Source organism: Amycolatopsis sp. NPDC004079 (assembly GCF_040610415.1).
In the GTDB taxonomy this organism is placed as follows: domain Bacteria; phylum Actinomycetota; class Actinomycetes; order Mycobacteriales; family Pseudonocardiaceae; genus Amycolatopsis; species Amycolatopsis halotolerans.
In genome coordinates this window covers 1-57,671 of record NZ_JBEXMH010000001.1, presented here as the reverse complement: position 1 = coordinate 57,671, position 57,671 = coordinate 1, and the positions used below count along the sequence as shown (strand labels likewise).

Here is a 57,671-nt window from a genome sequence, read left to right as displayed (position 1 = left end):
AGCCCGCGAGAGCGGAGGAGCGCCCCGTTGACGCAGCTGCAGCGCACGAACCTGCGCGAACAAGTGCTCGAAGTGGTGCGGCAAGCGATGGTGTCCGGCGAACTGCGCCCCGGCGACATCTATTCGGCCGCGGCCCTCGCGACGCGCCTGGGCGTGTCGAGCAGCCCGGTGCGCGAGGCACTGCTGACCCTGGTCAACCAGGGCCTCCTGGAACCGGTCCGCAACCGCGGCTACCGGGTCGTCGCGATGACCGAACGCGACCTGGACGAAATCTACGAGATGCGGCTGCTGCTCGAGGTCCCGGCGACGCTGTCCGCCGCCGCGGCTGCCGGTCCAGCCGACCTCGCCCGGCTGGACGGCCGGGCCGCCGAGATCGAGGCCGCGGCTGGGGATGGCGATGTCGCGCGCTTCCTGGAGGCCGACCGCCGGTTCCATCTGGACTTGCTGTCCCTGGCGGGAAACGGACGCCTGACGGACGCCATCGCGAACCTGCGCGACCAGACACGCTTGTACGGCTTGGAAAAACTCGCCGAGCATGGTCGGTTGACCGATTCGGCCCGGGAGCACCGCGAGATGCTGGCGACGGTGGCGGCGCGGGATTGTGGCCGGTTGGAGGGGCAGGTGCGGGCGCATCTGAAGCATATTCGGGCGGATTGGGCTTCTGGCTGAGTCGGGTTTGCCGGGCGTCGTTGGGTCGCCAAGGCGGCCGGATACGGGTGTCGTCGGGTTGCAGAGGCGTTGTATTGGGACGGATCGCTCAACGCCGGGCCTGGGCTTGACGTTGCGAAGCCGGGACTGCCGGGCGCGGCCTCGTGTCTGCAAGTGAAGCAGCGTGGGCTTGATGAGGTCGGGCGTTGCGAAGCCGCCATCTCTGGACGCGGGTTGTCAGCGTGGGGTGCCGCGATGTTCGAGGTCTGCTGCGAGTGAACCGTCGTCGGGTCAGGCGCAGCAACATCGCTGCCCTCTCCGGCGGTTGATCGCCAGCGTTTGTCGCGGTGGTGTTCCGCGCCGCTGCGTCTGGTCAGGTGCCGCAACACCGTCACCACTGCCTGATGCGGCTCGCCGTGATACTCGAGGTCGGGCTGTTGCAGATGCCCCGCTGGGCGCTCAGGTCAGATGCCGCAACACCGCAGCCACCGCCGGTCGGGGGTCGCTGGCGTGCGTGGCCGTGATGTTCCACGTCGGACCGCCGCGAGTGAAACGGCGGCCGGTCAGGTCGGGGAACTGCGCGGCCACCGACACCGGCAGCACGCACCCGCCGAGATCGTGTCGCACAAGGTCGGCCGCGGAGGGCGCGTCGGTGACCTCGTGGACGACGGTCCGGCGCACTCGTGCTGACTGGAACGTCCGGTCGGTCGCCTCCCGGATCGCCCAGCCCGGCGCGAAATCCACCACTGCGGTACTGGCTGCTTCGGCGGCCGAAACTGACTGATCCGCCGAGCCGGCCCCGGCGGCGGTGACTAGCACCATCTCCTCTCGCCGGACTGGACGGCTCACCAGTCCGTCGCCCGGGGCACAGCCGGCGACCGCGACCACTATGTCCACAGTGGATGTCACGACCGCCTCGCGCAGCTGCTGCGGCGGCGCGGTTCGCACCAGCACCCGCACCCCGGGATGGTCCCGGCGCAACGCGCTCAGCGCCCGATGCGGTTCCGGCCACGCCCCGGGCATGACACCGATCCGGACCTCCCCGGTGACCTGCCAGCGCGCCCGGTCGACGGTCGCGCGAGCCTGGCTCGCCGCCTCCAGCGCGGCGCGCGCAGCGGGGAGAAAAGCTTTGCCCGCAGGCGTAAGCGCGACCCGATGGGTGGTGCGCTCGAACAACTCGGCGTCGAGATCCCGTTCGAGCGCACGGACCACTGTGGACACAGTCGACTGCACCGTATGCAGCCGCCGCGCGGCAGCCGTGAACCCGCCTTCCTCGGCCACTGCCACGACGGTTTCCAGCTGCCGCAGGTCCATCGGTCCTCCTGGCTCCGAGTCACTTCGGTCGTAGTACTACGCCTGTGCTGCCTCAGAGAAGCGTCAGCTGGTTTCGGCGAGAACCTCGCGAACCAGCCGTGCTGTCTCGCTCGGCGTGCGCCCGACCCGGATCCCGGCCGCTTCGAGAGCCGACTTCTTCGCCGCGGCGGTCCCGGACGATCCCGACACGATCGCTCCCGCGTGCCCCATGGTCTTGCCCTCCGGAGCGGTGAACCCGGCGACGTATCCGACGACCGGCTTCCGCACGTTCTCGCGCACGTAAGCCGCCGCGCGCTCCTCCGCGTCGCCGCCGATTTCGCCGATCAGCACGATCACGTCGGTGTCCGGGTCCTTCTCGAACGCCTCGACCGCGTCGATGTGCGTGGTGCCGATGACCGGGTCGCCGCCGATGCCGATGCAGCTGGAAAACCCGATGTCGCGGAGTTCGTGCATGAGCTGATAGGTGAGCGTCCCGGATTTCGACACCAGCCCGATCCGTCCGGGACCGGTGATGTCGGCGGGAATGATCCCGGCGTTCGACCGCCCGGGGGAGATGAGTCCGGGGCAGTTCGGTCCGATGATCCGGGTGCGGCTGTCGCGCGCGTACGCCCAGAACGCGGCGGAATCGTGCACCGGCACGCCCTCGGTGATCACCACCGCGAGACCGATGCCGGCGTCGATCGCTTCGAGCACCGCGTCCTTCACAAAGGGCGGCGGCACAAACAAGACCACTACGTCCGCACCGGTCTCCTTCATCGCCTCGGCGACGCCGCCGAACACCGGCAGTTCGTGGCCGTCAAGGGAAACGGTCTGCCCGGCCTTGCGCGGATTCACCCCGCCCACGACGGTCGTGCCCGCGGCCAGCATCCGGCGGGTGTGCTTGGCGCCCTCCGAGCCGGTGATGCCGGAAACGATGACCCGGCTGGTGTCGTCCAGGAAAATCGCCATCGGTCAGCTCTCCGTCCCGGTCGCGAGCCCGGCCGCTTCGCGTGCGGCGTCGTCCATCGTCGCGACCACCGTGACCAGTGGATGCGCTGCCTCGGCGAGGATCCGCCTGCCCTCCGCGACGTTGTTCCCGTCGAGCCGGACGACCAACGGTTTCGTCGCGCGATCGCCCAGCAGCGCCAGCGCTTTCACGATGCCGTCCGCCACCGCGTCGCACGCCGTGATGCCGCCGAAGATGTTCACGAACACGCTGTGCACCGCCGGGTCCCCGAGAATCACCCCCAGCCCGGCCGACATCACTTCCGCCGACGCCCCGCCGCCGATGTCGAGGAAATTCGCCGGTCCGACCGCCCCCGCGTCCCGCGCCGCGGCAGCCACTACATCCAGAGTGGACATCACGAGCCCGGCGCCGTTGCCGATCACGCCGATGTCGCCGTCAAGCTTCACGTAGTTGAGTCCCTGCTCGGCGGCCTGCTGCTCAAGCGGATCCCCGACTTCGGAGTCGGCGAACGCTTGGTGCCCGGGATGCCGGAACGCCGCGTTGTCGTCAAGCGTGACCTTCCCGTCGAGCGCGACGATCTCCCCGCTGCGCGTCCGGGCAAGCGGATTCACCTCCACGAGCGTCGCGTCCTCCGACGTGAACACATCCCACAGCCGAACCAGGACGCTCGCCGCTTCGACCGGAAGGCGCGCCGCCGCGGCGATCCGGCGGGCTTTCACCAGATCGACCCCGACGCGGATGTCGATCGGCACCTTGACCAGCGCTTCCGGCCGGGTCTCGGCGACTTCCTCGATATCCATTCCGCCAGCCGCCGATGCCATCGCGAGAAAGGTTCGGTCCGCGCGGTCGAGGAGGTAGGAAGCGTAGTACTCGTCGGCAATGTCGCTCGCCTCGGTCACGAGAACGCGGTGCACACGGTGGCCTTTGATGTCCATGCCGAGGATCTCGCCGGCGATCCGCTCGGCGTCATCCGGCCGGTTCGCGAGTTTCACGCCGCCTGCCTTGCCTCGGCCGCCAGTCTTGACTTGGGCTTTGACGACAACCGGCCCGCCGATGTCGACGGCCGCCGCCCGTGCTTCTTCGGGCGTGGCGGCCACGCGGCCGCGGGGAACCGGCACGCCGTGCGCGGCGAAGAGGTCGCGCGCTTGGTGTTCCAAGAGATCCATCGGGATTCCTTCCTTGCGGAGGCGGAGGGGGGTTTGCGGGTTGGGTGAGTGGCGGGTTTGCTCGCCGGTCGCGGCCGCTTCTCGATCGGCCGCTTCTCGATCGGCCGGTTCGGCGGAGCCGCCTCGCCGAGGCGGATGGCGGACGGCGGGTTGAGGTTTCGGGTTGAAGTCGCGGCCCGAGCGGGCGTGGCGGCAGCTCCCGGCAAGGCAGCTTGACCCGGCGAATCAGCTGGCGAACCTCCCGCCGAATCGGGTGGCGAAGCGACCCGCAAGCCAGTCGGACAAACCTGCGGATGCCCCTGGACAGCGGGCGGCTCGAAGAGTAAGTCTAATGCCTACCTCATACGGTATGCAATCTACAGTCTTCCGGCGACGAGCCGCTGACCTGCGGCGACAGATCCGGCGGGCTGCGGAGAGGGCACGAGCAGACCGGGACGAGCGCGCGGATCAGAGAGGTCCGGCGCGGGACAGGAGGAGTTGCGCATGTCGCCAACCACGACCGGCCGGCAAGCAGGCCAGCAGACCGGCGAGAACCCCAGCGGGCAGACCGGCCAGGACCTCAGCGGGAGCAACGGTGAGAACGCCAGCGAGAAGGCGGCGAAGCAAACCGAGGTCAACGCCAGCGCGCAGACCAGCGAGACTGCCGGAGCGAAAGCCAGCGGGACCACGGGCCAGCCCAGGGCCACCACCGCCAACGGCGACCGCGGGGCAGCAGAAACGATCTCCGGCGGCCACCTGGTCGCGAAAGCCCTGAAAGCCGAGGGCGTCGACACCATCTTCACCCTCTGCGGCGGCCATATCATCGACATCTACGACGGCTGCGTCGACGAGGGCATCAGCGTCATCGACGTCCGGCACGAGCAGGTCGCGGCGCACGCGGCCGACGGGTACGCGCGGATCACCGGCCGTCCGGGCTGTGCGGTGGTCACGGCGGGGCCGGGGACGACCGACGCGGTCACGGGGGTCGCGAACGCGCTGCGCGCGGAGAGCCCGATGCTGCTGATCGGCGGCCAAGGTGCGTTGAGCCAGCACAAAATGGGCTCGCTGCAGGACCTCCCGCACGTGGACATGATGAGCCCGATCACCAAGTTCGCCGCGACCGTCCCGCATCCCTCGCGGGCGGCCGACCTGGTGTCGATGGCGTTCCGGGAAGCCTTCGCCGGCGCGCCCGGACCGTCCTTTTTGGAGATTCCGCGTGACGTTCTCGACGCCCGCGTGCCGGTGGAGAACGCGCGGATCCCGGAGTCCGGCCGGTATCGCGCCTCCACCCGGAACGCGGGCGATCCGGCGGATGTCGAAAAGCTCGCGGATTTGGTGGTGCACGCCAAGAAACCGGCGATTCTGCTCGGCAGCCAGGTCTGGACGACGCGCGCTGCCGAGCCGGCGACGGAACTTGTGCGCACGCTGAACATCCCGGCGTACATGAACGGCGCTGGCCGAGGAACGTTGGCGCCGGGCGATCCGCACCACTTCCAGCTTTCCCGCCGTTACGCGTTCGACAACGCTGACGTGATCGTCATTGTCGGCACACCGTTCGACTTCCGGATGGGCTACGGCAAAAGGCTTTCCCCGGACGCGAAAGTGGTGCAGATCGACCTCGACTACCGGACGGTCGGCAAGAATCGCGACATCGATCTCGGCATTGTCGGAGACGCCGGACAGATCCTCGCCGCGGTCGCGGATGCCGCGTCGGGCCGTGTGGACAACGGGGCGGTCGGGCGCAAGCCGTGGCTGGAGGAACTGCGTGCGGTCGAGGAGAAAGCCAAGCAGAAGCGGTTGCCGCAGCAGCATTCCGACGCGAATCCGATCCACCCGTACCGGCTCGTGCACGAGATCAACGAATTCCTGACCGAGGATTCGATCTACATCGGCGACGGCGGCGACATCGTGACCTTCTCCGGTCAGGTCGTGCAGCCGAAGGCGCCGGGACACTGGATGGATCCCGGTCCGCTGGGGACGCTCGGGGTCGGCATTCCTTTCGTGATGGCGGCGAAGCACGCACGTCCGGATCAGGAAGTCGTCGCGCTTTTCGGCGACGGGGCGTTTTCCTTGACCGGCTGGGATTTCGAGACACTCGTGCGGTTCGATCTCCCGTTCGTCGGGATCGTCGGGAACAACTCGTCGATGAACCAGATCCGCTACGGCCAGGCGCAGAAATACGGGCCGGCCCGCGAACGCGTCGGAAACACCCTCGGCGACGTGCCCTACGACCAGTTCGCCCGGATGCTCGGCGGCTACGGCGAGGAGGTCCGCGACCCGGCGGACATCGCCCCGGCGCTGCGCCGCGCGCGGGAATCCGGCAAGCCGTCGCTGATCAACGTCTGGGTCGACCCGGACGCCTACGCCCCCGGAACCATGAACCAGACGATGTACAAGTAGTCGGGAGGAGCCGAAGATGGGAAAGGCACTGGAGGGCGTCCGCGTCCTCGACATGACCCACGTCCAATCAGGACCGTCGTCGACCCAGATCCTCGCCTGGCTCGGCGCGGACGTCGTGAAGCTCGAAACCCCCGGCCGCGGCGACATCACCCGGGGCCAGCTGCGCGATCTGCCCGGAGTGGACAGTCTGTACTTCACGATGCTGAACGCGAACAAGCGCAGCATCACGCTCAACATGAAAAGCGAGCAGGGCAAGGAGGTCTTCGCCAAGCTGGTGTCCTCGGCGGACGTGCTGGTGGAGAACTTCGGGCCCGGTGTGGTGGACCGTTTCGGGTTCTCCTGGGAGAAGCTGCACGAGATCAACGAGCGGCTGATCTACGCGTCCATCAAGGGGTTCGGCCCCGGCAGGTACGCGAATTTCAAGGCCTACGAGGTGATCGCGCAGGCGATGGGCGGCTCGATGAGCACGACCGGCTTCGAGCAGGGGCCGCCGACCGCGACCGGTGCGCAGATCGGTGATTCGGGGACGGGCATCCATCTCGTCGCGGCGATTCTCGCGGCGTTGTACCAGCGCACGGGCACTGGGCGCGGGCAGCGCGTGCAGGTGGCGATGCAGGACGCGGTGCTCAACCTGTGCCGGGTCAAGCTGCGCGACCAGCAGCGGCTCGCGCACGGGGCGCTGGGGGAGTACCCCAACGAGCGCTTCGGCGACGAGGTGCCGCGTTCGGGCAACGCGTCCGGCGGCGGCCAGCCGGGCTGGGCGGTGCGCTGCGCGCCGGGCGGGCCCAACGACTACATCTACGTCATCGTCCAGCCCGTCGGCTGGGCTCCGCTGACCGAGCTCATCGGACGGCCGGAGCTCGCCGAGGACCCGGACTGGGCGACCCCGGAGGCTCGACTGTCCAAACTGGACAAGGTGTTCGCGATGGTCGAGGAATGGACCGAGCAGCGCACCAAATGGGACGTGATGGAGCTGCTGAACGCCCGCAACATCCCTTGTGGACCGATTCTGTCCACTAAGGAGCTGATCGAGGACGAGACGCTGGCCGAGCTGGGATCGGTGGTCGAGGTGCCGCATCCGGAGCGCGGCGCGTTCAAGACCGTCGGCTGCCCGTTGAAGCTGTCGGATTCGCCGGTGGATGTCGAGCGTTCTCCGTTGCTGGGCGAACACAACGACGAAGTGCTCGGCGAAATCGGCTACAGCGCGGCGGATGTCGAGCAGCTGCGCACGGCGGGCGTGATCTGAGGATGGCCACGGAAACTGGCCGCGCGGCGGTCGCGGAAATCCTGGCCCGGGCAGCCGAGGAAGGCCGTTCCACACTGACCGCGCCGGAAGGCCGTGCGGTCTGCGAGGCATACGGCATTCCGACGCCGCCGGAAAGGCTCGCCACGTCCGCGGGGGAAGCGGTGGCGCAGGCGACGGAAATCGGCCTGCCGGTCGTGCTGAAGATCGTATCGCCGGACATCCTGCACAAAACCGAGGCTGGCGGCGTGCTCGTCGGCCTTCGCAGCGCACAAGAGGTCGAGGACGGGTACGCCACGATTCTGGCTAATGCCAGGGCTTACGACGCATCGGCGCGCGTCACCGGCGTCCAGGTGCAGCAGATGCTGACCAGGGGACAGGAGGTGATCATCGGCGCGGTCACCGATCCGAGCTTCGGCAAGATCGTCGCGTTCGGACTCGGCGGAGTTCTGGTCGAAGTGCTGAAGGACGTCACTTTCCGGCTGGCGCCCACAAGCACCGGCGAAGCTCTGTCCATGGTGGACGGGATCGCCGCCGCTGAGGTCCTCAATGGAGTGCGCGGCGGCGAGGCGGTGGACAAGACGGCGCTGGCTGATGTCGTGCACCGGCTGTCGCGACTGGTCACCGACTTTCCGCAGCTGGCCGAGGTCGACCTGAACCCGGTGCTCGCCACCGGCGACGGGGCGACCGCGGTGGACGTGCGGATTCTCGTCGATCCGGCGGCGGCCGCGGAACCGGTGCGATTCAGCCAGGACGAGATCCTGACCGCGATGAACCGGATCATGAAACCGGCCGCGGTCGCGGTGATCGGCGCGTCCGCCGAGGACGGCAAGATCGGCAATTCGGTGATGAAGAACCTCGTCAACGGCGGCTACGCGGGCGAGATCTATCCGATCAATCCGAAGGCCGCGGAGATCCTCGACCGCAAGGCGTACCCGAGCATCGCGGACGTGCCCGGCGACGTGGATGTCGCGGTCTTCGCGATTCCGGCCAAGTTCGTGCCGGCGGCGCTCGAAGAGGCCGGCGCGAAGGGCGTGGCCGGGGCGATCCTGATCCCGTCGGGCTTCGGCGAGACGGGAAACATCGCACTGCAGAACGAAGTCCTGGCCATCGCGCGCAACCACGGCGTGCGGATTCTCGGCCCGAATATCTACGGCTACTACTACACGCCGGAGAACCTGTCCGCGACGTTCTGCACTCCGTATGACGTCAAAGGCGGCGTCGCGCTGTCCTCGCAGAGCGGCGGGATCGGGATGGCGATCCTGGGCTTCAGCCGGTCAGCGGGGATGGGCGTGTCGGCGATCGTCGGCGTCGGAAACAAGGCGGATATCGACGAAGACGATCTTCTGACGTTTTTCGAGCACGACGACAACACCGAACTCGTCGCCATGCATCTGGAAGATCTCAAAGACGGTCGCGCGTTCGCCGAGACCGCGAAACGGGTGTCGGCGAAGAAACCGGTGGTAGTGCTGAAAGCCGGACGCACGTCGGAAGGGGCGAAAGCAGCCGGGTCGCATACCGGTGCGCTGGCGGGAAATGACCGGGTCTACGACGACATCCTGCGCCAGAGCGGCGTCATTCGCGCGCCCGGGCTCAACGACCTGCTCGAGTACGCGCGAGGCGTGCCGAAACTGCCCACGCCGAAGGGCGAAAACGTCGTGATCATCACCGGCGCGGGCGGTTCCGGGGTGCTGCTGTCGGACGCCTGTGTGGACAACGGGCTCACGTTGATGAGTATCCCGGACGACCTCGACGCCGCGTTCCGCGAATACATCCCGCCGTTCGGCGCGGCCGGCAACCCGGTGGACATCACCGGCGGCGAACCGCCCTCGACCTATCGGAACACCATCGCGCTCGGCCTGTCCGACGATCGTATTCACTCGTTGGTTCTCGGCTACTGGCACACGATCGTCACGCCGCCGATGGTGTTCGCGGAGCTGGTCGTGGACGTCGTCGAGGAGTTCCGGCGAAAGGGGATCCACAAGCCGGTGGTGGCTTCGCTGTCCGGGGATGTCGAGGTCGAGCAGGCCAGCGAGCACCTGTACGCACACGGCGTCGTCGCTTATCCGTACACGACCGAAAAGCCGGTCGCGGTGCTCGGCGCGAAATACCGCTGGGCGCGATCGGCGGATCTGCTGCCTTGATCAAGTCCGGAGGGAGGCGTACGTTGCCCGACACCTAACCGCTGGTCAGCGGAGTGCGGCGAGGAAGGGACGCCGGGACGCGGGTCGCGTCCCGGCTCGGGGGAAGAACGGAGACAGCCCGGCACGGGAACCGAAGTCAACGGTGACGAAAGAGAATTCTCATGACCGCAGCCCAACCGACATACCAGGAGATCGTCGACGAAAACGGGCGGACTTACCGGATCGGGGAGAGCCCCCGGGACCTGATGGGACGGTCCCGCGGCTGGATGGTCTGGCTGCCGTGGGTGGCCATGATGGCGGTGAGCGTGTTCGAGTACGGCTGGGGAGCCGTCGAGGGAACGCTCGAAGAGAAATACGGCTGGTCGTTGTCGGACGCGTTCTGGCTGGCCAGCATCTGGGCCGTGTTCCAGGCCGGGGTCGCGTTCCCGGCCGGGCGCCTGCGGGAGAAGAACATCGTGTCGGCGAAGACGGCGATGCTGGCCGGGGCGGTGTGTTCCGGAATCGGCTACTTCTCCATCGCGCACAGCGGAAATCTGGTGGTGGCGTTCATCGGGTATTCGGTGCTGGGCGGAATCGGTGCCGGACTGGTGTACGCGACGTGCATCAACATGGTCGGGAAATGGTATCCGGAGAAACGCGGCGCCCGCACCGGGTTCGTGAACGGCGGGTTCGCGTACGGTTCGGTGCCGTTCATTTACCTGTTCAGCGCTTTTCTCGGGCATGAGAACGTGACGATCACGCTCGACGCGATCGGCCTGTACATGCTCGTAGTGGTCGGGCTGTGCGGTTTCCTGTTCAAGGACCCGCCGAAGAACTGGTGGCCGGCCGAGGTCGACCCGATCGCCTGGCTGAAGGGCAGCGCGGCGGGCAAGGCGAAGAGCCTGGCCAAGAACCCGCCCGCGGTGCGCCAGTTCTCGCCGATGGAGGCGATCCGCACCGGCATGCTGCCGCTGATGTGGGTCACCCTCGTGGTGATCGGCGGGGTTTCGCTGTTCGGGATCAATTTCCAGGTCGATTTCGCCAAGGAAAGCCAGTTCGGCGCCTTTGTGGCGGCTTCGTCAGCGGGAGTCCTGGCCATTGTGAACGGGGTCGGCCGGGGAATCGTCGGCTGGGCGTCCGACCGGATCGGCCGCAAGGCGACGTTGTTCTGGGTGCTGGTGATCGCGGCGTTCGCGCAATTCGGTGTGCTGTGGTCGGGCAAGACGCACAGTTTGTTCTGGTTCATGGTATTCGCGGTGCTGACCGGGTTCGGCAGCGGCGCGTTCTATCCGCTGTTCGCCGCGCTGGTGCCGGATTACTTCGGCGAGAACCACAACGCGACCAACTACGGCATCGTCTACAGCGCGAAACTGGTCGGCGGGGTCGGAGGCGGCGGATTGGCCGCCGGGGTGATCGCCGCGTGGGGTTACACCGGTGCGTATGTGCTGGCCGGGTGCATCGCGTTGCTGTCCGCGGTGATGACGCTGTTCCTGCACCAGCCCGGGCGTTCCGGGCGCGGCGCGACGGAAAAGGCGGGCAAGCAGATCGCCCGCACCGCTCCGGCTGCCGGCAGCTGAGCACCCCGCGGGTCCGGGAGCGACGGGACGGCTGGCATCCGCCCCGTCGCTCCCGGACCGCCGTGCTTCACTCCGACGCGCCCGGCCGTTCGTGGAACGCCCGGCGCGTGCGTTCGGTGTGCTGCGCCATGATTTTCTCCGCCTTGTCGACGTTGTGCGCCGCGATCGCCTCGATGAGCGCGGCGTGCTCCTGCCACGCGTCGCGTCCGCGAGGTCGCGCGATCGGCGTGTAGTACCAGCGCACGCGGCGGTCGACCAGGCCGATCAGCTCGGACAGGACCGCGTTGCCGGTCAGTTCGGTGATGTACGAATGCAGGTCGGCGTTCGCCGCGACGAGCCGTTCGCTGTCGTCGGCGGCGAGGGCTTTCATGCCGACGTCCTGCAGTTCCCACAGGCGCTTGATGTCCTCGTCGGTCGCGCAGGCCGCGGCGAGCCGGGCGGAATGGGTCTCCAGGACCGCCCGGACGCCGAGCAGCTGGTCGGCCTCCTCGTCGGTGGGCAGGTGCACGAACGCGCCCTGCGCCGGCCGGAGGTCGACCCAGCCTTCGCTCTGCAGCCGTTGCAGCGCCTCGCGGACCGGCTGGCGGCTGACGCCCAGGTACTCGGCCAGATCAGCCTCGACCAGGTGCTGGCCGGGTTCGAGCGTGCGGTTGATGATCAGCTCGGCGAGCGCGTCGTACACGACCTGCCGCAACGGCGCGGGCCGCTCCACCCGGTTGCCGCTCTTGCCGGCGAGCGACCCCTTGGCCGTCCGGCGGCCGGTGGGCCCGCGTTCGGGCAGGGGGGAAACGGACTCGGTCACGGTGCACCTCGGGTGGTGGGATCTGCGGCGGGATTCGAGGAACTCAGTTTTCAGGATACAGGTTTTGGTATGCAAAATCCCGGGATTCCGGATCGGGTGTGCGATGTTCCGCCGGACGTGGCTCGACGGGGCGGTGGGCTGGCCGCTGGGCGGGGGCCAGCGAGGCGGGTTCTGGTGCGGAACCGGCCTGGTGGGGAAGTGCTGCGGCGCGTGACGGACGGCGAGTCTGGTGCTGGCCAGTGCCGTTCGTGCTTGGCGGCGGAGCGAATCCCCGTGGTGGTGGACATTCGTGTTCGGCGGTCGGTGAAACCTGCGCCGCTCGCCGCCGCGCGAGTCTCGGCGCGGGACTGATGGAGCTGGCCGGTGCCGCTCGTGTCAGGCGGATCGATCCCGCGCTGCCCGGCCGCGCGGAAGCCGCCGGTGCGCGAGACGCCCGCAGCCCCCGTCAGCTTCTTAGGTTAACCTAACTCCATGGGGATCATCCGAGCAGCGCCGGACCTGGAACGCGTCGTGGGCGAACGGCCGCTGCCGGTCATGATGAAGTCGATCGACCACCTCGACCCGCATTGCCGCGTGCTGCTCGCGCACAGCCCCGCCGCCGCGCTCGGCTATGTCGACGCAGGGGGTCGTCAGCGGGCCGGGATGGTCGGCGGAGCGGCCGGGTTCGCGAAGGCGGAGACCGAGACGCGGCTCAAGGTCCCGGTTCCGGCGGACGCCGCACCGGGAACAGGCGCCGCGCTGCTGGTGCTGGTCCCCGGATGGCGCGAGACCTTGCGCATCAACGGAACCCTCGACGAAGACGGGCTCCTCGTAGAGGAAGCGTTCCTCCACTGCGGCAAAGCGGTGATCCGATCGGACCTGTGGGGTCCCGGCCGCGCTTCGGAGGACGGAGCCGAGGAAGGCGAGCTCCTCGGACCCGCAGCGGCCGCTTTCCTTGCTGCCGCACCGTTCGCGGTGATCACGTCACGGGACAGCGCTGGGCGCGCGGACGCCAGTCCGAAGGGCGATCCTCCCGGAGCGGCCCGCATGATCGGACCGACGGCGGTCGTCCTCGCCGATCGGCCGGGCAACCGGCGCACCGATACGTTCCACAACATCGTCGAACGCCCCGACGTGGCGGTAGTGGCCCTAGTCCCTGGCGACACCCGCACGCTGGAGATCACCGGGAAGGCGGTCATCAGCACGGAACCCGGGCTGCGGGAGTCCATGACCGAGCGCAACCGCACCCCGAAAGCGGTGCTGAAGGTGGAAGTGGAGACCGTCCGGCTCGGACAGTGCGCCGCGGTGCGCGAGGCCGGGTTGTGGGACGCCGCCCGGCATGTCGATCCGGCCGATCTGCCGCGCTCGTCAACGATCTGGACCGACCATCTCAGACTGAACGAGACCGCGGGCGAGGCCGCGAAGCTGGTGCGCGCCGGGGTGGACGAGCAGCAGCTGCGAGCCGGTCTCGAGCAGGATTACCGGCAGAATCTGTGACGGGCCAAGGCTGCCGAGGGTGGTCGCCGGGCCGGGGAAGAGCACTCAAATGACCGATGTCCGCCCCGTCGATCTCCCGTAGCGTGAGGCGGGCCCAGTCGTCGACGTTGCGAGGTCCGGATGGCTCAAGAACGCATGACAACCGACACCGACGCGGCCGCCAGCGGCCTGCTGCTGAGCGTGGAACCGCTGACCGCCGCGGTGGACCGCGGCAAGGCCAACGGAGCCGTGGCCGACAACGACGGCAACGACTAGCCGTTGTCCCGCTCCATGACGGAGATTCCCGGACTGGCCGGCCTCGTGGCACCGCTCGAGGCCGGCCAGTTCTTCGCAGAGGTCCTGGGCAGGGCGCCGCGGCGGTTCCCGGGGGAGAAGGGGCGGTTCGCGTCGCTGCTCCCGTGGCCGGAGCTGGACCGGGTGCTGCGCCAGCACCGGCTGGAGTTCCCCCGGCTGCGGCTCGCGCTCGACGGCGACGTCGTCCCCGCCCACACCTACACCGAAATGGTCTCGACCCGGCGCAACGGCCAGGTCCCGCGCGTCCTGTCGGCCCCGTTCGCCGAACACCTGCGCGCGGGCGCGACGCTCGTGCTCGACTCGGTCAACGAACTGGTCGACGAGGTCGGCGAGCTGGCGGGTCGGCTCGAACACGACTTGCGCGAGCGGATCCAGGTCAACCTGTACGCGGGCTGGGGCACCACGCACGGCTTCGACGTGCACTGGGACGACCACGACGCCTTCATCGTCCAGCTCTCCGGGCGGAAGCGGTGGCGGCTGCACGGGGTCACCCGGCCTTCGCCGCTGCAGCGGGACGTCGAGCTGCCGGAACGTCCGGAGGGCGAGCCGCACGACGACTTCCTTCTGGAGGACGGCGACGTCCTTTACCTGCCGCGCGGACAGTGGCACGACGTGTCCGCCGTCGGCGAGGAGTCGCTGCATCTGACCATCGGGTTCAACGCCGCCACCGGTGTGGACCTGGTGGCGTGGCTGGCCGATCAACTGCGGTCCGACGAGCTGTTCCGCGCGGACCTGCCCCGGTTCGCCGGTCCGGACGCCCGGGCCGAGCGGGCTGAAGCACTGCGTCTCCGGCTGGCGGAGCTGACCGCGGGCGATGTCGTCGACCGGTTCCTCGCCGACCGCGACGCCCAGGCCCCGGCGCAAACCCGCGTCGGCCTGCCGTGGGCGGCCACGGCGGAACTGCTGCCGCCGGACGACGACTTCGAGGTCCGGCTGCTCGTTCCGCGCGCCGCGCTAGCGGACGGCGACGGCACGGTGGCCCTGGTCGGGGCGGGGAAGCGGCTGGTTTTCGCCGAAGCCGCGCGGCCGGTGCTCGCGGCGTTGCTCGGGTGTGGGCCGCAGCCGTTCAAGGTGCTCGTCGACGCTGCGCCAGGCGTGCCTCCGGCGACAGTGCGGGCGTTGCTGGGGGAGTTGGTCGTTCAGGGGCTGGTGGCTCGGGCTTGAGCTGGGGGCAAGCGCGGGCGCTCTTGGTCCGCGGCCGCACAGCTCAAGGCTGACCCAACTCCCGCGTCGCTCCTGGGCGAGCATTGCCCGATCGTGTGATGTCGCGCGCCGCGGGCGGTCGCCTCGGAAGGGCACGACGAACGGTCAGCTATACTTAGGCATGCCTAAGCCCGACGTGCGGCACTCGGGTCCGGGAATCTGCTTCCCGGACCGGAATGCCGCGCCCGGATGCGCCGCGTTGACCCGCGAGCTCGGCGGCGAGCCCGCCGGGACCGCCGCGCGCATGACGTCCTGGCTGCTGGTCGAGCAGCCGGGATCGTGGGGTCCGGACGCGCTGGAAGACGTCCTGGCCACCATGTTTCCCGCCGAGCGCCTCGAAGCCGCGCGCGCCGCCGGCCTGCGGCCGCTGCTGATCCGCAAGCCGGGGCGGCACGCGCGGGAGCCAGGCGCTCCGCGCGCGGTCTACGTCGCCAGCGGGCAGCCCGGAAACCGCTGGACGGAACGGCTCGACGTCGCTGACCTGGACGAACTCGCCCACCTCGACCTCGAAGCGGTCGCCGCCGGACGGCGCGGGCACGGCGAGCCGGTGTCCGGTCCGCTCTTTCTCGTCTGCACTCACGGCAGCAAGGACATGTGCTGCGCGGTGTTCGGCCGTCCGCTGGTGACGAGCCTGGCGCAGAACCACCCCGGGCGGGTGTGGGAGGTCAGCCATGTCGGCGGCGACCGCTGGGCAGGCAACCTCCTGACCGTGCCCGACGGCTACCTCCACGGCAGCCTTGCGGTGCCTGAAGCCGAACTGGTGGCGAAGGAAGCGCTCGGCGGCAACGTCCGCTTCGAGAACCTGCGCGGCCGCACCTCCGCGGAGAGCGCGTGGTCGCAGTTCGCCGAGATCGAGATCCGCGGCCGTACTGGCCTGCGCGGTCTCGACGCGGTGCTGGCCGTGGCGGAGGAAGCCCGAGGCGAGGACCGGAGTGTGCTGGTCGACGCGGGCGGACGGCGGTACGAGGTGGTGGTGCGCCGCCGGGCGTCGTCAGCTGCCGGGCACAGCCGGTGCACCGCGCGGCTGGTGTTGTCCGGGTTCGCGGCGGAGTCGGTGCGCGAGGTCTGACCTCGCTGGCTCGCACGTTCAGTTCAGCAGTTTCCGTTGGGCCGCAGGCAGATTGACCGGCCGCACGACGACTTTGGGCGCGGCCGTTCCGCGAACCTGGAACAGGCTGGCGGAACGACCTGGCCGCACGATCCCGCCGGACTGACTGCGGGAGTCCCTTCGTTGCAGCACCGGGCAGCTGTTTGTCACCACGGCGTCCCCACGCCACCCTGGCGCATCCCCGCATCCCCGCATCCCCGCATCCCCGCATCCCCGCATCCCCGCATCCCCGCATCCCCGCATCACCACGACATCCCCGCGGCCGTTCCTGTGTCCCCGCGGCCGTCCCTGCGTCATCGCCGCTTCCGATAACCAAAGCCTGGTCCGGCAGGCATTAGACGGGATACTGTATGCAATCTAATGTCGGCGGGATCCGGACCGGGAGGCAACCATGCGGGTGGCGGTTCTGGGCGCGGGAGCGATCGGCGCGTACGTCGGCGCGGCCCTCCATCGCGGCGGCACCGAAGTCCACCTCGTCGCGCGCGGGGCGCACCTCGCGGCGATGGCGGCGGACGGCGTGCGGGTCCTGAGCCCCCGCGGCGACTTCACGGCGCGTCCGCACGTCACGTCGGACCCGCGCGACATCGGGCCGGTCGACTACGTTTTCCTTGGCCTCAAAGCACATTCCTACCCGGACTGCGGCGACCTCCTGGAGCCCCTCCTCCAAGAGAACACCGCGCTCGTCGCGGCGCAGAACGGCATTCCGTGGTGGTACTTCCACGGGTTGACCGGTCATCCGCTGGCGGGTCGTCGCGTCGAGGCGGTCGATCCCGGCGGGGCGACCAGCCGTGTGCTCGCTGTCGAGCGGGCGATCGGCTGTGTCGTCTACTGCTCGACCGTCATCGAGGAGCCGGGTGTCGTCCGGCACCTTGAGGGCACGCGGTTTTCCCTCGGCGAACCGTCCGGCGAAATGTCGGTCCGCTGCCGGAATCTCGCCGACGCGATGGTGGCGGGCGGGCTCAAGGCCCCGGTCGAACCGAGGCTGCGCGACGACATCTGGGTCAAGCTGATGGGCAACGTCGCGTTCAATCCGCTGTCCGCGCTCACCCGGGCGACCATGGCGCAGATGTGCGAGCACGACGAAACCCGCGCGCTCGTCGCCGCGATGATGGCCGAAACGCTCGCGATCGCCCGTGCCGCGGGAGCGGATCCGCGGGTCTCGGTGGAGAAGCGGATCGACGGCGCGTGGCGCGTCGGGCACCACAAGACGTCCATGCTGCAGGACCTGGAAGCGGGAAAACCGCTGGAGATCGACGCGATCATCGGCGCCGTCGTGGAACTCGCGGACCTCACCGGCGTCGAGGCTCCCGCCTTGCGGCACGTGCACGCGGCGATCGAGCTGCTCAATCGCACCAGCACGGCGATTCCGGTCGGCTGAAAAGAAAACCCCCGCAGCTGTCTACTGTGGAGCAAAAGTGACCACTGTGGACAGTCAAGCCTGAGTCCCCCGATGCGGCACGCGCGCGACCAGTGCCGGGCAAGGCGTCCCGTCCTGCCGCCTCCGAGTCGAACGACGCCGCTGTGGATCTTGCCGCCCCTGTGCGCCGGGGAAACCTGCCTGTCGACCGTTGACCGAAGCCTCCGCGTCCAGCTAGTCTCGAACTACGGAAGAAAACTTCCACAAAGTGAAATTAGCTGATCGAGATGTGAGGAGCCGAGGTACTCATGACCGGTCCCGCCGGGGAGCGGCACTCGCTGCCCTACACCGCCAACCTGTCGATCCTGTTCACCGAACTCCCGCTGCTCGAGCGCGCGCAGGCCGCTCGGGCAGCGGGCTTCACCAAGGTGGAGTACTGGTGGCCGTTCGACAGCGCCGACCCGTCCGGGACCGACGTCGACCGGTTCGCGCGGTCGATCGAGGCGGCGGGCGTCCAGCTGACCGGGCTGAACTTCTACGCGGGCGACATGGCTGCGGGCGAGCGCGGGCTCGTGTCGTGGGTCGGCCGCGAAGCGGAGTTCGCGACGAGCCTGACGGTCGCGCTCGGGCTCGCCGAACGGCTCGGCTGCCGCAGCTTCAACGCGCTGTACGGCAACCGGATCGACGGGGTCGCACCGTCCGAACAGGACGATCTGGCCCGCACGCACCTCGCGACCGCGGCGAAAGCGGCCGAGGGCATCGGCGCGCAGCTGGTGCTCGAACCCCTGTCCGGCACCCCGGCGTACCCGCTGAAGACCGCGGCCGACGCGGTCGCGGTGCTCGACGAGCTGGGCCTGGACAACGTCCGGCTGCTCGCGGACCTCTACCACCTGGCGGTCAACGGCGACGACCTCGACACCGTGATCGCCCGCTACACCCCGCGCACCGGGCACGTGCAGATCGCCGACGCGCCGGGCCGGCACCAGCCGGGCACGGGGGAGCTGGATCTCGAAGGACATCTGGACAAGCTGCAGGCGGCGGGCTACGCCGGACCGGTGGGCATCGAGTACAAACCGGATGGTTCCACTGTGGACTCGCTGGCCTGGCTGCCGTACGAGCGAAGGGGAAACTGATGAGCAGGATCGGGTTCATCGGACTGGGCGTGATGGGCACGCCGATGGCCGCGCACCTGGCCGCCGCCGGACACGAGGTGAGCGGGTTCGACCTCAACGCCGACGCGCTGGCCAAACTGGAAGCCGCGGGCGGCCGCGCGGCCAACGACGTCGCCGACGCGGTGTCCGGGGCCGAAATCGTGGTCACCATGCTGCCGAATCATCCGCAGGTCGAGCAGGTCGTGCTCGCCCCCGGCGGCGTGCTCGACACGATCGCGCCCGGCACGCTGCTGGCCGACATGAGCACCATCCGGCCGGAGACGTCGATCGAGGTCGCGAAAGCCGGTACTGCCAAGGGGATCCGCGTGCTGGACGCGCCGGTGTCCGGCGGCCAGGCCGGGGCCGAACAGGCCGCACTGTCCATTATGGTCGGTGGCGACGAGGCCGATTTCGCCGCCGCGAAGCCGGTGTTCGACGCGCTCGGCAAGACCGTGGTGCACGTCGGCCCGCATGGCGCCGGCCAGGTCGTGAAGGCGGCCAACCAGCTGGTGGTGGGCGGGATCTACGGGCTGGTCGCGGAGGCGATCGTGCTGCTGGAAGCGTCCGGAGTGGACGCGGGCACCGGGCTCGACGTGCTGGCCGGCGGGCTCGCCGGCAGCCGGATCCTGGAACTGAAACGGAAGTCGATGGTCGCGCGGCAGTTCGAGCCGGGCTTCCGGATCGACCTGCACCACAAGGACATGGGCATCGCGCTCGCCGCGGCGCGGCAGTCCGACGTGGCGCTCCCGCTGACCGGCCTGGTCGCGCAGCTGGTCGCGGCCGGGCGGGCGATGGGCTACGGCTCGCTGGACCACTCCGCGCTGCTGAAGGTCGTCGAAGAACTGTCCGGCCGCTCGTCCGAGGAGGTTTGACCATGGCCCGAGTCCCCGCTATGCAGGCAGTCGTCGACGTGCTGGTCGACGAAGGGATCGACGTCGCCTTCGGCTGCCCCGGCGCGGCGATCCTGCCGCTGTACGACGCGATGCAGGGCCGCGGCATCGACCATCTCGTGGTCCGCCACGAAGAAGGCGCGACGCACATGGCCGACGGCTGGGCGCGCACGACCGGCAACGTCGGCGTCGCGATCGGCACGTCCGGTCCGGCGGGCACCAACATGATCACCGGCCTCTACACCGCGCACGCGGACTCCGTCCCGATCCTGTGCATCACCGGGCAGGCCGCGACGACGAAGCTGCACCAGGAAGCGTTCCAGGCGGTCGACATCGTCGAGATCGCGCGGCCGGTCACGAAGTGGGCGGTCCAGGTGAAGGAAGCGGCGCAGCTGCCGTGGATCTTCCGCGAGGCGTTCCGGATCGCGAGGTCCGGACGTCCCGGCCCGGTGCTCATCGACCTGCCGATCGACGTGCAGAAGCAGATGATCGAGTGGGATTCGTCGATCGATTCGGCGCTGCCGGTCAGCACGGTCAAACCGTCGCCGGCTCGCGTCGAGCGGGCGCTGGACATGCTGCTCGCCGCCGAACGCCCGCTGATCCTGGCGGGTGGCGGCGTCGTGCTCGGCGAGGCGAGCGACCCGTTGCGGAGGCTCGCGGAACGGCTCGGCGTCCCGGTCGGCGTCACGCTGATGGGCAAGGGCAGTTTCCCCGAGGACCACGAACTGTTCGCCGGCATGGCGGGCATCCAGACGTCGCAGCGCTGGGCGAATGCCGCGTTCCTGGAGTCCGACCTGGTCCTGGCGCTGGGCGCGCGGTTCGGCGATCGGCACACCGGCGAGCTGTCGGTGTACCGCGGCGATCGGAAGTTCATCCACGTCGACATCGAGCCCACGCAGCTGGGCAAGGTGTTCGGCCCGGACCTCGGCGTCGTTTCGCACACGCGTGAGTTCCTGGAAGCGCTGCTGGCGGCGCTCGACGCGCGCACCACTCCGGCGCGGGACCGCGCGTGGGTGAAGCGGCTCGGCGACCTCAAGGCCGAACTGCCGCGCAAGGAGGACTTCGACTGCACGCCGATCAAGGCGCCGCGGGTGTTCAAGGAACTCAACGAGTTCTACGGACCGGAGACCTACTTCGTCACCGCGATCGGGCTGTACCAGATCTGGTCCGGGCAGTTCCAGCGCGCGCACCTGCCCCGGCACTACCAGGTGTGCGGCCAGGCCGGCCCGCTCGGCTGGGAGATCCCGGCCGCGATCGGCGTCAAGAAGGCCCGGCCGGACGCGGAGGTCGTCGGCGTGGTCGGCGACTACTCGTTCCAGTTCCTGGTGGAGGAGCTGGCGGTCGCCGCGCAGTACGACGTCGGGTTCGTGCTCGTCATGCTCAACAACGAGTACCTGGGCCTGATCCGCCAGTCCGAGCTGCCGTACGAGATGAACTACCAGGTCGACATCCACTACGACAGCCACGGCACGGACAACGTGAAGATCATGGAGGCCTACGGCTGCTCCGGCACGCGCGTCGAGGACCCGGGCGAGATCCGGTCCTCGCTCGAGTGGGCGCGCAAGGAAGCCGAACGCACCCGGCGGCCGGTGCTGGTCGAGATCATGATCGAACGCGAGGGCAACGCCGCGATGGGCGCCGCACTGGACGCGGTGCGCGAGTTCGAAGCGGCCGACTGACGGGAACCGGGCCGGGGCAGTGCGTGCTCCGGCCCGGTTTCCGGTGTCATCGCGCGGGAATCAGGTCTGCCAGGGCGGCGAGCGCCTCGGCGTCGCGGGTGCCCGGGGTCGCATGGAAGACCACCAGTTGCAGGATCGCCGGGCCGGGGATGTCGAGTTTGTCGCCGTGCAGGTCGAGGTCTCCGACCGCTGGGTGGCGGAAGCGGACTAGGTGGCCGGTCCGCGGTTTGACGTCGTGCTGGGCCCAGAGATCGCGGAACTCTTCGCTGCTGGCGGTGAGGCCGGCGATGAGTCCGGCGGCGGCCGGGTCGGCGATATTCGGGCCGAGAGCGGCGCGCAAGCCCGCGACGCCGTCGGCTGCCATCTGCTCCCAGTCGCGGCGGAGGTCTCGCTCGGCCGGGTCGAGGAAGACCGCGCGGAGCAGGTTCCGGCCGACCGCGTAGTTCGGGGAAACCGCTGCGGCGACCGGGTTCGCGGCGAGGACGTTGGTGAGGCGGTCCTGGACGTACGCCGGATTCGTCGGCCAGGTCGAGATCAATTCGACGATGCTCGCGGGCACGTGCGGATCGGCTTGTCCTCGTTGTGTGGGGGCGGCGAGCTGATGCAGGTGCTGGCGGGAGGGTTCGTCCAGGCCGAGTGCTCGCGCCAGCGCGTCGAGCACCTGGGCTGACGGGTTCTGGTCGCGTCCCTGTTCCAGCCGGATGTAGTAGTCGCTGCTGATTCCCGCCAAGAGCGCGAGTTCCTCGCGACGCAGCCCTCGTACGCGACGCCGTCCGCTGTCGGGCAGCCCGACGTCGGCAGGGGAGATCCGCTCGCGTCGGGCGCGGAGGAAGTCGCCGAGGAGGTTGTCCACTTCGCCAGTGTATTTGATTCAGCGAGCACTGTACTGTTGTGGCTGTGCTGACCTCTGAGACTCGCGAACTGGCGCTCGCCCGGCTCGGCCGGGCGCTGGCGGACCCGACGCGCTGCCGGATTCTCGTGGCGCTGCTCGACGGGGTCGTGTACCCGGCGCAGCTGGCTTCGCGGCTGGAGTTGAGCCGGTCCAACGTTTCGAATCATCTGGCGTGCCTTCGCGGGTGCGGCCTGGTGATCGCGACGTACGAGGGTCGGCAGGTCCGGTACGCGATCGCCGATCTGCATCTCGCGCACGCGTTGGCGGAACTGACGCAGGTGGTTTTGGCAGTCGCGCCGACGGACGCGTGCGACGAGGAATCGCGGGTCGTTCGATGAGCGAGAACTGTCCGGACTGCCGCGCGGACGCGCCGGGCGGCGAGACCTTGTCGCTGGCTGACTCGGGCGCTTGCGCGGCATCGAGCCAGGCGCGTCCCGTGGCGGATGCCGAGAGGCGCGCGGTCCTGCATCGGCGAGTGCGGTGGCTGGTGGCCGGGACGATCACGTACAACGTGGTCGAGGCGATCGTCGCGGTGTCGGCCGGGACGATCGCGTCCTCGTCGGCGCTGGTCGCGTTCGGGCTCGACTCGGTGGCCGAGGTGCTGTCCGCGGTCGCGGTGGCGTGGCAGTTCGCCAGCGCGGATCCGGAACGCCGGGAACGGGTCGCGCTGCGGGCGATCGCGGTGTCGTTCTTCCTGCTGGCGGCTTACGTCACGGCCGATTCGGTGCGGTCGCTCTTCGGTGGCGACGAGGCCTCGCATTCGACCGCGGGGATCGTGCTCGCGGCGGTGTCCTTGGTGGTGATGCCGGTGCTTTCGGGGGCGCAACGCCGGGCTGGGCGGGAGCTCGGCTCCGCGAGCGCGGTCGCCGATTCGAAGCAAACGCTCCTCTGCACTTACCTTTCCGGCGTGCTGCTGGTCGGGTTGCTGGTGAATGCGCTGTTCGGCTGGTACTGGGCGGATCCCGTCGCGGCATTGGCGATCGCGGCGGTCGCGGTCCGCGAAGGGCTCGAGGCCTGGCGGGGCGAGCACTGCTGCTGATCGCGGGTCAAGTGGCGCTGGACGGCGCGCAAGGTCATGGCGAAGGCGATGAATACGCCGATCAGCGTCAGTGCGGCAGCTAGGTCGCTCACCTGCGGGCCTTTCTCGGGTGGTCGTTCGGACTGGTTGAGCATGACCTGGCGCCGGGCTGGATTTCGGCGGTGCTCACGCTTCCTTGACTGCGCTCCAGCCGATGTTGATGCCATCCATGCTCCCTGGCCTATACGGACACGTGTCCGGTAGTCTTCCGGACACATGTCCATTTATGTGTCAGGGGTGGGAATGTCAGTACTGGCTGGGAAAGTCGTCGCCATCACCGGGGCGAGCAGCGGAATCGGCGAGGCGACCGGTCGGCTGCTCGCCGCCCGGGGTGCGGCGGTGGTCCTGGGCGCGCGTCGCGAGGATCGGCTCGACGCGCTGGTGAAGGAGATCCGTGCCGGAGGCGGTCGCGCGATCGCGTGTGTCACCGACGTGACCCGGCGCGCGGACCTGGACCGGCTCGTGCGGCGGGCGGTCGAGGAGTTCGGTCAGCTCGACGTGCTGGTGAGCAATGCCGGGATCGCCAAGCTGGGACCGGTGGCGGACGTCGACGTCGAGGGCTGGTCGGCGATGATCGACGTGAACGTGCGCGGGGTGCTGCACGGGATCGCGGCCGCACTGCCGGTTTTCCGGCGGCAGGGCCGGGGACATCTGGTGACGACGGTGTCGACGGCCGGGCTGAAGATCGTCCCCTCGCAGGCGGTTTACGCGGGGACGAAGAACGCGGTGCGGACGATTCTGGAGGCGCTTCGGCAGGAATCGACGGACGGAGTTCTCCGGACGACGTCGGTGTCGCCGGGGTTCGTCCGGACGGAGCTGGCGGATTCGATCGACGACCCGGGGGAGCGGGAGCAGATTCGGCGGCGGGTCGAGGAGTTCGCGCTGGACCCGGCCGCGGTGGCGCGGGCGATCGGGTTCGCCATCGAGCAGCCGGACGACGTGGAGATCGGGGACATCACGATCCGGCCCGCGGTGCAGAACTAGCGGGCTTGGCGCAGTCTTCGGTGCCCGGTGCCCGGTGCCCGGTGCCCGGTGCCCGGTGCCCGGCACGCTCCGCGTGCAAGAGTGCCCGGTGTTGTCGATCAACCGCGGCAAAGCGGACGGTGGCCGCGGCGATGGCGTTCAACGGCGGCTGTGGCGGTGAGAAACGCGGCGGGGCCCGGCAGACCCGGCAGACTCGGCAGGCCCGGCGGACCTGGCAGGCCGGGAGGAAGCTGGGTGCTGTCCTGGCCTGCCGGGTGCCGGAACCTCGATGGGGCGGCCCGGTCCGGGCCGAGGCGGCGGGCGGGGTCAGAGGCAGGGCGGCTGGTAGCCGTCGATGAGGAGTTCGCGGAAGTCGAGGCTGTTGGGGGTCTTGCCGACGAAGACCAGGCCGCGGGCTTCGGTCAGCGCGGAGGCGAACGAGTACTGCGGCTGGCCCAGTTCAGGAAGCCAGGTCCACGCGTCGGGGTCGAAGGGGAAGAACTTGCGGACCAGCTGGCCGCCGGTCGAGGGGATGCGGGTGAGCCATTTGTCGCCGCCGCTCCAGTGGGACGCGGGGCGCAACTGGACGTAGAAGTCGTCGTCGGCGCTGTAGGTCAGCCAGAATCCGGTGGAATGGCTGAGGTCGGCCTGTGCGTCGAACTGGTTGCCCAGCCACACCACGGCGACGTGCCATTCGTTGTTCTGGAAGACGATTTTCGCCGCGTAGCCGTCGCCTTCGGGGACGAGGAGGCTTCCGGTGGGCGGGACGGTCGTGCCCTCGCCGCTGGCCAGCCACTTCTGCAGCCGGTTGATCGACGGGGTGCTGCATTCGTCTTGCACGCTGACGCCGGGACGACCGGCGGGAGCGGCCTGTGCGGCTGGCGCGGAAAGCGGAGCCAGCAGCAGTACGGAAATCGCGGCGAGGACTGGGATTCCGGCCTTGGTCCGGCGAGGTGCGGGCATGAATCGGAAGCTACCAGCGGGATTTCCGGCCGGTCAGGGCCGATAGTCGGCTTTCGGACAATGGTATGGACCTTTGCGCGAAAGGACCAGACCACTCGCGAGGAGTGCGGCTGGTCGACGCCGGGACAGAGCGCGGCGGCGGTCGGGCTTGCTGAGGCCGCGGCTTCTGCCAGGCACGACCCGTCCTGGTGAACTGGCCGGTCCGGGTCCCTCGCTCCGCGGCGCGGCCGGGGATGAACACTTCCGGCGGCTCCGGCGAATATCCGGTGTGACTAGGGCTGAGCGGTACGCCGCGGCGGGCGCGGTGGACGGCGACGATCGACCGGACTTGTGCGGGCACGACCTTCAGCCGGTCTTCCAACGCCTGTTCGACCGGCATGCCCGGGACGTGCGCCGGTATCTAGCCAGCCGCGCCGGGCCTGTGGTGGCCGACGACCTGGTCAGCGACACGTTCCTGATCGCGTTGCAGCGCCGGGCCAGCTACGACCCGGCACGGGCCACCGCCCGCGCCTGGTTGTTCGGCATCGCCACCAACCTGCTGCGCCAGCATGCCAGGGCTGAAATCCGGTACCTGCGGCTGACCGCGCACCAGCACGGCCCGCCGGTCGCCCACGGGCATGCCGATCGGGTGGCCGATCAGGTCGACGCCCAGGCCCGGGTCCGGGAACTGGCCGCCGCGCTGGCCGAGCTCGCGCCGGGGGATCGGGACGTGTTGCTGCTGACCAGCTGGGGAGAGCTGGACGCCACCGAAATCGCCGCCGTGCTCGACATTCCCGCAGGCACTGTCCGTTCCCGGCTGCACCGGGTCAGACGGCTGCTCCGAGCCCGAGCCGCGCCCAAGACCCCGCACCGCCTGGAAGGAGAGCGCATCGATGACTGAGAACAACGTCCGTCGCTTGTGGACGAACGACGAGCTGGACGAGGCACTGAACTCGCTGCGCGCCGAGGCGCTCACCGGCGATCGGCCGCTGGCCGCGGCCAACAACGCGCTGGTGAACGCAGTGCGGTCGATCGAAGGAAAGAGCGCCCCGGCGCCGGAAACGACCCCGCCGATCGAGGTCAAGGGCAAGCTGGCGTCTCGCACCGGACGGCGCTGGCGGATCGGTGCGGCCGCCGCGGCGGCGGTGATCGCCGTCGGCGCCACTGTGGCGATCGCCGGGGCCGACCGTGGCGGCCCCTCGCCCCAGGCGCCGCTGGCCGCGCCGGGGGTGAAGTTCTTGTCGGTGAAGCAGGCGCTGAACTCCGCCGCCGACAAGATCCACGTCATCGGCGAGTCTCCCATCCCCGCGGGCAAGTTCCGTTACGTCGAAACGCGCACCTGGCTCCTGTGGAACGACAGCAGGATCCCGGCCGCCTTTGCCGGCGAGCAGCTGACCCAAACCTGGCAGCCCAGCGACTTCGACGGGCAATGGCTGCTCAAGACCGCGCCGACCGGGAGCCGGAAATGGCTTGTCGGCGACGAGCACACGCTCAAGGCGGGCACCGAGAAGATCAACGGAGGTTACGAAGCCGACCTCAGCGAGTACTGGCCGAGCGGCGAATGGCGCGCCGAAAGCGGAAAGTTCCCTGGCAAGGCCATGGCCATCGTCGGCCGGTGCGACGACGAGTGGGGCGCCCCCACCGAACAGCGGCTGAACGAGTTGCCGCGCGACCCGCGGAAGCTGTACGACCTGATGGCGGCCGACCTTTCGGTGGTGAACAAGCCCAAGCTCGGCGGGGTGCTGGACCTCGCCGCACAGCTGCTCAAGACCGGTACCGTGCCCGCCGACCTCAAGGAGTCGCTCTACCGCGCGGTGGCGAGAATCCCCGGCCTCAAAGTGACCGAGCAGGTGGCCAACCTCGACGGCCGCACGGGCGTCGCGCTGGGCGTGGACCCCGTCGACGGCACCTTCCGCATGGAAATCATCGTCGACCCCGCTACCGGCGAATTCATCGGGGAACGCCGGACCCAGCTCAAGCCGGACGACAACGACATCACGACAGCGGGCATCAAACCCGGCACCGTGACCTTCTCCAGCTCGGTCCAGACCGCGGTCGTCGACGAGCAGGGAGCTGTCCCGCGCGGACGTTGACCCGCCGCAGCACCTCCCGTTCCCGGCGACCCCCCACATCTTCCTGTCACTCCGGCAAATCCGGCATCACCTCACAAGGGAGTACTGATGACATCACGGAGACGGTTGACCGCCGTCGTGCTGGCCACGGCCTGCGCGGCGGCAACCTTGACGGCCGTGCCCGGGCAAGCGGGCGCGCGCGACGCGCCAGCTGCGGCGGGCGGGGACGGCGTCAGCCACCGGGTCACGTTGATCACCGGTGACCGGGTCAGCGCGCGCCAGGACGCGCGTGGCCACTGGTCACTGGCCCTGCAGGACGACGCCCGCTCCGGGCACCCGCCGTACGTTCAGTTCGGCGCCCGGCACGGCGACGCCACCGACTCGTATCTGGTGCCGGCTTCAGCCATTCCTCTCCTTGAATCGGGTCGACTGGACCGGGAACTGTTCAACGTCACCGGGTTGATCCGGCAGGGCTACGACGACGCCGCCACCGACACGCTGCCGTTGCTGGCCGAGTATCCGGACGGCGTTGCCGCCCGCTCGGTCGCGCCCGCCGGCGCCCGGCGCGGTCGCAGCTTCGACGCGCTCGGCTACACCGAACTCGGCGAGTCCAAAAAGGACGCCAAGGGGTTCTGGGCCGGGCTGAGCGCGGCAGGACCGGCCGCGCTCTCGGGCGGGCCGAGCAAGATCTGGCTCAACCATCAGGTGCACGCCTCGCTGGACCAGAGCGTGCCGCAGATCGGCGCGCCGGCGGCCTGGCAGGCCGGGTACACCGGCAAGGGCGTGACCGTCGCCATCCTGGACACCGGGGTGGACGCCGAGCATCCCGACCTGGCCGGGAAAGTCGCGCTGAGCAAGGATTTCAGCGGCAAGGGCACCGTGGTCGACGGCAACGGGCACGGCACGCATGTCGCCTCCACCATCACCGGCTCCGGCGCGGCCTCGGGCGGCAAGTACAAGGGGGTCGCCCCGGACGCGAGGCTGGCCATCGGCAAGGTGATGAACGACGGCGGCCAGGGCCGCGAGTCCGACATCATCGCCGGCATGGAGTGGGCCGCGCGCGAGGCCAAGGCGAAGGTCGTCAACCTGAGCCTGGGCACTTACCCGACCGACGGCACCGATCCCAGTTCGCAGGCGGTCAACAAGCTGAGCCGCCAGTACGGCACGCTGTTCGTGGTCGCGGCAGGCAACACGGGCCAGGACGAGGGAGTGAGTTCCCCGGCCACGGCCGATGCGGCGCTGGCAGTGGGCAGCGTGACCAAATCCGATGCGCTGTCCTCGTTCTCCGACCGCGGTCCGCGCGTCGGCGACGGCGCGGTGAAGCCGGAGATCGGTGCCCCAGGCAGCGACATCGTGGCTGCGCGCGCCAAGGGGACCGCACTGGGCGACCCGGTGGACGAGCACTACACGAGGCTCTCCGGTACCTCGATGGCCACTCCGCACACCGCGGGAGCGGCAGCCATCCTGGCCCAGGAGCACCCTGACTGGACCGGCGAGCAGCTCAAGTCCGGGCTGGTCGGCACGGCCAAGGACTTGCCGGGAATCGGGGTGACCGCGATCGGCGGCGGCCGGTTGGACGTGGCCACGGCGGTGACCCAGGCCGTTCGGTCCGAGCCCGCGACGGTGAACACCGTCGTGCGGTGGTCCGACAAGCCCGGCAAGCGCGCTGTGACCTATACCAACCCTGGCACCAGCCCGGTCACGCTGAATCTGGCCTTCAGCTTGGCGGACAAGCAGGGGCAGTCGCCCGCCGCGAGCCTGGCGAAGATCTCAGCGAACTCGGTCACCGTGCCCGCCGGCGGCAAGGCCGCCGTGGACATCACGTTCACCGCGAGGTCCGGCAAGCCCGGGACCTACACGGGTCTGCTGCTGGCCAGCACCCCGGACGGCAAGACGCGGGTGCGCACGCCGGTCGGGGTGAAGGACGAGCCGGAGCTGTACAGCCTGTCGGCGAACCTGCTGGGCAGGGACGGCAAAGCCCCTGGCGCGCAAGACTCCCAGACCTCCCTCGCCGTCAACGTCCAGACCGGAGAGAACTTCCTGGGCTACGCCGGTCAGGCGCTGCGGGTGCCGCCAGGGGAGTACACCCTGAGCGCCGGGCTCACGGCCTCCCGGCCGGACGGGCCGCCGGAGACCACCGCGTTCGCCAACCCGGTCGTGAAGGTGACCCGCGATACGAAGGTGTCCTTCGATGCCCGCCAAGCCAAGCCCGTGACGGTGCACACGGACCAGACGGGAGCACTCGACGGCGGACTTGGCACCCGGCTGGAAACCCGCCCCGAGGGGCCGCACGCGCCCGCTGTTCTCGGGTTGGCTGCCGGCGCGCAGTTCCAGCGGCTCTACGCCTATTCCACCCCGGGCGTGAGCTCGAAGCACTTCCGCTTCACCGAGGACGTGCAGCTTTACCAGCCGTGGCTGGAACTCACCGCGGAAGGGGCGCAGCCGCTGGCGGTGGACGCGGGCTTCACCCGGTTCTCCGACAGCCCTCCGCCGTCTGTCCAGCGGCTGGGCACCGTTTACGGCGGCTCCGGCACGCCGGCTGATCTGTCCAAAGTGGACGCCAAGGGCAAGCTGGTGGTGCTGGACTTCCCGGACGGCATGCCCGTCGTCGAGGCGGGCAAGCGCATCGACAACGTGAAGGCGGCAGGCGGGAGCCTCGCGGCGTTCCGCCTCGTCGACCCCGTCGCCTCGGCCAAACTGCTCAGTGCCCCGCCCGGCATGTGGTCGCTGCCGACCCTTCAGGTGAACGGGTACACCGGCGACCGTTACGTGGCACTGGCCAAAGCCGGCGGGTTGACCTCCTCGCTGACCGTGCGGGACCGCAGCGACTACCAGTACGACCTGTACTACCCGTCGGCGGGCAGCATCCCGACCAACCTGGTGCACGAGGCCAGAGCCGCTGACGTGGCCGCGATAACCATGGCTTACCACGGCTACGCCAAGCAATTCCTCCCGATGGTGTACGCGATCGCGGCGGGTCCGGACGGGGACGTCAACCGAGGCGGGGTCAGCTCCACGCCCCAGTCCGAGCAACGGCGCTACTTCACCCCGGGCGACTGGCGGCTCCAGGTGCAGGGCGTCGAGTTCACCGAGACCAGCGTCGCCGAGGGCGGCACTCTCGTCGAGGGACAGCGCACCCTGGCGGCGGGCAAGTCCTACCGCATCGACTGGAACGCCGCCGTCATCGGCCCCCGCTTCAGCGGGCCCACCGAGTCGGGCCGCCCGTGGGTGTGGCGGACCAAGGACTGGTTGCTGGACGTCACGGTGCCGGTGTTCGCCGACGCCGCCGGGCACGGCAGCGGCGCGGGCTACACCTCCGAACTGGACCGGGGTGCCACGTCGGCCTACTTGGACGGTCAGTTGCTCGGCACCCAGAACTCGCCGGGCCGCGGGGTTTTCCCAACCCCGGCGCGGTTCGGCACGTACCGGATCACCACGGAGGTGACCCGGGACAAGCCGTGGTGGCCCACCTCCACGAAGTTCAGCGGCGAGTGGACGGTCGCGCCGACGTTGTTCGCGGACGGCCCGCTGGGCATGCTCGCGGTCGGCTTCGCCCCGCCCGCGGACCTGCGCAACATCGTGCCGGGAGGCAAGGAGATCGCCTTCCCGGTGACGGTGACCCGGCAGGATTCGCCGCCGAAGGTCACCGAGCTGACGGTGGAGATCTCCTACGACGACGGCGCCACCTGGCAACCGGTGGAGCTGACGCAGGACGGTCCGCAATGGACGGCCAAGGTCCGCAATCCGGCGAGCGGATTCGCTTCGTTGCGGGCGAAGGCCACGGACGACAAGGGCAACGCGGTGAGCCAGACGATCACCCGCGCTTACCAGATCGGCTGAGCGGTGTGGGGGTTTGCCTCGCCGGGCGAACCCCCGCATCCGGCTGTTGGCCGGTGACGGCGAGGCCGTGCTAGGTGCGCGGTGGCTTTCCGCTGTTGGAGGCGTGTCTGCGGCAGGGTGTCCTTCGGTTCGACGTCTCGGTTGGTCGTATGGGTGGCCGGGTATTGGCCGGCCACCACCAGGGCGAGTCAGAATGGCGGCTCACCACCCGCACCGATTCCGGCGGGCACCGGCGCGGCGCCCCAGGCCTCCCCGCTGGTTTCGCCGCTGTTCCGGCTGACCTTGGTGACCTTGGCGGTGGCATACCGCAGCGACGGACCGATCTCGTCCACCTGCAGTTCGACTACGGTGCGTTTTTCGCCCTCTTTGGTCTCGAATGACCGCTGTACCAGACGTCCGGTGACCAGGACCCTCGCGCCCCGGGTGAGGCTTTCGGCAACGTTTTCCGCTGCCTGCCGCCAGATGCTGCACCTGAGGAACAGTGCCTCGCCGTCCTTCCACTCGCCTGATTGGCGATCGAGCGTGCGAGGCGTTGACGCGACGGTGAAATTCGCGACTGCGGCTCCGGACGGGGTGAATCGCAGCTCCGGGTCTGAGGTCAGATTTCCGACGACCGTGATGACAGTTTCTCCAGCCATGGTCGAACTCCTTGGTCTTGTGCCGCCAAGTCCATGGCGGCGAATCTGATGATCGAGGGGACTCGATCAGTCTCCGTTTGTCGAAAGATTTGCATGTTCAGTTGTGCGGAATGAGGCTCGTCGCGGGACAACTCAGGTTGCGCGCCGTTGGTACCTGCGCTGCCGTCGAGGAGTGACAGAAGACATCAGCCAGCATGCTCGGGCGATCGTGCCCCGCCAGCGACGGGAACCCGGGCCGTTTCCGATGACGGTGCGGACCGTTTCTCGGGCCATGGTGACGCTCCTCTGTTCGGTGCGGCCCCAGGGGCGGGCGCCGCTCGGGAATCAGGAGACCATCCGGGTACGACAGTTTCCGGGGCTTCCCGGTCACTCCATCGGGTGGGACTTCCCGCGCGGCGACGGCGGGAGCGGTTCCCACCGTTCGGCTGTTGTTCCGGGGAGGGGCGGCGGGCAGCATGAGCGGCATGGTCGGTGGGAAGTGGGGACGGGCGGCGGCGGTGGTCGCGGTCGTGGGGATTTCGGTGGTGGGGCAGGGGATAGCGCCTGCCGAGGTGGGAGCGAAGCCCGGTTCGGCAGCGGAGGGCGGAGCGGGCGGAAGCGGGCAAGGAGCGGCGCGCGCGATGGCGGGCGGCACGCCGGGAGATTGCTGTGGCGGGCCGTCATCTTGGACAACTGGGGACAAATCCGCCCTCGGGACGGCCGCGGGGACGGCGAGCCCGTTGTGGTTCACCGTCGCGAAGGGCGTTACGTCCGAGGTGTTCTATCCGCGTGCGGACGTGGCCAACATGCAGGACATGCAGTACGTCGTCACCGACGGGAAGTCCTTTGTGGACCTCGAGCGCGACGCGACCGAGCACGTCGTTTCGATGCCGGACGAGAAGGCGCTCGAGTACACGATCACGAACACCGCCAAGAACGGTCGTTATCGCATCACGACGACCTACGTCACCGACTCCGGGCGGCCGACTCTTCTTGTCCGCACGCGGTTTCAGTCGCTCGACGGTGGTCAGTATCAGGTTTACCTCCTGGCGAATCCGTCGATGGCGGGCGGTGCGGCGAACGACACCGCGGCGTGGGACGGGACCGGGCTGACGGCCAGCGGGACCGAGGATCTGTTCGGGGCCAAGACGACTGTGGCGTCGGCGTTGCGGGCCTCGACGGGGTTCGTCGCGCATGACAACGGATATTCCGGCGCCGCGAGCGATTGCCTGGTAGACTTGCGGGCACATCAACATCTTGCGAATCAATTCGATTCCACCAATTCTGGCAATGTAGTCCAATGTGGACAGATCCCGGTCGGGCAGGACTCGACGTTCTCGGTCGCGCTCGGGTACGGGAGCGACGCACCGGGAGCGGCGGCGGCCGCGGACGGGTCGCTCGCGAGCGGGTTCGACACTCTGGAGCAGGCGTATCGGCGCGGATGGGAGGGGTATGTCGGCAGCCTGAAGGCGGCGCCGGGCAGTGTGGCGGGCGACGAGCGGCAGCGGCGGGCGTATTACGTCGCGCTGATGGCGTTGCACGCGGCGGAGGACAAAACGCACCGCGGCGCGAGTGTCGCGGGGCTGGCCACGCCCTGGGGCGACGTCGTCAACGGCGACGCGCTCAACGACGGGTACCACCGCGTGTGGGGCCGGGATCTGTACCAGCAGGCGACCGGGCTGCTCGCGGCGGGCGACGCGGCTCAGGCCAAGCGGATGGCGCAGTTCCTGTGGTCTTCGCAATGGATTTCCGCGCCGACGCAAGGCGACGGGACGACGTATCCGGCCGGGGCGTTTCCCCGGTACAGCCCGGTGAGCGGGGTCCAAGGGGCGACGCCGCAGCTGCTCGGCTGTTGCGAGCAGCTCGACCAGGATTCCGACGCGATCATCCTCGCCTGGATGACCGGGCTCACCGACGCGGCGACGTATGCGCGGGTCAAGGTGACGGCGGAGCACATCCGGACGAGCGGGCCCACGACGACCGAGCGGTGGGAGGAGCAGTACGGGCGTTCGCCGTCGTCGATCGCGGCGGAGGTCGCCGGGCTGGTCACGGCCAGGGCGATCGCGCGGGCGAACGGCGATACCGCCTCGGCGCAGCAGTGGGAGTCCACGGCGGACTCGTGGCGGGCGCAGCTGGACGGCTGGACGCGGACGACGTCCGGGTACTGGGGCGGCCACACCTATTACGAGCGGCTGGACAAGGGCACCGACCCGAACGACAACGGCCAGATCTGCTTCGACGAAGGGTGTTTCTACGAGCACGACGTGGTCGACTTCGGCTTCCTCGACCTGGTCCGGCTGGGGCTCCGCGCGTCGGCGGATCCGGCGGTCGCCGAGTCGGTGGCCCCGACGGCGGCGGCCCGCGACGGCAACGCGCCGATGCAGGTGACGACCCCGAACGGCGACATCTACTTCCACCGCTACCCGCACGACAACTACGGCGAGAGCACCACGGCATGCACCGGCTGGCCGGCGAACGGGCCGCAGCGGTTCGGGCGGCTCTGGCCGGTCCTGTCCGGCGAGCGCGGCGAGTACGAGCTGGCCAACGGACGGCCGGCGGCGGTGTACCTGAAGTCGATGGCGGACGCGGCGAACGACGGCTACTTCATTCCCGAGCAGGTGTGGGATCGCGCCGACGTCGCGTGCTTCGGGCTGGGCCGTCCGACCGGGAGCGCGGCGCCGTTGATGTGGGCGGAAGGCCAGTACCTCCGGCTCGCGCAGAACATGGACGCGGGGAAGAACCTCGAGACTCCGGAGGTGGTCCGGCAGCGCTACGGCGGCTGACCCGTCCGTTCGCGACGACGGCCGCGACCAGGGCCAGCCCGAGGCCCACGCCGGTCAGGACGGTGAAGGGCTCGCCGAACAACAGCGTGCCCCACACCGAGGTGACCGGTGCGATCAGGAACATCAGGCTGTTCACCGCGGTCATGCCGATCCGTCCGACGAGCAGCCAGTACAACCCGTACCCGCCGAAGGTCGCCAGCACCACCAGCCAGGTCAGGGCGAACCAGAAGTGCCCGGACGCGGGTGGCACCGCGTTCCCGGTCGCCAGCGCGAGGACGGTGAACACCACCGCCGAGGTGGCGCAATGGACGGCCAGCGCGCGCAACGGGGGAGCGGGGACGCGGGCCCGGCGTTCGAGCACGGTGGAGGCGACCAGCCCGAGCATTCCGGCGAACGGGATCAGATACGCCCAGGCCGGGGCGTGCGAAGCGGCGTCCGACCAGCTGACCAGGACGACGCCGACCAGGCCCAGCCCGAGTCCGAGCCACTGCCGTCCGGTCGCCGCGACGCCGAGCAGCGGACCGGCGAGCGCGGCGGCGACCAGCGGTTGCACGCCGTCGATGAGTGCCGTCGTGCCGGTGCTGACGCCTTCGCCGATGGCCCAGTAGACGGTGAGCAGATAGCTCGACTGGGACAGCAGGCCGATCAGGACGTGCCTGCCCAGTTCGCCGACCGGTCGCAGCCGCAGGAACGGCGCCAGCAGCAGCGCCAGCGGCAGGAACCGCCACATCAGCACGGTCGGCACGGAAGCGTCCGCCGCGCCGAGTTTCGCGCCGATGAATCCCGACGACCAGCACGCGACGAACAGGACGGCCGCTCCGGCTATACCGATCGGTTTACTCATGGCACCGGACTATACAGATCGGTATACACTGGGGCCATGACGATCGACTGGACCCCGAAGGCGCAAGCGGTGCTGACGGCCGCGTCGGAGTTGTTCTACGAGCGCGGAATCCACGCGGTCGGCGTTGACGTCATCGCGGCGAAGGCGGGGGTCACGAAGAAGACGCTCTACGACCGGTTCGGCTCCAAGGATCGGCTGGTCGTGGAGTACTTGTCCGCCCGGGACGCGCGTTGGCGCGAGTTCCTGGGCGAGTGGCTGGAGAAGGCCGGAACAGGTCCGCGGGACCGGTTGACGGCGGCGTTCGACGCGTCCGAGGCGTGGGCGAAGAAGTACGGCGGCAAGGGTTGCAGCATGATCAACGCGCACGCGGAGATCAGCGATCCCGCGCATCCGGCGTACGCGGTGGTGACCGAGAGCAAAAAGTGGATGCTCGGCGTTTTCGTCGAATTGGCCGAGTCGGCGGGCGTTTCGGACCCGCACCGGACAGGCGAGCAGCTCATGTTGCTGCACGAGGGTGCGGTCGTGATGGCGGGCATGCGGGTCGCGAAGGGCGTCTTCAAGCGCGCGGCGGAAACGGCGGTGGTGCTGCTGGGCTGAGCCGTCAGCGCGTCGACCGGACCTTCTCGTAATGCCGTGCGGCGCGCGCTCGGTTGCCGCAGGCGACGGAGCACCATTCGCGGCGCGGATGCGTCTTCATGAAGTAGAGCACGCAACCCGGCGCGTAACAGGCGCGCAGCTTTGCCGCTTCTGGGCCGCCCAAAAGCGCGATCGATTCTCGCGCTACGCGGGCTAATCCAGTGACGACTGGCGAAGTGCCGCTCGAGGAACTCTCCTGCAATTTCCCGGCCACGAAAGTCAGTTGGGGGACAGGCAGGTGGGTGACGAGGTCGTTCAAGTCGCCCAGGGCGGTGTCCAGATCGACGGACGGGGTCTTCCGATCGTCGGCGGTGACTTGAGCGGCGAGGCGGCGGACGGCGTCGCGAAGCCGCCGTGCCAGCGCGAGTTCGGCGTCGGACGACTGCCGCGGCCCGCGTTCGATGCCGACGTCGTCGAGCCAGGTGTCGAGGTCTTCGCGGGTGCGCAGGTCGTCGTGGAGACCGCTCGTGTCGGCCCAGACGGTCGCCATCAGGCGGACCGGCACGACCTCGTCCGGCAGCATCCCCATGGCCGAGACCGTATCACGGATGGAACGGGTTGCATCCGTGAGAAGCGACTGCTAGAACTTCTCACGGAACATCATCGCGCAACCCGTGAGAAAGGGAGGTGGCATGAACCAGGCGATCCAGCAGGCCTTCCACGCCGGCGAGCTGGCTGTCCAGCGCGAGGCCGGCGTCGAGCGCCAGGCCGCGCGCCTGTCCCGGATGGCCGAGCCCGCCGGGATTTCCGCGGGAATGGCGGGGTTCCTGGCCGAACGAACACTCCTCGTCGTGACCGGACGCGACGCCGGCGGGCAGCTGTGGACGTCGCCGATCGTCGGCCCGCCCGGGTTTCTCGAAACCAGGTCGGCGACGACGCTCGCGATCCACCGCGCGCTCCCGGAAGGCGATCCGCTGCACGGGCTCCCGGCCGGGCAGAAGCTCGGGATGACGAGCATCGAGTTCGCCACGCGCCGCCGGGTCCGGATCAACGGCAGCCTCACCACCGCCGCCGAGGACCACCTGATCGTGGACATCGAGCAGGCGTACGGCAACTGCCCGCAATACATCCAGCAGCGCGTGCTGTCCGAAGAAATCGAGCTGACAGCACCAGTGCAAACGCGCGCAGAGCTGAGCCCCGGCGACACCGAGCTGATCGAAGAAGCCGACACGTTCTTCCTCGGCACCATCAACCCGGGCCACGGCGCGGACGCTTCCCATCGCGGCGGCGCGCCCGGATTCGTCCGCGTCGAGGGAAATACGTTGTGCTGGCCCGACTATCCCGGCAACAACCTGTTCAACAGCCTCGGCAACATTGCCGCGAACCCGGAAGCCGCGCTGCTCTTCTTCGACTTCGCTACCGGTGGCGTCCTGCAGGTCTCCGGCACTGCCGCGATCGAATGGGGAGAAGCGGGCCGCTCCGGCGATGACGGTTACACCGGCCGGATCGTCCGGTTCGAGGTGCGGCGCATCGTCTCCGGCCGTCCGGTGCCGCGTCAGGTCGCGCACACGCCGTACCCGCGCAATCCTCAGCTCATCAACTGAAAGGACCCCTGTCATGACCGAATCGCGGCCCCCGTTCCCGCCGTTCGACCTGTCCACCGCGCTGAAGAAGGTCCAGGCCGCCGAGGACGCGTGGAACACCCGGGATCCGGAGAAGGTCTCGCTTGCGTATACGCCGGATTCCGTGTGGCGCAACCGCGACGCGCACGTGGTCGGCCGCGCCGCGATCGTCGAATTCCTCACCGCGAAGTGGGAGCGCGAGCAGGATTACGCGCTGCGCAAGGGACTTTGGGGATTCCGCGAGAACCGCATCGCTGTCCGGTTCCAGTACGAGAGCCGCGACGCGGATGGGCAATGGTGGCGCAGCTACGGCAACGAACTGTGGGAGTTCGCCGAGAACGGCCTGATGAGCCGGCGCGAGGCGTCGATCAACGACCGGCGCATCGACGAGGCCGAGCGGCGCGTCTTCGGGCCGCGGCCGGAAGCGGAACACGGGGTCGATTTCCCGCTGTGGTGAAACAACCCGGCCGCTCTTCCGACGGTATCGGAGGAGCGGCCGGGCCGGTGCCGCGTTCGCGGGGATGGGGGAACGCGGGCTGTGCTCAGGCGCCGGTGCGCGCCTGCCGTTTGCGGGACACGATGCGCCAGCCGAGCGCGAGCACCACGACGATCGCCGGGATCGAGTAGAACGCGATCTTCTCGGCTCCGTCGGAGAATCCCATCAGCACCACGACCAGTACGAGGAATCCGAGCGTGGCCCAGCCGGTGTACGGCGCGCCGGGCATGCGGTAGCTCGGCCGCTCGAGTTCGCCGCGCAACGCCGCCTGGCGCATGCGCATCTGCGAGAACACCAGGGTCGCCCACGTCGCGACGACGCCGAGCGAGGCGATCGCGGTGGCGATGTCGAAGGCCTTCGACGGCACGATGTAGTTCAGCACCACGCCGAGCACGTAGGCCACCGAGGTGAAGAGAATTCCGCCGTAGGGCACGTGCCGCGAGTTCATCTTGCCGACGAACTTCGGCGCCTCGCCCTCGTCGGCGAGCGCGCGGAGGATGCGGCCGGTGGAGTACAGGCCCGAGTTGCACGAGGAGAGCGCGGCGGTGAGGACGACGGCGTTCATCACGTCGCCGATGCCGCCGATGCCCAGCCGCGAGAAGACCGTGACGAACGGGCTTTCGCCGCCGTTGTAGAACGGCCACGGCATCAGCATCGCCAGCAGCAGCACCGAACCCACGTAGAAGACGCCGATCCGCCAGACGACGCCGTTGATCGCCTTCGGGAGAACCTTGCGCGCGTCCTTGGTCTCGCCGGCCGCGATGCCGACGACCTCGATCGCGGAGTAGGCGAACACGACCGCCTGCAGCGTCATCAGCGCGATGCCGACGCCCGCCGGGAAGAACCCGCCGTGGTCGGTCAGGTTGTGCACGCCGGCGGTGGTGCCGCCGATGTTCGCGCCGGTGAACACGAGCCCGAGCGCGGTCACCAGGAAGACGACGATCGCGAGGACCTTCACGACGGAGAACCAGAACTCCAGTTCCCCGAACAGCTTCACGCTCAGCAGGTTGACCGCCATCAGCACGCCGAGCGCGACCAGCGCGGTGATCCACTGCGGCACGTCCGGCAGCCACTTGTGCACGTAGATCGCGACCGCGGTGATCTCGGCGATCCCGGTCATCGCCCAGTTCAGCCAGTACATCCAGCCGGAGACGAACCCGGCCCACGGCCCGATGAACTCGCGGGCGTAGGTGACGAAACTGCCGGAGCTGGGCCGGTGCATGACGAGTTCGCCGAGCGCCCGCATCACGAAGTAGGCCGCGATGCCGCACAGCGCGTAGGAAAGGACCAGCGACGGTCCCGCTTCGTGGAGCCGCCCGCCCGCGCCGAGGAAGAGCCCGACCCCGATCGCCCCGCCGATCGCGATCATCTGCACCTGGCGATTGCCCAGTGCTTTCGTGTAGTTGTCGCCCTCTTTGGCGACCACTGTGGATTCCATGGTTGCGAGACGCTAGCGGTACCGGGCGGCGTGACGCAGCACACCTAGGCTGGACTTAAGGTGTGCTCCAGATCACCGTGGAGGAACCGGGTAAATCGGGCAGGACCCGTTTGACTTCCGGAAATCGCGCCGGAGCTGCGCGGATGTCCACGATGGACGGTGCGCGCGGAGACTTTCGGGCAGCCGCCGGGGGTATCCAGGGTATCGGCGGGAGCGGAACGTCCGCCAGGGCGCGGAGGCGGCCGGTACGGGCGATGCCGACGGCGGGCGGCCGTTCCACAGTGGACGGACGGAGCCGGTGCGCGGCGGGGCCGAGCGCTCTCCAGCCGCCCGAACCTGAAACTCGCTCGGCAACGTGGTCGCCGTCGGCGCCGCTTCACGGCGGGGAAACCCCGGAACACTAAACTCCGCGCGATGCCGCCCCCAGATTCCGACGCCACCGCACGCGGACAACCCGGCGGTCGCTGGCTCATCATCGGCCTCGGGCTCATCTCCGCACTGGCCGCGGTGCTGTTCACCGTGGCGCCGGTGAACACTGAGACAACGACCTACCGCTGGGACGGCGCGCAGGACACCGCGCTGCCGTCGTATCCGTACCACCCGGCCAGAATGGACGCGACCGTCCGCTGCGCCGACCCGAACGGGCTGGTGCTGGCGACCACCCCGCCGGGAGGCAAACAAGGCGCCGAGCCTCTCGGTGGCGGGCTGGAGATCCGGGCGGTCGACGGCACGGTCAGAGCCGAACTCGGCGGCGCCGAACTGCTCCGCCGGCCGTCGGGCGGCGACTGCCGGCTGACCGTGCACTCGGACGGTCAGGGCACTACCGTCGGCACCGCGAGGACTGCGAGCAGGCCAGCCGTCACCGGCCTGTACACCGAGCGCCCGGGCACGGTGTCCGCGCAGGTCGAACCCGACACCCGATGGGTCAGCTCGCCAAGCGTGCTGAAGGTCGCGCTCGGCGTGGTCTCGTTGCTCGCGCTGCTCGGCATGATCGTGCTGCTGATCCGGCGCGACCGGCGCGCCGCGCGAAGGGTCCGGCTGTTCCCCCGACGGGCGTGGGCGCCGCGGCCGTCGGACGTCGTCGTGACCGGGGTGCTCGGAGTCTGGTCCGTCATCGGTGCGCTCACCGTGGACGACGGATACATCTCGACGATGCTGCGCGCTCGGGAAACGAGCGGGTTCACCGGCAATTACTTCCGCTGGTTCAACGCGCCGGAAGCGCCGTGGGGCTGGTACTACGAGCTGTACGCGCTGCTCGGCCGCGTCTCGCCGGCCATGGTGTGGATGCGGCTGCCCTCGGTGCTGCTGGGGCTGGCGTCCTGGTTCCTGATCGACCGGCTGGTGCTGCCGCGCCTGGTCGACCGGCCGGGCCGGTGGACCCGCTGGGCGGCCGCGGCGCTGTTCCTGGCCTGGTACCTGGCCTTCGACGTCGGGCTGCGGCCGGAACCGTGGATCGTGTTCGGCTCGCTGGCGGTGTTCGCACTGGTCGAGCGTGCCGTGGCGACCGGTGCGGTGACGCCGGTCGCGGTCGGGCTCGTCGTCGCCGGTGCCACCGCGACGACAAACCCGCTCGGAGTCGCGGCATTCCTGCCGTTCATCGCCGCAGTGCGCCCGCTTGTCCGGTTGATGCGCGGGCGTGCCGGCCTCCGGGTGCTCGGCGCGATCGCGGTCGTCGCCGGAGCCGCGGGCAGCGCATTGCTGACGGCGTTCTACGGCCAGCCGCTGACCGCCGTCCTGCAGTCGACCGTCGTCCGTCAGCAGATCGGCCCGGATCTCCCGTGGCAGAGCGAAATCACCCGCTACACGACCCTGCTCGACCCGTCGGTGGTCGAGGGTGCGCTGAACCGCCGGGTGCCGGTGCTGCTGATGTTCCTGGCGATGGCGCTGACGGCCGTGCTGCTGATCCGGCGCCGTGCTCCGGGACTGGCCGGCGGGGCTGCTCGCCGCATGGTCGTCGTCAGCGTCCTGTGTCTCGTCGTGCTCGCGTTCACGCCGACGAAGTGGACGCACCACTTCGGTGCGCTGGCCGGATTCGGCACGCTGGTGACCGCGATGCTGGTGCACACCGTCGCGCGCGGAGCGCTGTCCTCGGTGTGGGCACGGGCAGCGGCGCTGGGCTTGGCCGCGGCGACGACGTGGCTGGCCTGGTCCGCGCCGGACCGGTGGTGGATGCAGTCCGGCTACGACGTCCGCTGGAGCGACTCCGTTCCCTCGGTGAAAGGCGTGCGGCTGGCGGATCTGGTCCTCTGGGCCGGGCTGACCGTCGCACTCGGCGGCGTGCTCGCCGGGGCCTGGCTGAGAGCGAAGCGGCGGCCGGAGGCGGGGCGCGCGCCGCGCTGGCTGCCGAGGTCCGGCTGGGCGATCGTCGCGGTGGCCGCCGCGACGGTCGCGGTCGAGTTAGTCGGGCAGGCGCAAGCGGTGAAACTGCGGTGGGACACCTACTCCGTCGGTCGGTCGAACCTGGCTTCGCTCGGTCTCGCGCCGAGTGCTGGCAGCGCCGGGAACTCCTGCGGCGTCGAGGACTGGCTGGACGTCGAGCCGGACGTCGGCGCCGGGGCGCTCCGGCAGTCCGCCCCGGCCGAGGCGGAAGGGTTCGCGATGAACGCGTCGTTCCCGCCGGACTCGGCGCCGCGGGCCCCGTACGGCACTGACCCGGCGCACCCGGCGTGGAGTTCCTACCGGTCGCCGTCCGGGACCGGCACGCTCACCACCGGGTGGTACGACCTGCCCGCCGACGTCGGGGCGAAGAATGCGGCTCCGGTCGTGATTTCCCATGCCGGGCAAGGGAAAGTGCAGGTGTCGGCGGAGTTCGCGAAAGCGGACGGGACCGTGCTCGCGGCGGTGAAGGCCACCGGGGACGGCAGCGGGAAGTGGAGCGACGCGCGGTTCGATCCCCGCTGGCAGGCGCCGGGGGCGCAACGCGTCCGGGTCGTCGCGCGGGACGCGGACCCCGGTCCGTCCGGCTGGGTCGCGGTCACCGCGCCCCGGATTCCGCGACTGGCGCCGCTGACGAAGGAGATCCCCCCGAGCGAGCCGGTGACGTTGGACTGGACCAATGCTTTCGTCGTGCCGTGCCGGACCCCGGCCTCGATGGCGGACGGCATCGTGCAGCCGGTCCGGTACCGGTTCGCCCCCGGTCCGGACGCGCAGTCGTTGGCCAGCGTTGCCTACTCCGCGGACGCCGGCGGGCCGTACGTGCCGTTGTTCGCCGACGCGAAGGCGACCGAAGTCCCGACGTACCTGCGCGGCGACAAACTGCGCGAGCCGGTCGCGGTGTACCGGTTCGACTACCCGGTCGCGATGCGGGGACTGACCGTCGAACACGGCACCCGGCCGACGTCCGGGCTGGCGAAACAGCCGCCCGTGCTCGACCCGACCCGAGGCGGCGGGTAGGCCGGTCTTGAAGCGCGCGCCGGGTCAGGCGGGACCCGGCGGCTTCCGGAAACAGGTCCGCCGCGGTCACCGGAACGGGCGACAACGCGGCCGGGCGGCTATTCCGCCGTGGACCGAGGTGCTTACGTGGACGCGCCGGGAGCGGCCCGGCGCGGGCGCGCGAGGAGGAGCCGATGACGGCCACGGCGGAGGAGACCCGGGAGGAACCGGTGCCGGCGGCGCTGTCCCGGCGCAAGATCCACGCGGTGTTCGGCGCGGTGGTGCTCGGCATGCTGCTCGCCGCGCTGGACCAGACCATCGTCGGGACCGCGCTGCCCACCATCGTCGGCGACCTCGGCGGGGCCGGGCACCTGTCCTGGGTCGTCACCGCGTACCTGCTGGCCGAGACGATCATGACGGTCGTCGTCGGCAAGCTGGGCGACCTCTTCGGCCGCAAGCTGATGTTCCAGCTGTCGGTGATCGTCTTCGGCGTGGGCTCGTTCTTCTGCGGGTTCGCCGACAGCATGACCTGGCTGATCATCTGGCGGGCGGTGCAGGGCCTCGGCGGCGGCGGGCTGATGGTCACCTCGACCGCGCTGATCGCCGACGTCGTCCCGCTGCGCGAACGCGGCAAGTACCAGGGCGCGCTCGGCTCGGTGTTCGGCGTCGTCACCGTCGCCGGGCCGATGCTGGGCGGGCTGTTCGTCGACCACCTGTCGTGGCGCTGGGCGTTCTACGTCAACATCCCGCTCGCCGTGGTGGTGCTCGCGGTGGCCGCGTCGGCGATGCCGAGCGTGCGCGCCGCGGTCAAGCCGGTGATCGACTACCTCGGCATCCTGCTGATCGGTCTCGCCGCGACCGGGCTGACGCTCGTCACGAGCTGGGGCGGGACGACGTACGCGTGGGGTTCGCCGGTGATCATCGGCATGGCGGCGGGCTCGGTGGTGCTGCTGGGCGCGTTCGTCGCGGTCGAACTGCGCGCGCCGGAGCCGATGCTGCCGATGCGGCTGTTCCGGAACCCGGTGTTCACCGTCGCCGGGATCATGAGCTTCGTCGTCGGGTTCGCGATGCTCGGCGCGCTGTCCTACCTGCCGACCTACATGCAGTACGTCCAGGGCGTCTCGGCGACGACGTCCGGCGTGCGGCTGCTGCCGATGGTGCTCGCGCTGCTGGTCGCGTCGATCCTGTCCGGCACGCTGGTCAGCCGGACCGGGAAGTACAAGATCTATCCGCTCGTCGGGTCCGCGGTGATGACGGTCGGGCTGTACCTGCTGTCGCGGCTCGGCCCGCACACCGGGTTCTGGGAATCCGCGCTCTACATGGCGGTGCTCGGCCTCGGGATCGGGCTCGGAATGCAGGTGCTGACCATCGCGGTGCAGAACACGGTGGACTACAAGGATCTCGGCGTCGCGACGTCCGGCGTGACCTTCCTGCGTTCGATCGGCAGTTCGTTCGGCGCGGCCATTTTCGGCACCATTTACGCGAATCAGCTCGGCCCGAATCTGGCCAAGGCGCTCGCCGGACATCCGCTGCCGCCGGGCGTCGACCCGAAAGCCGTCCAGGTTCCGCTGGCGTTGCACCATTTGCCCGCGACCATTTCGGAACCGGTGATCAGCGCGTACGCGGATTCGCTGCACGTCGTGTTCCTTTATGCCGCGCCGGTCGGGCTGGTCGCTTTCGTCCTCGCATTCTTTCTCAAGGAAATGCCGTTGCGGGACACCGCCCGCGCCGCCGCGCCGGACCTCGGCGACGGATTCGCGATGCCCGAAGCGCACGAACCCGACCGGGAACTCGAACGGGCGATCGCGACTTTGTTCTTCCGGGAACGCCGCAAAGCCGCGCCCGCGATCGTCGCGCGGGCGGGTTCGGAACTGGACGTCGGCGGCCTGTGGTGCGTTCTGCAGGTCCGGCTCCGGCAGCGCGCCGGTCGGCCGGCGACGCTCGAAGCGATTGGCGAGGACCACGGCGTCCCGGCGCAGGTGCTCGAGCCGGCGTTCGCGCGGCTGGAACTGACCGGGCACCTCGACTACGCGCGGGACAGCTGGTCGCTCACCGAATCCGGCACCCGCGAATGGGACAAGCTCGTCCGCGCGTGGCACGACTGGATCGCCGAACGCCTCGGCGACTGGGGCGCGGGCGACCGGTCCGAACTGGACGCCGCGATCACCCGCGTGGCGACCCGGATCCTCGACCAGGGAGCGGACCGCGCCGGCGGACGGCACGCACTGGCGTGAAACCGCGAGAAATTCGGCCGCGCGGCGGGAAACCGTTGCGAAACCGGTACCGCCGGCGCGGCGGGTGCGGCGGCGCCGACGTTTCGGACAGCCCGTTAGCATCTGCCTGTCAGACACCCTCTACTGTTCCGGGATCATGTCGGTGGATGAATCTGTGCTCACGACTTCGGACGACTCGAACAGCGCGGAAAGCGCGCGCGTTCCCGTCCGGTCCCGCCTCGCCGCGTGGCTGCCGCTGGCCGCCGCGGTGCTCGGCCTGCTCTCGTTCCTGCTCGTGCGCGGGAGCCTCACCGACGACGGGTACATCACCCTGTCGTATGCGAAGAATCTCGCGTTGCACGGGGAATGGGCGCTCGTTCCCGGCTCGGTCGCGAACTCCGCGACGTCGCCGCTCGACGTTCTGCTGCTCGGGTTCCTGACCTTCGTCACCCGGATCAGCGGCTCCGCGCACACGGTGGTGGCGCTGGGCGCGCTCACCGTGCTGAGCAGCGCCGCGATCGGCTGGGCGTGGGCACGGCTGACCCGCCGCTTCGGCCTGTCGCCGTGGGTCGGCGTGCTGGGCCTGCTGCTGGTGATCGCCAACCCGTTCCTGCTGTCGGCCACCGGCCTCGAGGTGCTGCTCGTCCCGACCGTCCTGCTGTGGCTCGTCGTGGCCGCGCTGGAGAAGCGGCCGGTGCTGTTCGGCGCGGTCGCCGCGCTGACCGTGCTGACCCGCCTCGACCTGGTCGTGTTCGTCCTGGTGATCGCCTTCTCCACCGCGGCGATCCGGAAGAAGTTCTGGACCGCCGTGGCCGCCGCGATCGTGGTGTCCGCGCCGTGGTTCCTCACGAGCTGGTTCGCCCTCGGCTCCTTCATCCCGGACACACTGGTGATCAAGCAGGACCAGGAAGGCCTCTTCGGCGCCTGGGGCTACTTCAGCGGTCCGATGATGTACTTCCTGTACCTGCCGTTCACCGTGATGGTCGCCTTCGCCTCGGCGCTCGTCGGCGTGACCGTGCTGCTCGGCTGGCTGGCCCTGCGCTTCGCGCGCCGCTGGGACGACTTCCCGCAGCTGGCCCCGGTCGTCGCGCTCGGCGCGGGCGGCGTTGTCTACTACATCGTCTACTCGACGCTCGGCGTCGGCCCGTACCACTGGTACTACGTCACCCCGATCGTCAGCACGGCTTCGTTCGCGGTCCTGATGATCGGCGTCTGGCACGCCGAGACGAAGAAGCGGCCGAAGCTGAACCGCGTCCCGCCGCTCGTCGCGCTCGGGCTCGGCGGCGCGGTCGCGCTCGCCAACGTGGGCGTGGACCTCGCGCAGGGCGTGCCCTGGCAGTCGCCGGTCATTTTCGGCAACTGGGCGAGTTCGACCGACTACGCGCGGGTCGGCAAGGAACTCGGCACGCGGCTGCAAGGCAAGTCAGTGGCCGGGCCGGGGGAGATCGGCACGCTGGCCTACTACTGCGACTGCCAGATCCTCGACGTGTTCTCCGACCGCAGCCAGGTCACGAAGATCGTGAACAAGCGGCTCGCCGAGGACGGCTTCTTCAGCAAGACGATCCTCCGGATCAACTACCACTGGTTCCACCGGCTGCCGCTGCGCAAGCCGGACTACCGGCTGCTCTACGACAAGGGCCCGGGCAACGGTCCGGACCAGTGGACGGTCTATTCCGCGGCCAAGGGCGTCGGGCATTTCACCCTCGTGCCGTTCGACCGCTGACGCACCGGCCGATTTCCGGATACGGTCGGTTCCATGGCGAAGGGCGAGGCCGTCGAGGTCGAGGTGGGGGACCGGACGGTCCGGGTGTCCAACCCGGACCGGGTCTACTTCCCGGCGCGCGGCGAGACGAAGCTCGATCTCGTCCGCTACTACCTGTCGGTCGGCGACGGGATCGTGCGCGCGCTGCGGGAGCGGCCGTGCATGCTGCACCGGTTCCCGTCCGGGGTGGCCGGGGAGAAGGTGCACCAGAAGCGGGTGCCGAACGGCGCGCCGCCGTGGCTGGAGACGGTGCGGGTGCAGTTCCCGCGCTATCACCGGCACGCGGACGAGCTGTGCGTGACCGAGCTGGCGCACGTGGCGTGGGCGGTGCAGATGTCCACTGTGGAGTTTCATCCCTGGAACTCCCGGCGCGCGGACACCGAACGGCCGGACGAATGGCGGATCGACCTCGACCCGATGCCGGAATGCGGGTTCGACACGGTGCGCCGGGTCGCGCACGTCGCTGAGGAAATCCTCGCCGAGCTGAACATCCGCGGCTGGCCGAAGACGTCCGGCGGCAGCGGGATGCACATCTATGTCCGGATCGAACCGCGCTGGGGGTTCGCGGACGTCCGCCGGGCGGCGCTCGCGTTCGCCCGCGAGGTCGAGCGGCGGGCTCCGGACGACGTCACCACCACCTGGTGGCGCAAGGACCGCGACCCGAAGAAGCTGTTCGTGGACTACAACCAGAACGCCCGGGACCACACGATCGCCAGCGCCTACTCGGTGCGCGGCGTGCCGGAGGCGCTGGTGTCCACGCCGATCCGCTGGGACGAGGTCGACGACGTCGACCCGCGCGCCTGCACGATCGCGACCGTGCCCGCCCGGTTCGCCGAACTCGGCGACCTGCACGCGGGCATTGACGACGTCGCGTATTCGCTCGAGCCGTTGCTGGAGTGGGCCGACCGGGACGGGTTGGAGGCGGAGGACTCCTGAACGAAGTCATTCGGGCGCCTGGCGTCATGGGGGAGCACCCGCCGAGTCTCCCCGGGGACGGAGCGGAGGACAGCACGATGGACAGTGCCGGGCACAACGATCCGCTCGCCGTGCTTTATCGCCTGCACCACCAGTTGCGCGTGCTGTCGCCGGTGCTGACTGTCGCGCCCGGTCGGCCGGAAACGAAAGCCATGCTGGACGGGCTCGCCGAGACCGTTTCCGAAGCCGCGGGCCTGCTCTCGACCGCGGAACCGGCCGCGCTGGCCGCGCTGCGGCAGGCGTTCGACCACGTCCGGGCGAGCCGGATCAACGAGGCGACGTCGGAGCTGATCACCGCGTACGGACGGCTGTCGGTGCTGTTGCGGAAAGACGCGCCGCGCCGGGACAGCACGGACGAGCCGACTGTGCGGTGGCGCTCGAAGTTTTGACCCCCGCGGCGCCCGGCATGCCAGGATGGCGGGCGAGAGCCGGCTGAGCCCGGGCGGTGCGGCAGCGGGAGGACCACGTGGCCGAGCAGATCCTCGTCACCGGCGGGACCGGACAACTGGGCCGGGTGGTCGTGGAACGGCTCCGGGCCGCGGAGGCGCCGGTGCGGGCGCTGAGCCGGCGACGGCGGTCCAGCGAGGGCGTCGAGTGGACGGCCGGCGACCTGCGCGATGGGCGGGGCATCGATGTCGCGGTCGCCGGGGTCGGCACCGTGATCCATTGCGCGACGGACTACCGCCGCGAGGTCGAGACGGTCCGCGCGCTCGTGGAGGCCGCGCGGTGGAGCGGGCAGGCGCCGCATCTGGTGTATGTCTCGATCGTCGGCGTCGACAAGATCCCGATGGGCTACTACCAGGCGAAACTGGCCGCCGAGAAGGCGATCGCGGATTCCGGGATGCCGCACACGATCCTGCGGGCGACGCAGTTCCACTCGCTGGTGCGCACGATCCTCGCCGGTGCCGCGCGGCTGCCCGTCGTCCCGGTGCCGAAATTCCGGTTCCAGCCCGTCGACGTGCGCGACGTCGCGGCCCGGCTGGTCGCGCTGGCGCAGGGCGAGCCGCAAGGCCGCGTCGCGGATTTCGGCGGACCGGAGGTGCGGACGACGGCGGATCTGGCGCGTGCCCTGCTCGCCGCGTCCGGGAAGGACAAACGGCTCGTTTCGGTGCCGGTGCCGGGACGGATCGGCCGGGGGTACGCGACTGGCGCGAATCTGGCGCCGAACCATGCCGACGGCGTGGTCACCTTTGAGCAGTATCTGGCGGAGCAGGGCAAGCCGACCGCGCTGCGGTACCGCTAGCCGGCGGCGCGGCGGCGGACGGTGCGCTCCAGAATGCCGAGGGTCGCCTTGAGCGCGGACTCGGGGACGACCGGGAACGTGAGGCGCTCCTTCCACTCCTCGGAGAGCTCCGACCAGTCGTAATAGGACGTGACGCGGGTGCCGCCGTCGGCGGGTTCGAGCCGGTAGCCGTAGATGTGGCGGACGTGCGGGCGGAGGCTGCCCTCGACGGTCCAGGCGATCTCCTCGTCCGGGACGAGCTTCGTGATGACGACCTCGACGTCGTACTTGCCGATGGGCCGGTCGCCGAGCGCTTCCCGGTCCATGTGGACCACGAACCGGTCCCCGGCCTGGGTGACCGGTTCGCCTTCGGCGTCCATGAGCATTCCGGAGGCGTCGATGTCGACGTGGCCCCGCGGGTCGGCGAGGACCGCGAAGACGGCGCTGGCGGGGGCGGGGACGAGCCGCGAGACCTCGAGGCGTTCGGTGCTGGTCATGTCATCGACTATAGCAGAAATAATCGATGATTAGCTCTGCACGAAGAAGTGCCAGCCGACCCACCACCAGGCCAGCACGAGCGCGATCCGGGTCGACCGCTTGCGCATCAGCGCGGAGAGCACGCGGGTCAGCGGTGGGATTTTCTTCGGGAACAGATGGCTGCCCAGCCACAGCAGGATGGCGGCGGCCACGATCGCGCCGAAGCCGATTTCGGTGATCAGCCTGCTGCTCATGCCGTTCTCCTCGCCGCGGCGGCCGCGCGCAGCATCGCCAGCCCGGCGGCGACCCAGACGCCGAGCGCGAGAGCCTGCACGACGCGGTTGTCGAGCATCGGGTCGACGAGGTCGCTCATCGTCGGGTGCGTGAGCGAGAGCCCGCCCGCGGCTTGTTCGTAGATGAAGGAGACGAGTTCCCAGAGGCACCAGGACACCGCCAGCGCGACCCACAACCAGCCACGGCGCGGGACCGGTTGCGGTGGGAGCGAGGGGTCCCGCCATTCGACGACCAGCGCGCCGATGCCGATCGCGGCGACGGCCAGGAACATCGGGACGGTCTGGCGGCCGAAGACCAGTGCTACCAGCGCGACAGCGGCGATCAGCGAGGTGCCGGGGAGCCGAGTGGCCGGTGCGAGGAGGGCGTCGGCCGTACTGTGGCGTTTGGTGAAGAGCAGGAGGATCGCGGCGGCGAAGAAGATGACGCCGTCGGCGGGGGCTCCGCGGATCCAGTGGGCGAGGGACGCGATGAGGAGGGCGGCGATCGGGAGATCGACTGCCAGCCGGTGCGCCGGGTAGTCCGCCGCGTGCCGTTCGGATGAGCTCAAGCGACGCACCCCATTTCGTGCCGGTCCTGCTTGGAGGACAACACGAAAGGGGGCGGCGGGCTTCCCGGACGGGCGATCTTTTCGGGGGAAGGGCCGGATGTGCGGGGTGAAGCCGGACGCGAGTTCCGCGAGACGCAGCGGACGAGAGGGTCAGATCGGGCGGGCTTCGTCCGCGCTGACGGGCGGATCAGCAGGGAGGCCGTGGAGCACTGTCGCGAGGATTTCCGCGCCGCGCACTACTCGTGGGCCGGGGCGGTTGAAGTACGCCGGCCCGTCGAGGAGCCAGACCCGGTCGTTACGGACGGCGGGCAGGTCGGCCCAGCCTGGGCGGGAGGTGAGGACGTCCAGTTCGGCCTCAGTGCGGTCCGGGGAGAAACCGCAGGGGAGGACGAGCAGGACGTCCGGGCGGGCGGCGACCACGGCGTCCCACGTCATCGGCTTGGTGTGCTCGCCCGGTTCGGCGAGCAGCGGTGTGCCGCCCGCAGCGGTGATCTGCTCGGGAACCCAGTGCCCGGCGGGCCAGAGCGGGTCGAGCCATTCCAGCGCGACCACCCGCGGCCGGGGGAGTCCGGCGACCCGGGCCCGCACAGCGGCGAGCCGCGAGCGGAGTTCGGCCGCGCGGGCAGCGGCCACGTCCGGGACGTCCAGTGCGTCGCCGAGGGTGGTCAGGCAGTCGAGGACTTCGTCCAGGGTGCGCGGTTCGAGGCTGAGCACGCGCGGTCCGGCGTCGAGCATCCGTACCGCCGCCGCGACGCGGGTGTAGGACACCGCGCAGACCTCGCACAGGTCCTGCGTGAGCACGAGGTCTGGCGCGAGGGCGGCCAATTGCTCCAGATCGACGGAGTAGAGCGACGATCCTTGGTGGGAAGCGCCGACGGCGGTGGAGATCTCGCGGCTGGTCAGGGCGTCGGAGTCGAGGTCCGCGGCGGTCACCACAGGCACGGACGCGACCTCGGCGGGCCAGTCGCATTCGTGGGTGCGGCCGACTAGGTCGCCCGCCTTGCCGAGGACGGCGACCAGGTCGGTGGCGGCGGGCAGCAGGGACACGATCCGCATGCGTCCTACGGTAGGTCAGGCGGCCTGGTGCAGCGCCGCCAGCAGCGAGGATGCCCGGTGGTCGACGTCTTCGGCCTGGAGTTCGTTCGTCACGAAGGAGAACGACAGACCCCGGGCCGGCCACGCGCCGTGGCGGCCGCCGCCGGCACCGGAATGGCCGAAGGCGGCGGGATCGGCGTCGGCGGGGCCGTAGGTGCCGATCGGGTCGGCCAGTTCGAAGCCGAGGCCGAAGCGCAGCGGGCGGTCGTTGATCGCGTCGATTCCTTCGGACCAGGTGCGGGTGGCCTGAGCAAGGATGCCGTCCGGGACGAGCTTGCCGGAGCGCAGCAGGTCGTAGAGACGGGCCATGGCGGTCGCGGTGCCGACTGCGCCGCCTGCCGCCAGCGTCGCGCCGCGGTACTCCGGCGAGTTCATGGAGTCGCCGGAGTCGAGCAGGCCGCGGTACATCCGCTCGACGATCCGGCGGCGTTCCTCGTCCTGGAGGAACGTGCTGATCCGGTAGCCGGGCGCGCGCCGCAGGGTCGCGACCGGGACGGCCGGCGGGGTGCCGAGCCGCAGGTCGAGGCCGTGCGGCTCGGCGAGGAGGTCGCGGACGAGGGTGCCCAGGTCCTCGCCGGTGACGCGCCGGGCCAGCTCGGTGGCGAGGTAGCCGTAGGTGAGCGCGTGGTAGGCGACCTTCGTCCCGGGAGTCCACAATGGACGCTGGGCGGCGAGGGCGTTGGCGTTCACCGCGTTGTCGAGCATGGGCAGGTCGGGCTCGACGTAGGGCAGGCCGACGGTGTGCGAGAGGACCTGCGAGACCGGCACCTCCTCCTTGCCCGCCGCGGCGAACTCCGGCCAGTAGCGGGCGACGCATTCGTCCGGGTCGAGCTTCCCCTGCGCGGTCAGGATCGCCAGGACGGTCGCGACCACGCCTTTGGTGCCGCTGAACAGCACGGCGCGGGTGTCCTCGGTCCACGGCACGCCGTCCGCCGCCGAGCCGCCCCACAGCTCGACCACCGGCGCGCCGTCGCGGAACACGCTGAACGCAGCTCCGCCGGTGGTCCCTTCGACGATGTCGCCGAACGCTTCCCGCACGCCCTCGTAACCGGGCTTCACCGCTCCGTGCACAGTCATGATCGGCTCCTCACAGCCTTGGCGTCGTAGCGAGAAGTTCGCTGGTGTACTCGTGCGACGGGGAGTTCAGCACCGATTCGACGGTGCCCTCCTCGACGATCTCGCCGCCGCGCAGGACCGCGATCCGGTCCGCCACCTCCGGGGCGAGGGCGATGTTGTGCGTCACGAACAGCATCGCCATGCCGAGTTCCCGGCGCAGTTCGCCGAGGAGTTCCACGATGGTGGCCTGCACGGACACGTCCAGCGCCGACGTGACCTCGTCGCACACGAGGACGTCCGGCGTGGTCACGAGCGCGCGGGCGATCGCGGCGCGTTGCCGTTCGCCGCCGCTGAGCTGGTCGGGCAGCCGGTTCGCGAGGTCTTGCCGCAGGCGGACCCGGTCCAAGGTCTCGGCGACGCGCTTCCGGCGTTCACTGCGCGAGAGGGAAGTCAAGCGCACCAACGGAACCTCGATCGACTGCGCGATCGTCTTGCGCGGGTTCAGCGACGAGAACGGGCTCTGGAAGACGTACTGGATCCGCCGGAGCTCATCCGTGCTGCGCTGCCGGGCAGCCGGGGCCAGCGGGGTGCCTTCGAGCGCGACGGTCCCGGTGAAGCCGCGGTTCAGCCCGGCGATGCATTGCGACAGCGTGGTTTTCCCGGAGCCGGATTCGCCCAGCAGCATCACGCTTTCGCCGCGGGTCACGGCGAGGTCGATGCCGCGCAGGACCTTTTGCTGCCCATAAGACATCCGGATGTCGCGTGCGGCCAGCACGGCGTCGTCCGGCGGGGGAGCAGCGGCGGGTTCGGCGCTGAGGTCTGGCACCGCCGCAAGGAGCCGCTTGGTGTAAGCGTGCTTCGGCCGCCGCAACACCTCATCGGCGACGCCGCATTCGACCAGGTTTCCTTGGTACATCACGGCAACGCGGTCCGCGAGCTGCGCGACGACGGCGAGGTCGTGCGTGATGTAGAGCGCCGCGACACCGTGCTCGGACGTCAGCTGCCGGACGGTTTCCAGCACCAGCGCCTGGGTCTTCACGTCCAGGCCGGTGGTCGGCTCGTCCAGCACGACGACGCTCGGGCGGCAGGCGAAAGCCATCGCGATGCCGACCCGCTGCTGCTGCCCGCCGGACAGCTGATGCGGGTATCGCCGCTGGTAGGCCTCGTCGGACGGCAGCCCGACCTCGGCGAGCACCTCAGCCACCCGGTCTTCGGCGAGCCCCGGATACCCGTGCGTTTCCAGCACTTCGGCGATCTGCCGCCCGACCCGCAGCGCCGGGTTCAGCGACAGCGCCGGGTCCTGCGGGATGTACGCGACGGCGCTGCCCCGCAACTGGCGGCGCGCGGCGTTGTCGAGCGTCAGCACGTCGACGGGTTCGCCGTCGCGCGGATGCAGCACCACCTTGCCGCCGCCGGACACCAGCCCGCGCCGGAAATGGCCGAGCGCGGCCAACCCGGCGGTCGTCTTGCCGGAGCCGGATTCCCCGACGAGCGCGAGGACCTCGCCGGGCGCGATCTCGTAGGAGACCGAATGCAACACCGGACGGCCCGCGGCGGTGCGCACGGCCAGTCCGGTCACCTCCAAAGCGGTCGTCATGCCCGTCCCTCCCGGGTCCGCCCGGCCGCGGCCGAGGCGAGCGAGTCGGCGACGAGGTTCGTGCCGACGGCCAGCACCGCGATCGCGACCACCGGGAGCAGCACGCCCCACGGCTGCACGACGAGCGCGATCCGGTTCTCGTTGATCATCAGGCCCCAGTCCGCGGCCGGCGGCTGGATGCCGAGCCCGAGGAACGACAGCGAGGCGATGTAGCCGATCGAATAGGTCAGCCGCAGGCCCAGCTCCACCATGAGCGGGCCGGTGATGTTCGGCAGGATCTCGCGCAGCAGGATCCGGCTGCGCGGGACGGCGTACATCTCGGCGGCGCGGATGTAGTCGTGGTTGCGCACCGAGACGGTGGCCTGCCGGGCGACCCGCGCGGTCCGCGGCGCGTGCGTCAGCCCGATGACCAGCACCAGCAGCCAGCCCTTCGGACCGATCACCGCGATCGCCAGCAACGCGATGACCAGCTGCGGGAACGACAGCAGCACGTCGTTGCCGCGCATCAGCAGGCCGTCCAGCCAGCCGCCGCCGTATCCGGCGATCATGCCGAGCAGCGCGCCGAGCACGATGCCGAGCGCGGTGGCGAGGACGGCGTACAGCAGCAGCGTGGTGCCGCCCGCGAGGAAGCGCGTGAGGACGTCGCGGCCGAGGCCGTCGGTGCCCATCAGTCCGTCCGGTTTGAACGGCTTTCCGGCGAAGTCCGTGGTGGTGTGGCCGGTGATCACCGGCCCGAGCCAGGGGCCGGCCAATGCCACGAGGACGACGACCCCGGCCAGTACGGTGCCGACCTTGGCCTGCGGGAACGCCCAGGCGGTGCGGATCAGCCCGGCCGCGCGCGGCGTTTCCGGGACGGCGGGGACCACCTGTTCTTCTTCGACCGCGGTCATCGCACTGCCTCCGTCCGGAGCTTGGGATCGGCGAGGATGCCGATCACGTCGGCCAGCAGGTTCACCACGATGTAGACCGCGGCGATCAGCAGCGTCACCGCCTGGACCACGGCGACGTCGCGCTTGCCGACCGCGTCGATCAGCGCCTGGCCGATGCCGGGGTAGCGGAACAGGAACTCGACCACCACGACGCCGCCGGCCAGCCACGCCAGCTGGATCGCGACGACCTGCGCGACCGGGCCGACCGCGTGCGGCAAGGCGTGCCGCAGCAGCACCGTCCGCTCGCGCATGCCCTTGAGCCGCGCCATTTCCACGTAGCCGGAGTCGAGGACTTCGTTCATCGTCGCGCGCATCATCCGCGTGATGTACGGCGTCACGACCAACACGAGAGTCAGCACTGGGAGAACGAGCTGACTCGGTTGCGCCCAGACCGCTTCGCCTGGCGGCGTGAGCGTGACCGAGGGCAGGAAGCGGAACACTGTGGTCGCGAAGAGGACGATGAGCGCCACGCCGATGACGAACTCCGGCAGCGCGGCGATCACCAGGCTGATGCCGGACACCACCTGGTCGCTGGCGCGGCCGCGGCGCATCGCGCTCCACGTGCCGAGTGCCAGCCCGAGCGGCGTGGCGATCACCGCGGCGAGCACGAGCAGCACCAGCGAGGCCGACACCCGGTCCGCCAGCAGCGTCGTGACCGGGCCCTGGGTCGACGTCGAGGTGCCGAGATCGCCGGTGAACAGGCCGCCGAGCCAGGAGAGATAGCGCTGCCAGACCGGTTCGTCGAGGTGCAGCGCGTGCTGCAGCGCGGCGATCCGCTCCGGAGTCGCCTGCTGGCCGAGGATGGCCCGCGCCGGATCGCCCGGCAGCAGCAGCGTCGCCACGAACACCAGCAGTGTGACCAGCCACAGCACCACAAGGCTCACGAGAAGCCGTTTGAGGATCAGCCTGGTCATGCCGCGCCGCCTTCCGCCGTGCCGAGCCAGACCTGCCGGAACTGGTAGCCCGACAGCGAAATCCCGGTGCGGTCCGGCACGAAACCGGCCACATAGGACTGATAGGCGTCGACCTGGTCGACGAACCCCCAGACGATCAGGCCGCCGCGTTCGTACTCGATCCGCTGTGCCCGGCGGAGCAGATCTGCCCGCGCCTTCGGGTCGACCGTGGCGCTCGCCCGCGTGACGAGGTCGGTGAATTCCGGGTCGTTCCAATGGGTTTCGTTGTACGGCGCTTTCGGCAGCGAACCGGACGCGACCTGCGGCAGGTAGTTGCGCGTGTACCAGAAGTCCTGTGCGAAATCCCAGGACAGGTAGTTCTCGCCGTAGAACGTGGTGGTGTCGATCTTCCGGATCCGCACGTTCACGCCCGCCGCCTTGGCCTGCTGCTGGAACACCTGCGCGGCCTCGACCGCGCCGGCCTGGATCGGCGCGGTGACCAGTTCGATGTCGAGGTTCGGCTTGCCCGCTTCGGCGAGCAGGCGTTTCGCCTCGGCGATGTTCTGCTTGCGCTGCGGCAGTTGCCGGTTGTACGCGGGGTCGAAGGGCGCGTACAGGTCGTTGCCGACCCGGCCCTGCCCGCTGAGCACCTGGTTGATCATCTGCTCGCGGTCGACCACCAGGCGCAGCGCCTGGCGCACGCGGACGTCGTTGAACGGCGGGCGGTCGACCCGCATGGTGAACGGCAGCCAGGTCCCGGTTTCCGACCGCAGCACCTGGACGCGCGGGTCGCTGCGGAGCACGTCCACGAGCGCGACGGGGACCTGGTCGATGGCGTCCACTTGGGACGAGAGGAGAGCGTTGATCCGGGCGTCGTCGTCGGAGAAGTTGATGAGCGACAACCGGTCCAGATATGGCTCGCCCGGCCGCCAGTAGTGCTCGTTGCGCACGAAGGTGCTCTGCAGGCCCGCGGTGAACGTGTCGGCTTTGAACGGTCCGGTGCCGATCGGCCGCTTGACGTCGAAGTCGGCGGGGACGATGCCCAGGCTGTATTGGCCGAGCAGGTCGTCGAAGCCGGAATTCGGGGAGGTGAGGCGGAATTCGACGGTGCGGTCGCCGGTGGCGACGACCTCGCCGAGCATGGTCAGCCCGGCCGCGCCGCTCTTCGGGTCCTTCGGGTCGGTGATCCGGCGGAAGGTCGCGACGACGTCGGACGGGGTCACCGGGCGGCCGTCGTGGAAGCGGATGCCGGAGCGGAGAACGGCGGTCCAGGTGCGCGCGTCCGGCGAGGACTTCAGCGATTCGGCGACCAGCATCTGGAGCCGGTAGTCGTGATCGCGCAGCAGGAGCGGCTCGTAGAGGTTGAGCACCCGCGCGATGTCCGGGTTCGTGGCGGGGATGTGCGGGTCGAGCGTGTCGGACGCGCCGCCGCCGGTGACGCCGACGCGGAGGGCGCCGCCTCGGCGGGGCGGCCCGGAGGGGACGGCCGCGGCGACGGTGGAGCCGCAGGCGGCGAGCAGGGGAGCGGTGCCGGCGAGCGCCGCGCCGGCGAGCGTGGCGGTGAGGAATCGGCGGCGGGAAACGTTGGTCGGTTTACATCGGGCTTCCATGGGTGACTTTCGAGCGGGTGTCGTGTGTGGGGGAAGGCGGGTAGACCAGGCATGTGCGAAACCACAACCAGGGGGGGGGGGGGGTGATGGGGAGGGGCGCCCCCCGGGCG

46 protein-coding genes and 1 pseudogene are annotated in these 57,671 nt (G+C 69.8%); 28 read left to right on the top strand and 19 right to left on the bottom strand.

What is annotated here, in order from left to right; all coding sequences use genetic code 11:
* The first annotated feature begins 27 nt into the window (after nt 1–27).
* Nucleotides 28–669 (top strand): GntR family transcriptional regulator, encoded by a 642-nt coding sequence (locus tag ABZX37_RS00235; RefSeq protein ID WP_354734782.1) that lies wholly within the window; start codon nt 28–30, stop codon nt 667–669.
* Nucleotides 670–1,107: 438 nt separating this feature from the next.
* On the opposite strand, the gene ABZX37_RS00230 is transcribed toward ABZX37_RS00235, so the two are convergent.
* The 3 genes from ABZX37_RS00230 to sucC form a co-directional block, all read right to left on the bottom strand.
* Complete coding sequence (locus tag ABZX37_RS00230; RefSeq protein ID WP_354734781.1) at nt 1,108–1,962, bottom strand: LysR family transcriptional regulator; 855 nt, start codon at nt 1,960–1,962, stop codon at nt 1,108–1,110.
* A gap of 63 nt (nt 1,963–2,025) precedes the next feature.
* Nucleotides 2,026–2,910, bottom strand: coding sequence for a succinate--CoA ligase subunit alpha (gene sucD / locus ABZX37_RS00225; protein ID WP_354734780.1), 885 nt, complete (start codon nt 2,908–2,910; stop codon nt 2,026–2,028).
* Between the two features lie 3 nt (nt 2,911–2,913).
* Nucleotides 2,914–4,074 (bottom strand): ADP-forming succinate--CoA ligase subunit beta, encoded by a 1,161-nt coding sequence (gene sucC / locus ABZX37_RS00220; RefSeq protein WP_354734779.1) that lies wholly within the window; start codon nt 4,072–4,074, stop codon nt 2,914–2,916.
* A gap of 483 nt (nt 4,075–4,557) precedes the next feature.
* On the opposite strand from sucC, the gene ABZX37_RS00215 reads away from it, so the two are divergent.
* From ABZX37_RS00215 to ABZX37_RS00200, 4 genes are all read left to right on the top strand, one after another.
* On the top strand, nt 4,558–6,453 hold the full coding sequence (locus tag ABZX37_RS00215; RefSeq protein ID WP_354734778.1) for a thiamine pyrophosphate-binding protein: 1,896 nt from the start codon (nt 4,558–4,560) through the stop codon (nt 6,451–6,453).
* Nucleotides 6,454–6,469: 16 nt separating this feature from the next.
* On the top strand, nt 6,470–7,699 hold the full coding sequence (frc, locus tag ABZX37_RS00210) for a formyl-CoA transferase (protein WP_354734777.1): 1,230 nt from the start codon (nt 6,470–6,472) through the stop codon (nt 7,697–7,699).
* 2 nt (nt 7,700–7,701) lie between these two features.
* Nucleotides 7,702–9,840 (top strand): acetate--CoA ligase family protein, encoded by a 2,139-nt coding sequence (locus ABZX37_RS00205; protein ID WP_354734776.1) that lies wholly within the window; start codon nt 7,702–7,704, stop codon nt 9,838–9,840.
* 161 nt (nt 9,841–10,001) lie between these two features.
* A complete protein-coding gene (locus ABZX37_RS00200; protein WP_354734775.1) occupies nt 10,002–11,396 on the top strand; it encodes an OFA family MFS transporter in 1,395 nt (464 codons plus the stop codon).
* Nucleotides 11,397–11,463: 67 nt separating this feature from the next.
* On the opposite strand, the gene ABZX37_RS00195 is transcribed toward ABZX37_RS00200, so the two are convergent.
* On the bottom strand, nt 11,464–12,198 hold the full coding sequence (locus ABZX37_RS00195; protein ID WP_354734774.1) for a GntR family transcriptional regulator: 735 nt from the start codon (nt 12,196–12,198) through the stop codon (nt 11,464–11,466).
* Nucleotides 12,199–12,669: 471 nt separating this feature from the next.
* Here ABZX37_RS00195 and ABZX37_RS00190 point away from each other — a divergent pair, with 471 nt between their 5' ends.
* From ABZX37_RS00190 to gcl, 7 genes are all read left to right on the top strand, one after another.
* The gene (locus ABZX37_RS00190; RefSeq protein WP_354734773.1) at nt 12,670–13,674 is read left to right on the top strand and encodes a pyridoxamine 5'-phosphate oxidase family protein; all 1,005 of its coding nucleotides are present in this window, start codon (nt 12,670–12,672) and stop codon (nt 13,672–13,674) included.
* A 270-nt stretch (nt 13,675–13,944) separates the two neighbouring features.
* Nucleotides 13,945–15,132 (top strand): cupin domain-containing protein, encoded by a 1,188-nt coding sequence (locus ABZX37_RS00185; protein ID WP_354734772.1) that lies wholly within the window; start codon nt 13,945–13,947, stop codon nt 15,130–15,132.
* A gap of 160 nt (nt 15,133–15,292) precedes the next feature.
* Entirely contained in the window at nt 15,293–16,240 is a 948-nt protein-coding gene (locus ABZX37_RS00180) for a sucrase ferredoxin (protein ID WP_354734771.1), read from the top strand.
* 430 nt (nt 16,241–16,670) lie between these two features.
* The gene (locus ABZX37_RS00175) at nt 16,671–17,657 is read left to right on the top strand and encodes a 2-dehydropantoate 2-reductase (RefSeq protein ID WP_354734770.1); all 987 of its coding nucleotides are present in this window, start codon (nt 16,671–16,673) and stop codon (nt 17,655–17,657) included.
* 287 nt (nt 17,658–17,944) lie between these two features.
* Nucleotides 17,945–18,769 (top strand): TIM barrel protein, encoded by an 825-nt coding sequence (locus ABZX37_RS00170; protein ID WP_354734769.1) that lies wholly within the window; start codon nt 17,945–17,947, stop codon nt 18,767–18,769.
* Entirely contained in the window at nt 18,769–19,659 is an 891-nt protein-coding gene (locus ABZX37_RS00165) for a 2-hydroxy-3-oxopropionate reductase (protein WP_354734768.1), read from the top strand. The genes ABZX37_RS00170 and ABZX37_RS00165 overlap by 1 nt, the downstream gene beginning before the upstream one ends.
* 2 nt (nt 19,660–19,661) lie before the next feature.
* Nucleotides 19,662–21,356 (top strand): glyoxylate carboligase, encoded by a 1,695-nt coding sequence (gene gcl, locus ABZX37_RS00160; RefSeq protein ID WP_354734767.1) that lies wholly within the window; start codon nt 19,662–19,664, stop codon nt 21,354–21,356.
* Nucleotides 21,357–21,402: 46 nt separating this feature from the next.
* Here gcl and ABZX37_RS00155 read toward each other — a convergent pair whose 3' ends face one another.
* Complete coding sequence (locus ABZX37_RS00155; RefSeq protein ID WP_354734766.1) at nt 21,403–22,209, bottom strand: helix-turn-helix transcriptional regulator; 807 nt, start codon at nt 22,207–22,209, stop codon at nt 21,403–21,405.
* A gap of 44 nt (nt 22,210–22,253) precedes the next feature.
* Between ABZX37_RS00155 and ABZX37_RS00150 the strand changes: the two genes are divergently transcribed.
* From ABZX37_RS00150 to ABZX37_RS00140, 3 genes are all read left to right on the top strand, one after another.
* Nucleotides 22,254–22,586 (top strand): metalloregulator ArsR/SmtB family transcription factor, encoded by a 333-nt coding sequence (locus ABZX37_RS00150; RefSeq protein ID WP_354734765.1) that lies wholly within the window; start codon nt 22,254–22,256, stop codon nt 22,584–22,586.
* Nucleotides 22,583–23,287: a cation transporter gene (locus ABZX37_RS00145; RefSeq protein WP_354734764.1), complete on the top strand. Its 705-nt coding sequence runs from the start codon at nt 22,583–22,585 to the stop codon at nt 23,285–23,287. The genes ABZX37_RS00150 and ABZX37_RS00145 overlap by 4 nt, the downstream gene beginning before the upstream one ends.
* 282 nt (nt 23,288–23,569) lie before the next feature.
* Nucleotides 23,570–24,310 (top strand): SDR family oxidoreductase, encoded by a 741-nt coding sequence (locus ABZX37_RS00140; protein WP_354734763.1) that lies wholly within the window; start codon nt 23,570–23,572, stop codon nt 24,308–24,310.
* A gap of 306 nt (nt 24,311–24,616) precedes the next feature.
* Here ABZX37_RS00140 and ABZX37_RS00135 read toward each other — a convergent pair whose 3' ends face one another.
* Nucleotides 24,617–25,252 (bottom strand): hypothetical protein, encoded by a 636-nt coding sequence (locus ABZX37_RS00135; protein WP_354734762.1) that lies wholly within the window; start codon nt 25,250–25,252, stop codon nt 24,617–24,619.
* A gap of 268 nt (nt 25,253–25,520) precedes the next feature.
* Between ABZX37_RS00135 and ABZX37_RS00130 the strand changes: the two genes are divergently transcribed.
* The 3 genes from ABZX37_RS00130 (at nt 25,521) to ABZX37_RS00120 (ending at nt 31,143) form a co-directional block, all read left to right on the top strand.
* Entirely contained in the window at nt 25,521–26,132 is a 612-nt protein-coding gene (locus ABZX37_RS00130) for an RNA polymerase sigma factor (RefSeq protein WP_354734761.1), read from the top strand.
* Nucleotides 26,125–27,324: a CU044_5270 family protein gene (locus tag ABZX37_RS00125; protein WP_354734760.1), complete on the top strand. Its 1,200-nt coding sequence runs from the start codon at nt 26,125–26,127 to the stop codon at nt 27,322–27,324. Before ABZX37_RS00130 ends, ABZX37_RS00125 begins: the two co-directional genes overlap by 8 nt.
* 87 nt (nt 27,325–27,411) lie before the next feature.
* Entirely contained in the window at nt 27,412–31,143 is a 3,732-nt protein-coding gene (locus tag ABZX37_RS00120; protein WP_354734759.1) for a S8 family serine peptidase, read from the top strand.
* Nucleotides 31,144–31,331: 188 nt separating this feature from the next.
* Here ABZX37_RS00120 and ABZX37_RS00115 read toward each other — a convergent pair whose 3' ends face one another.
* The gene (locus ABZX37_RS00115; RefSeq protein ID WP_354734758.1) at nt 31,332–31,781 is read right to left on the bottom strand and encodes a single-stranded DNA-binding protein; all 450 of its coding nucleotides are present in this window, start codon (nt 31,779–31,781) and stop codon (nt 31,332–31,334) included.
* 464 nt (nt 31,782–32,245) lie between these two features.
* Here ABZX37_RS00115 and ABZX37_RS00110 point away from each other — a divergent pair, with 464 nt between their 5' ends.
* Complete coding sequence (locus tag ABZX37_RS00110; RefSeq protein WP_354734757.1) at nt 32,246–34,543, top strand: glycoside hydrolase family 15 protein; 2,298 nt, start codon at nt 32,246–32,248, stop codon at nt 34,541–34,543.
* Between the two features lie 22 nt (nt 34,544–34,565).
* Here ABZX37_RS00110 and ABZX37_RS00105 read toward each other — a convergent pair.
* Nucleotides 34,566–35,387, bottom strand: a pseudogene (locus ABZX37_RS00105) (DMT family transporter); the annotation flags it as partial.
* A 36-nt stretch (nt 35,388–35,423) separates the two neighbouring features.
* On the opposite strand from ABZX37_RS00105, the gene ABZX37_RS00100 reads away from it, so the two are divergent.
* Nucleotides 35,424–35,984: a TetR/AcrR family transcriptional regulator gene (locus tag ABZX37_RS00100; protein WP_354734756.1), complete on the top strand. Its 561-nt coding sequence runs from the start codon at nt 35,424–35,426 to the stop codon at nt 35,982–35,984.
* Nucleotides 35,985–35,988: 4 nt separating this feature from the next.
* Here ABZX37_RS00100 and ABZX37_RS00095 read toward each other — a convergent pair whose 3' ends face one another.
* Complete coding sequence (locus tag ABZX37_RS00095; protein ID WP_354734755.1) at nt 35,989–36,552, bottom strand: ABATE domain-containing protein; 564 nt, start codon at nt 36,550–36,552, stop codon at nt 35,989–35,991.
* 103 nt (nt 36,553–36,655) lie between these two features.
* On the opposite strand from ABZX37_RS00095, the gene ABZX37_RS00090 reads away from it, so the two are divergent.
* Both ABZX37_RS00090 and ABZX37_RS00085 read left to right on the top strand, forming a co-directional pair.
* Complete coding sequence (locus ABZX37_RS00090) at nt 36,656–37,567, top strand: pyridoxamine 5'-phosphate oxidase family protein (protein WP_354734754.1); 912 nt, start codon at nt 36,656–36,658, stop codon at nt 37,565–37,567.
* Nucleotides 37,568–37,580: 13 nt separating this feature from the next.
* Nucleotides 37,581–38,042 (top strand): nuclear transport factor 2 family protein, encoded by a 462-nt coding sequence (locus tag ABZX37_RS00085; RefSeq protein ID WP_354734753.1) that lies wholly within the window; start codon nt 37,581–37,583, stop codon nt 38,040–38,042.
* Nucleotides 38,043–38,127: 85 nt separating this feature from the next.
* On the opposite strand, the gene ABZX37_RS00080 is transcribed toward ABZX37_RS00085, so the two are convergent.
* Nucleotides 38,128–39,519 carry an amino acid permease gene (locus ABZX37_RS00080; RefSeq protein ID WP_354734752.1) on the bottom strand — a complete coding sequence of 464 codons (1,392 nt, stop codon included), beginning with the start codon at nt 39,517–39,519 and terminating at the stop codon, nt 38,128–38,130.
* 414 nt (nt 39,520–39,933) lie between these two features.
* Between ABZX37_RS00080 and ABZX37_RS00075 the strand changes: the two genes are divergently transcribed.
* The 6 genes from ABZX37_RS00075 (at nt 39,934) to ABZX37_RS00050 (ending at nt 49,084) form a co-directional block, all read left to right on the top strand.
* A complete protein-coding gene (locus ABZX37_RS00075; RefSeq protein ID WP_354734751.1) occupies nt 39,934–42,912 on the top strand; it encodes an arabinosyltransferase domain-containing protein in 2,979 nt (992 codons plus the stop codon).
* Between the two features lie 173 nt (nt 42,913–43,085).
* Nucleotides 43,086–45,125, top strand: a complete 2,040-nt coding sequence (locus ABZX37_RS00070) for an MDR family MFS transporter (RefSeq protein ID WP_354734750.1) — start codon at nt 43,086–43,088, stop codon at nt 45,123–45,125.
* A 154-nt stretch (nt 45,126–45,279) separates the two neighbouring features.
* The gene (locus ABZX37_RS00065) at nt 45,280–46,827 is read left to right on the top strand and encodes a hypothetical protein (RefSeq protein WP_354735134.1); all 1,548 of its coding nucleotides are present in this window, start codon (nt 45,280–45,282) and stop codon (nt 46,825–46,827) included.
* 33 nt (nt 46,828–46,860) lie between these two features.
* A complete protein-coding gene (gene ligD / locus ABZX37_RS00060; RefSeq protein WP_354734749.1) occupies nt 46,861–47,802 on the top strand; it encodes a non-homologous end-joining DNA ligase in 942 nt (313 codons plus the stop codon).
* 77 nt (nt 47,803–47,879) lie between these two features.
* The gene (locus ABZX37_RS00055) at nt 47,880–48,230 is read left to right on the top strand and encodes a hypothetical protein (RefSeq protein WP_354734748.1); all 351 of its coding nucleotides are present in this window, start codon (nt 47,880–47,882) and stop codon (nt 48,228–48,230) included.
* 77 nt (nt 48,231–48,307) lie between these two features.
* On the top strand, nt 48,308–49,084 hold the full coding sequence (locus tag ABZX37_RS00050; RefSeq protein WP_354734747.1) for an NmrA family NAD(P)-binding protein: 777 nt from the start codon (nt 48,308–48,310) through the stop codon (nt 49,082–49,084).
* Here the strand turns inward: ABZX37_RS00050 and ABZX37_RS00045 are convergent.
* The 9 genes from ABZX37_RS00045 to ABZX37_RS00005 form a co-directional block, all read right to left on the bottom strand.
* Nucleotides 49,081–49,560 (bottom strand): SRPBCC family protein, encoded by a 480-nt coding sequence (locus ABZX37_RS00045; RefSeq protein WP_354734746.1) that lies wholly within the window; start codon nt 49,558–49,560, stop codon nt 49,081–49,083. The genes ABZX37_RS00050 and ABZX37_RS00045 overlap by 4 nt on opposite strands.
* Before the next feature lie 30 nt (nt 49,561–49,590).
* Nucleotides 49,591–49,794 (bottom strand): DUF6186 family protein, encoded by a 204-nt coding sequence (locus ABZX37_RS00040; RefSeq protein WP_344275539.1) that lies wholly within the window; start codon nt 49,792–49,794, stop codon nt 49,591–49,593.
* Complete coding sequence (locus ABZX37_RS00035) at nt 49,791–50,390, bottom strand: hypothetical protein (protein ID WP_354734745.1); 600 nt, start codon at nt 50,388–50,390, stop codon at nt 49,791–49,793. The genes ABZX37_RS00040 and ABZX37_RS00035 overlap by 4 nt, the downstream gene beginning before the upstream one ends.
* A 141-nt stretch (nt 50,391–50,531) precedes the next feature.
* Nucleotides 50,532–51,437: a cobalamin-binding protein gene (locus ABZX37_RS00030; protein ID WP_354734744.1), complete on the bottom strand. Its 906-nt coding sequence runs from the start codon at nt 51,435–51,437 to the stop codon at nt 50,532–50,534.
* Nucleotides 51,438–51,452: 15 nt separating this feature from the next.
* Nucleotides 51,453–52,553, bottom strand: a complete 1,101-nt coding sequence (locus ABZX37_RS00025) for a serine hydrolase domain-containing protein (protein ID WP_354734743.1) — start codon at nt 52,551–52,553, stop codon at nt 51,453–51,455.
* A gap of 10 nt (nt 52,554–52,563) precedes the next feature.
* Nucleotides 52,564–54,129: an ABC transporter ATP-binding protein gene (locus ABZX37_RS00020; protein ID WP_354734742.1), complete on the bottom strand. Its 1,566-nt coding sequence runs from the start codon at nt 54,127–54,129 to the stop codon at nt 52,564–52,566.
* Entirely contained in the window at nt 54,126–55,019 is an 894-nt protein-coding gene (locus tag ABZX37_RS00015) for an ABC transporter permease (protein ID WP_354734741.1), read from the bottom strand. The genes ABZX37_RS00020 and ABZX37_RS00015 overlap by 4 nt, the downstream gene beginning before the upstream one ends.
* Nucleotides 55,016–55,972 carry an ABC transporter permease gene (locus tag ABZX37_RS00010; protein WP_354734740.1) on the bottom strand — a complete coding sequence of 319 codons (957 nt, stop codon included), beginning with the start codon at nt 55,970–55,972 and terminating at the stop codon, nt 55,016–55,018. The genes ABZX37_RS00015 and ABZX37_RS00010 overlap by 4 nt, the downstream gene beginning before the upstream one ends.
* Nucleotides 55,969–57,561, bottom strand: coding sequence for an ABC transporter substrate-binding protein (locus ABZX37_RS00005; protein ID WP_354734739.1), 1,593 nt, complete (start codon nt 57,559–57,561; stop codon nt 55,969–55,971). Before ABZX37_RS00005 ends, ABZX37_RS00010 begins: the two co-directional genes overlap by 4 nt.
* Nucleotides 57,562–57,671: the final 110 nt, after the last annotated feature.

Excerpts from the sequence above, each read along its gene's own strand:
- frc (WP_354734777.1), top strand. The coding sequence starts at position 6,470 with ATGGGAAAGGCACTGGAGGGCGTCCGCGTCCTCGACATGACCCACGTC.
- ABZX37_RS00145 (WP_354734764.1), top strand. The coding sequence starts at position 22,583 with ATGAGCGAGAACTGTCCGGACTGCCGCGCGGACGCGCCGGGCGGCGAG.
- ligD (WP_354734749.1), top strand. The coding sequence starts at position 46,861 with ATGGCGAAGGGCGAGGCCGTCGAGGTCGAGGTGGGGGACCGGACGGTC.
- gcl (WP_354734767.1), top strand. The coding sequence starts at position 19,662 with ATGGCCCGAGTCCCCGCTATGCAGGCAGTCGTCGACGTGCTGGTCGAC.
- ABZX37_RS00110 (WP_354734757.1), top strand. The coding sequence starts at position 32,246 with ATGGTCGGTGGGAAGTGGGGACGGGCGGCGGCGGTGGTCGCGGTCGTG.
- ABZX37_RS00185 (WP_354734772.1), top strand. The coding sequence starts at position 13,945 with ATGACGGAGATTCCCGGACTGGCCGGCCTCGTGGCACCGCTCGAGGCC.
- ABZX37_RS00180 (WP_354734771.1), top strand. The coding sequence starts at position 15,293 with ATGCCTAAGCCCGACGTGCGGCACTCGGGTCCGGGAATCTGCTTCCCG.
- ABZX37_RS00005 (WP_354734739.1), bottom strand. The coding sequence starts at position 57,561 with ATGGAAGCCCGATGTAAACCGACCAACGTTTCCCGCCGCCGATTCCTC.
- sucD (WP_354734780.1), bottom strand. The coding sequence starts at position 2,910 with ATGGCGATTTTCCTGGACGACACCAGCCGGGTCATCGTTTCCGGCATC.
- ABZX37_RS00140 (WP_354734763.1), top strand. The coding sequence starts at position 23,570 with ATGTCAGTACTGGCTGGGAAAGTCGTCGCCATCACCGGGGCGAGCAGC.
- ABZX37_RS00055 (WP_354734748.1), top strand. The coding sequence starts at position 47,880 with ATGGACAGTGCCGGGCACAACGATCCGCTCGCCGTGCTTTATCGCCTG.
- ABZX37_RS00135 (WP_354734762.1), bottom strand. The coding sequence starts at position 25,252 with ATGCCCGCACCTCGCCGGACCAAGGCCGGAATCCCAGTCCTCGCCGCG.
- ABZX37_RS00075 (WP_354734751.1), top strand. The coding sequence starts at position 39,934 with ATGCCGCCCCCAGATTCCGACGCCACCGCACGCGGACAACCCGGCGGT.
- ABZX37_RS00070 (WP_354734750.1), top strand. The coding sequence starts at position 43,086 with ATGACGGCCACGGCGGAGGAGACCCGGGAGGAACCGGTGCCGGCGGCG.
- ABZX37_RS00100 (WP_354734756.1), top strand. The coding sequence starts at position 35,424 with ATGACGATCGACTGGACCCCGAAGGCGCAAGCGGTGCTGACGGCCGCG.
- ABZX37_RS00015 (WP_354734741.1), bottom strand. The coding sequence starts at position 55,019 with ATGACCGCGGTCGAAGAAGAACAGGTGGTCCCCGCCGTCCCGGAAACG.
- ABZX37_RS00230 (WP_354734781.1), bottom strand. The coding sequence starts at position 1,962 with ATGGACCTGCGGCAGCTGGAAACCGTCGTGGCAGTGGCCGAGGAAGGC.
- ABZX37_RS00095 (WP_354734755.1), bottom strand. The coding sequence starts at position 36,552 with ATGGGGATGCTGCCGGACGAGGTCGTGCCGGTCCGCCTGATGGCGACC.
- ABZX37_RS00215 (WP_354734778.1), top strand. The coding sequence starts at position 4,558 with ATGTCGCCAACCACGACCGGCCGGCAAGCAGGCCAGCAGACCGGCGAG.
- ABZX37_RS00030 (WP_354734744.1), bottom strand. The coding sequence starts at position 51,437 with ATGCGGATCGTGTCCCTGCTGCCCGCCGCCACCGACCTGGTCGCCGTC.
- ABZX37_RS00090 (WP_354734754.1), top strand. The coding sequence starts at position 36,656 with ATGAACCAGGCGATCCAGCAGGCCTTCCACGCCGGCGAGCTGGCTGTC.
- ABZX37_RS00010 (WP_354734740.1), bottom strand. The coding sequence starts at position 55,972 with ATGACCAGGCTGATCCTCAAACGGCTTCTCGTGAGCCTTGTGGTGCTG.
- ABZX37_RS00025 (WP_354734743.1), bottom strand. The coding sequence starts at position 52,553 with ATGACTGTGCACGGAGCGGTGAAGCCCGGTTACGAGGGCGTGCGGGAA.
- sucC (WP_354734779.1), bottom strand. The coding sequence starts at position 4,074 with ATGGATCTCTTGGAACACCAAGCGCGCGACCTCTTCGCCGCGCACGGC.
- ABZX37_RS00085 (WP_354734753.1), top strand. The coding sequence starts at position 37,581 with ATGACCGAATCGCGGCCCCCGTTCCCGCCGTTCGACCTGTCCACCGCG.
- ABZX37_RS00120 (WP_354734759.1), top strand. The coding sequence starts at position 27,412 with ATGACATCACGGAGACGGTTGACCGCCGTCGTGCTGGCCACGGCCTGC.
- ABZX37_RS00205 (WP_354734776.1), top strand. The coding sequence starts at position 7,702 with ATGGCCACGGAAACTGGCCGCGCGGCGGTCGCGGAAATCCTGGCCCGG.
- ABZX37_RS00080 (WP_354734752.1), bottom strand. The coding sequence starts at position 39,519 with ATGGAATCCACAGTGGTCGCCAAAGAGGGCGACAACTACACGAAAGCA.
- ABZX37_RS00040 (WP_344275539.1), bottom strand. The coding sequence starts at position 49,794 with ATGAGCAGCAGGCTGATCACCGAAATCGGCTTCGGCGCGATCGTGGCC.
- ABZX37_RS00045 (WP_354734746.1), bottom strand. The coding sequence starts at position 49,560 with ATGACCAGCACCGAACGCCTCGAGGTCTCGCGGCTCGTCCCCGCCCCC.
- ABZX37_RS00020 (WP_354734742.1), bottom strand. The coding sequence starts at position 54,129 with ATGACGACCGCTTTGGAGGTGACCGGACTGGCCGTGCGCACCGCCGCG.
- ABZX37_RS00115 (WP_354734758.1), bottom strand. The coding sequence starts at position 31,781 with ATGGCTGGAGAAACTGTCATCACGGTCGTCGGAAATCTGACCTCAGAC.
- ABZX37_RS00170 (WP_354734769.1), top strand. The coding sequence starts at position 17,945 with ATGACCGGTCCCGCCGGGGAGCGGCACTCGCTGCCCTACACCGCCAAC.
- ABZX37_RS00190 (WP_354734773.1), top strand. The coding sequence starts at position 12,670 with ATGGGGATCATCCGAGCAGCGCCGGACCTGGAACGCGTCGTGGGCGAA.
- ABZX37_RS00175 (WP_354734770.1), top strand. The coding sequence starts at position 16,671 with ATGCGGGTGGCGGTTCTGGGCGCGGGAGCGATCGGCGCGTACGTCGGC.
- ABZX37_RS00165 (WP_354734768.1), top strand. The coding sequence starts at position 18,769 with ATGAGCAGGATCGGGTTCATCGGACTGGGCGTGATGGGCACGCCGATG.
- ABZX37_RS00200 (WP_354734775.1), top strand. The coding sequence starts at position 10,002 with ATGACCGCAGCCCAACCGACATACCAGGAGATCGTCGACGAAAACGGG.
- ABZX37_RS00125 (WP_354734760.1), top strand. The coding sequence starts at position 26,125 with ATGACTGAGAACAACGTCCGTCGCTTGTGGACGAACGACGAGCTGGAC.